The organism is Microbacterium sp. NPDC058269 (genome assembly GCF_042881445.1).
In the GTDB taxonomy this organism is placed as follows: Bacteria; Actinomycetota; Actinomycetes; order Actinomycetales; family Microbacteriaceae; genus Microbacterium.
The window spans coordinates 57672-114990 of sequence record NZ_JBHVXT010000005.1; the positions used below are offsets into that span (position 1 = coordinate 57672).

Genomic DNA, 57319 nt, shown 5'->3' on the forward strand with positions numbered 1-57319 from the left:
GCTCACCGTGCCGGTGGGCAAGACCGACATCTGCGCATACGCGATCAACAACGGAGCGGGCGGCCACACGTTCCTCGGATGCCGCACAGTGACGGTCGCAGCCCCTGCGGGCCCCGACCTCGGACGAGCGCCTTTCGGGGTGTTCGAGGGGGTGGCCGTCGAGTCGGGCGGAGCCACGGTCAGCGGGTGGACCATCGACCCCGACGTCATCGACCCGATCTCCGTCCACATCTACGTGGATTCCACCAGCGCCGCCTACACGGCGAACAAACCGCGTAGCGACGTCGGAGCTGCGTATCCCGCCTACGGTCCGAACCACGCGTTCGTCGAGAAGATCGCCATGTCGCCGGGAACGCATCAGGTATGCGTCTACGCCATCAACAACGGTGCGGGTGGTCACACCTTCCTCGGATGCAAGTCGGTCACGATCCCGGCACCCCCGACGGCGGATCCGGGACGCGCACCCTTCGGTGGGTTCGAGGGAGTCTCCGCATACACGGGAGGCGCCGAGGTCTCGGGCTGGGCGATCGACCCCGATACCGCCGACCCCATCTCCATCCACATCTACGTCGACAACTCCAGCGCGGCGTACAAGGCGGACAAGGTGCGCAACGACGTGGGAGCGGCTTATCCGGCCTCCGGACCGAAACACGGTTTCGCGGAGAGAATCGCGATGTCGCCGGGAACGCACCAGGTGTGCGTCTACGCGATCAACAACGGAGCGGGCGGGCACACGTTCCTGGGGTGCCGTTCGGTGAACGTGCCGGCCCCCGCCGGTCCCGACCCCGGGCGCGCGCCGTTCGGCAATTTCGAGGGCGTCACGGGCGAGGTCGGCGCGGCGACGGTCAGCGGGTGGGCAATCGATCCGGACACCTCGGAGCCCATCTCGGTTCACATCTACGTCGGAGCGATCGGGACGGCCTACATGGCGGACAAGACTCGTAACGACGTGGGCGCCGCATATCCGGCGTCCGGTTCGAAGCATGGGTTCGGAGAGCGCATTCCGATGCCAGCGGGCAAGCAGACCGTCTGTGCCTACGCCATCAACAACGGAGCAGGCGGACACACGTTCCTCGGGTGCAGAGACGTGGTGGTCGGCTGAGCGCGGTGGATCCCGGAGCCGCCGACCGGTCCAACGACCGCACGGCTCCGGGGCAGAATTCGTCGCGCTTCATCGCCCTGGACGGGTTGCGCGGTGTCGCGGCAGTGATGGTCGTCGTGTACCACTTCCTGCTCGCGACGAAGCTGAGCGACGAGTACCTCCGCGTGCTCAGCGGAGAGACGAGCTCTTCTCCGGTGGTCGGCCTCATCGCGAACACGCCGTTGCGATACCTCGTCATGGGGCCGGAAGCAGTCATCGTCTTCTTCGTGCTGAGTGGATTCGTCCTCGTGCTGCCCATGCTGCGCGGTCGCGGACTGGATCTCTGGAACTACTTCCCGCGGCGTCTGCTGCGGCTCTGGCTACCGTCTGCGGCCGCCGTCGTTCTGGCCATCATCGTGATCGTCGCGACGCGACAGGATCCTGCGCAGGTGGCCAGCTCCTGGAGCCAGGCCTTCAGCTTTCCCACGCTGACTGCAGGGGATGTCGTCGATTCCTTCTTCCTCATCACCGGTTCGCCGAAGCTGAACAATCCGCTGTGGACCCTCCGCTGGGAGCTGTTGTTCTCGCTGCTGCTCCCGATCGCCGTACTCCTAGTCAGGGGCGTGAAGAGGAGGCAGTGGCTCTGGATCCTCGTGTGCGGCGCTGCGAGCGGGATCGGGGCCGTGGTCGGTGTCCAGGCGCTCGCCTATGGGCCCGTCTTCCTCGCGGGAGGCCTGCTCGCCTCGACCGTCGTGGCGCGCGACGGCGACGCGTCCCGGCGCACATCCTGGGCCTGGTTCGTCGGGGGCATTCTCCTCATCGCGGTCCCCGACATCGTCCGGCTCGCGCTACCTGGCGACGTGCAAGGATTCCTGCGCCCGTTCTCCCAGGGGTTCGTCGTCACCGGAGCCGTTCTCCTCGTCTACGCTCTGATCGGCGACTCGGGGCTCTCCCGTTTCTTCTCTCTGGGAGTGTTCCGATTCCTCGGGCGGATATCCTTCAGCCTCTACCTCATCCACGTGCCGCTGCTCCTCGGCGCCATTCACCTCGTTCCTGCCCACCCGATGCGCGCCATGGTCGTGGCACTGCCCGTGATCTTCGTCGTCGCGTGGGTGTTCACGCGAGTCGTCGAAGAGCCTTCTGCGGCATTCGCACGTCGAGTCGGGGAGCGTGCATCCCTGTCGGCACGCCGGTTGGCAATGCCTGAGCCGTCGCGCAGGGTCGGCTAGTCGCTCGGGTCCTCGCGAGGACGACTCGCCGAGAGGCTGGAGAAGCTCCGGGGCTATGCGAGGTAAGCCGTGAGCGAGTCCATGATGGGGGAGGGAGCGAATCCTGTCGCACCGATCTTGTCGGTGTCGAGGACGCTGTTCTTCGGACGCGGGGCCACGGGGGCGGTGGCGGCGGAGAAGTAGGCCTCGGTGCTGACCCCCGTCACCCTGGCCGCATCGTGGCCCGTCGCGGTGAAGACGGACTCGGCGATCTGCGCCCAGGTCATCGGCTCTCCCGCACCCGTGAGGTTGTAGACGCCATACTCGGGTCGTGTCTTCAACAGATGCTCCACGCCGGCGGCGATGTCCGAGGTGAACGTCAGGCGGCCGAACTGGTCGTCGACCACCTTCGGATCGATGCCACGCTCCGCGAGAGACGCCATGGTCCGCACGAAGTTGTTCCCCTCGCCGATCACCCAGGACGTCCGGATGATGTAGTGACGGGGTACGGTGCTCACAGCAACGTCGCCGGCTGCCTTCGTCTGGCCGTAGACGCCCAGCGGGCAGAGGGGATCGTCCTCCGAGTACGCCCCGTTCTTCGTTCCGTCGAAGACGTAATCGCTCGAGACGTGCACGAGGGTGATGCCGTTCGCCGCCGCCACCTTCGCGAGAGCTGCGACGCCCGTCACGTTGGCGGCCCAGGCATCTGCTCGGCCTTCCGGCGTCTCCGCTGCGTCGACCGCCGTATACGCGGCGGCGTTGATGATCGTCTCGTAGTCGCGCCAGCGACGGGAAAGGGGGAAAGAGGGGTGGGTGAGATCCAACTCGTCACGGCCCGCGTACTCGTACTCGGCCGAATCGCCCAGGAGGTGACGCAGCGCGCGACCCAACTGGCCGTTCGCTCCCACCACGAGGGTCTTCTTGGGAGGGATGGGCGTCACGTCGGCGAGGCGAGGATGGGCGAGGTCCTTCGCCGAGATCTCGACCTCTGCGAGAGGAATCGGCCACTTCACCGCGGCCGTCTCATCAGCGAGGTTGAGGAATGAGTACTCCGCGTCAGCCGACCAGTGGTCGTTGACGAGGTACACGTACGCGGTATCGGCCTCGAGCGTCTGATACGAGTTGCCGACGCCGCGGGGCACGAAGATCGCGCGAGAGGGGTCGAGCTCGGCCGTGAAGACGGTGCCGAAGGAGGGGCCCTCACGCAGATCCACCCAGGCGCCGAAGATGCGGCCGGTCGCCACGGAGACCCACTTGTCCCAGGGCTCCGCGTGGATTCCGCGCGTGGTCCCGATCGCGTCGTTGAAGGAGATGTTGTTCTGCACGGGGCCGAAGTCCGGCAGGCCGGCCGCGATCATCTTCTCGCGTTGCCAGTTCTCCTTGAACCAGCCGCGGGAGTCGCCGTGGACCGGGAGGTCTGCGATGAGCAGGCCCGGGATCGCCGTTTCGGTGACCGTGAGCGCCTTGCCGAACTCCGTCATCACTGTCCCTTGGATGCGTAGAACGACTCTGTGGCATCCTTCGACGGCGCCCACCATGCCTCATTGTCGCGATACCAGGCGATGGTAGAGGCGAGCCCCGACTCGAAGTCGCCGAAGGTCGGCGTCCAGCCCAGCTCGGTGCGGAGCTTCGTCGAATTGATCGCGTAACGCAGATCGTGGCCGGCGCGATCGGTGACGTGATCGTAGGCGTCCGCCGGCTGACCCATCTCGGTGAGGATGAGTTCGACGACGGACTTGTTGTCCTTCTCGCCATCTGCGCCGATCAGGTAGGTCTCGCCGATCTCTCCCTTTTCGAGGATGGTGAGTACAGCAGAGGAGTGGTCGTCGGCGTGGATCCAGTCTCGGACGTTCAGCCCTGCACCATACAGCTTCGGCCGGATGCCCCGGATCACATTCGTGATCTGACGCGGGATGAACTTCTCGACGTGCTGGTAGGGACCGTAGTTGTTCGAGCAGTTCGAGATGGTCGCCCGCACGCCGAACGAGCGAACCCAGGCGCGGACGAGCAGATCGCTGCCGGCCTTGGTGGACGAGTACGGAGAAGAAGGGTTGTACGGCGTGTGCTCGGTGAAGCGCTCGGGATCGTCGAGCTCGAGGTCTCCGTAGACCTCGTCGGTCGAGATGTGGTGGAACCGGCGGTCGTGGCGCCGCGCGGCCTCGAGCAGTGTGTAGGTGCCGATGATGTTGGTGTCGAGGAAGGGCCGCGGGTCGTGCAGGGAGTTGTCGTTGTGGGACTCGGCGGCGTAGTGGATCACCGAATCGACATCGGCGAAGAGGCCGTCCACCAGCTCGGCGTCGGCGATGTCGCCTTCCACGAAGCGCAGACGGTCGTCGGGGAGGCCGTCGAGCGATGCCCTGTTCCCCGCATACGTGAGCTTGTCGAGCACGGTGACATGGGCATCGGTGTTGTCGATGACGTGGTGCACGAAGTTGGAACCGATGAAGCCGGCGCCGCCGGTGACGAGCAGTTTCTGCATGAGCTTCAGCGTACCGGGTGGGGTGCGCAGGATTCGGGGCGTTTGTTCAGGTGAGCGCGATCAGGGAGACTGTAGATCATGCGTGGCATCATTCTCGCCGGCGGCACAGGCTCCCGGCTGCACCCGATCACCCTCGGCGTCTCGAAGCAGTTGGTCCCGGTGTACGACAAGCCGATGATCTACTACCCGCTGTCGACCCTGATCCTTGCGGGCATCCGTGACATCCTGATGATCACGACGCCCCATGACGCGGAGTCTTTCCAGCGGCTGCTGGGCGACGGGTCGAAGTTCGGGGTCTCGATCACCTACAAGACGCAGCCGTCCCCGGATGGCCTCGCACAGGCCTTCATCCTGGGCGAGGAGCACATCGGCGATGAGCCGGTGGCACTCGTCCTCGGCGACAACATCTTCTACGGACAGGGGATGGGAACGCAGCTGCGCCAGTACACGGAGCTCGACGGCGGCATCGTGTTCGGCTACCGGGTCGATGACGCGACGGCATACGGCGTCGTCGAGTTCGACCGCGAGGGCAAGGTCGTCTCTCTCGAGGAGAAGCCCGCGCAGCCCAAGAGCAACTATGCCGTGCCCGGTCTCTACTTCTACGACAACGACGTCATCGAGATCGCCAAGGCGCTCAAGCCCTCACCGCGTGGTGAGCTGGAGATCACCGACATCAACCGCGAGTATCTCGATCGCGGGAAGCTGAAGGTGCAGCTCCTCACCCGCGGCACCGCATGGCTCGACACCGGCACTTTCGACTCCCTCGCGGAGGCGACAGACTTCATCCGCACCGTCGAGAAGCGTCAGGGCCTCTCGATCGGCTGCCCCGAGGAGGTCGCTTGGCGAATGGGATTCCTCACCGATGACGAGCTGCGCGAGCGTGCGGAGCCGCTCCGCAAGAGCGGTTACGGCGAGTACCTGCTCAAGGCGCTCGCACAGGGACGCTGACTAGGCTCGACCGAGTTCGATGACACGTCGCTCTTGGCGTGGCCATGAGTTGTGCCCTCTTCGTGAGGGGCTGGAGGGATCAGATGACGACGCCGGGACAGAAGCCTGCGACTTTTCCGGACGGAGGGCGTCGCCTCGTCATCTACGTCGTCTACGACCGTCGAGGCACGGTCGAGGAGTTCGTCCGTTACGCGCTGAAGGGCATGCGCGATGACGCTGCGCACATCCTCGCCGTGGTGAACGGCCCTCTGGACGATGCCGGTCGTGCACTGCTCGAGACCGTCACGGATGACATCCTCGTCCGTCCGAATATGGGTTTCGACATCTGGGCGCACAAAGAGGGGCTCGCGCACATCGGCGACCGTATCGCCGAGTTCGATGAGGTGCTGCTGACGAACGACACCTGGTTCGGGCCTGTGCGTCCGTACTCGCCGGTCTTCGAGAAGATGAATGCCCGCGAGGTGCACTTCTGGGGGATGACCGACCACGAGTGGGAGCCGCTCAACAAGTTCACCAACGAGGGCGAGCTGCCCTACCACCTCCAGTCGTTCTGGATCGCGGTGCGCAAAGAGATGTTCCTTTCGCCGGAGTGGATGGCGTACTGGCGCGATCTCCCCGAGATGCCGTCCTACTTCGACGCCGTGCTCAAGCACGAGATCGAGTTCACCAAGCACTTCCAGGAGCGCGGGTACACGGCCTCGGTCGCATTCGCATCGGCCGACTATCCCACCGAGCACCCTTCGCTCTTCAACGCCGATCTGCTGCTCGCCGACGGAAGTCCTCTCGTCAAGCGGCGCCCCTTCTTCCACTACCCGCCCTTCCTCGACAGGAACGCGGTGATCGGACGCCGCACGGCGGACGTCATCGCCGGCTACGGATACCCGATCGAGTTGATGTGGAGCAACCTCGCGAAGAATGTGCAGCCCAAGACGCTGAACACCGATGCCGGGATGCTTGAAGTCCTCGACGAGATCGAGCACGCCCCCGCACCCGATCGACGAATCGCCGTCCTCGCTCACTGCACCGATCCGCGTACCGTGGACCACATCCTCAACCGGCTCGAGCAGATCCCCGTCGATTTCGATCTCGTCCTCACGACAGCCGGCGATGACCAGGCGGGTCTCATCCGCACCGCGATCGACGACAGGAAACTCGCGAAGCTCACCAGCGTCGATATTCGAACGATTCCCACCAAATACGGGCGGGACATGAGCGCGTTCTTCATCGGATGCCGCGACATCCTCGAATCCGACCGCTACGACCTCGTGGTCAAGATCCACTCCCGTGCTCCCCGCAAGCGCGGTGCGAACCTCGCTCGCTACTTCCGTCGGTACCAGCTCGAGAACCTCATCTCCAGCCCCGGACAGTTCTCCAATCTCCTGGGCCTCTTCGAAAGAGAGCCGGGACTGGGAGCGGTGTTCCCGCCGATGATGCACATCGGCTACGCGTTGGCGGGTCGCGGATGGTCTCATTATCGTGAGCCCGCTCTCGAGATCTGCGAGCGTCTGGGCATCAAGGTGCCCTTCGACGGGGCATCGCCGCTGGCGCCCATGGGCGGTATGTGGATCGGGCGACCGCAGGCGCTGCGGCTCCTGATCGAGGACGAACTGAGTTACGAGGACTACGCCGTCTCCAAGCGCGACGGCGCCGACCTCGCGCGCGTGCAGGAGCGCCTCGTGCCGCTGGCGATGGGCGAGCTCGGCTACCACAGCCGCACGGTGCTCAACCAGGAGCACGCGGGGATCGCCTACGCGAACCTCGCGTACAAGCTCGACCAGCTCTCGATCACCCCGCCCGGGTACCCCTTGGAGCAGATCCAATGGCTGCATCGTGCGGGGTGGGCGGGCGCCGGTGGAATCGTCGCGATGACCCGCATGTACATGCGTCTGAACCATCCGGCGACCTCCGCGCGTCTCGCGCCGATCATGCGCCCCTTCGTCGCGGTCGCCCGCATCGGGATGCACACGCTCCGCAAGGTTCTGCGACGAGGGCGCCCGATCGAGGGAGAGATGCTGTGATGTCGAACGATCAGCCGTCCATGCTGTCACCGGACAGCAAGCGCGCGGTCATCTACGTCGTGTTCGACCGGCGGGGTGCCGTCGAGGACTACGTCGTGTACGCACTGCAGCAGATGCGCGACGACGCCGATCACATCCTCGCCGTGGTCAACGGAGCCCTGAGCGTGGAGGGGCGGGAGCGTCTCGAGGCCGTGACGGACGACATCCTGGTGCGTCCGAACGAGGGCTTCGACATCTGGGGTCACAAGGCCGGCATCGATCACCTGGGCGATCGGATCGGTGACTACGACGAGGTCGTGCTCACCAACGACACCTGGTTCGGACCCGTGCGTCCGTACGCAGCGGTGTTCGATCGCATGGCGTCGCAGAAGCTGGACTTCTGGGGCATGACGGACAACGTGCGGATGAAGAACCCTGCAACCGGCGAGGGCCTGGTGCCGGACCATCTGCAGTCCTTCTGGATCGCGGTGCGCAAGCGGATGTTCCTGTCCCAGTCATGGCGCGACTACTGGCGTGGTCTGCCGGCCATGGATGACTACTACGCCGCCGTGCTCAACCACGAGGTCACGTTCACCCAGCGGTTCTCCGAAGCGGGATTCGTGTCCGAAGCCGCCTTCCCGGCGGAGAAGTACCCGACCGACCATCCCGCGCTGTTCAATGCCGATCTTCTGATCGCCGAGGGCTGTCCGCTCGTCAAGCGTCGTCCTTTCTTCCACTGGCCGCCGTACCTGGACCGTCATGGAGTGATCGGCCGATGGATAGCCGAGGACATGGCCGCGTACGGGTACCCCGTCGAGTACATGTACTCGAACCTGGCGCGGAACGTCCCTCCGAAGGATCTGAACGTCGATCTCGGATTGAACAACGTGCTCGGCGATCGCGATCACGGGTTCGACCCGTCTCGTCCGCCGCGCATCGTCGCGATCCTGCACATCTTCTACGTCGACATGACGGATGAGATGCTCGACCGCGTCGACATGCTCCCCTCGACGTACGACCTCGTCATCACCACGCAGGACGAGGGGCGCGCCGCCGAGATCCGAGCGATCATCGACGCCCGGCCGCGCGAGGGCCGATCCGTGGACGTCCGCGTCGTCGCCTCCAACGATGGACGCGATCAGAGCGCGTTCCTCGTCGGGTGCAAAGACGTTCTGCTCGACGGCGCCTACGACCTCGTCGTCAAGCTCCACTCGAAGAAGACGCCCCAGGACGGTTTCAACGTGGGCCGTGCGTTCAAGGAGCAGCAGTTCGCGAACCTGCTCGCGAGTCCGGGCTACGCGGCCAACGTTCTCGCTCTCTTCCAGCAGGAACCGGGTCTCGGAATCGTCTACCCACCCATGGTGCACATCGGCTACCCGACGATGGGGCGCGCCTGGTGGGCGAACAAGCCGGGATTCGAGAAGCTCGCGGCGCAGATGGGGATCATGGTGCCGCTCGACGACATCTCTCCGCTCGCGCCGTACGGGTCGATGTTCATCGCTCGCCCCGAGGCGCTGCGGTTGTTGATCGAGCAGCCCTGGGCATACTCGGACTTCGGCGGCGCGGAGGCATACCAGGACGGCGGCCTCGCCCACGTGCTCGAGCGCGTCCCCAGCTATGCAGCCGCCGAACTCGGCTACCACACCCGCACCATCACGAACGCGGACTACTTCGCGGCGAGCTACACGACGCTCGACTTCAACTTCGACGAGATGTCGTCGACCGTCCCCGGACGGACGTACGAGCAGATCGCCTTCCTGCGCGGTATCGGACACGTGGGGGAGGGGAAGCTGCGCGACTTCGCCCGGATGTACATGCGGCGAAACCACCCCGGTGCCGGCGCACGAATCCGCGCCGTCCGCGAGCGCATCGTCGGCGGTATCCGTCGTCGGCTGCCCGGGCGCCGCTGAGGCGCGCCGCACCGAGGCACAGGTTCTGCTGAGGATAGGCTCAGGGACGACCCGAATACCCGTAAAGGAAACCCCCGTGGACAGATTCACTCGGCTCGCCGCCGAGCCGTTCACCACGATCGACGCGCGCGGACTCCGCGACGGCGGACGTGGTGGCAAGGTCGGCGAACTGTATCGACGGCGCGAGCTGCTCATGCTGCTGATCCGCCGCGACCTCCAAGCGCGTTATCGCGACAGCTTCCTCGGGTTCCTGTGGACGGTGATCCGCCCACTCGTGCAGTTCCTCGTGTACTTCATCGTGCTCGGACAGATCCTCGGGGCCTCACGGGGCATCGACAACTTCGCGATCTACCTCTTCGCCGGGTTCACGCTCTACACGTTCTTCGCCGACGTGATCTTCGGTTCGACGGGGTCGATCATCTCGAACGCCGGACTCGTGAAGAAGATCTACCTCCCTCGTGAGATCTTCCCGCTCGGGAGCATCGGAGCGGCCAGCTTCATGTTCCTCGTCCAGCTCGGTGTGCTCCTGGTCGCCGCGCTCCTGCTCAACGGTCTCCCAGAGCCCGTGCACATGCTGTGGTTCTTCCCCTCTCTCGGCATGGTGCTGCTGTGGGGAATCGCGACCGGGCTCCTGCTGGCTGCGCTCAACGTCTACCTGCGCGATATCCAGTACCTCACCGAGGTCGTCATGATGCTCGCGATGTGGGCGTCTCCGATCGTCTACTCCTGGACCATGGTCAAGACGGTCGTCGCGCAGTACGACCTTCCGACCTGGCTCCTCGAGGTGTACCTGGCAAACCCGCTCACGGTGGGCGTCTTCGGATTCCACCGCGCGTTCTGGGGTTCCGGCACCCTGGCCGACTACCCCCCGAACCTCGGACTGAGGATGGCGATCATGAGCGTCATCGGACTCGTGTTCCTCTGGATCTCGCATCGCGTCTTCACGCGCATGCAGGGCAACTTCGCGCAGGAGCTGTAGACCATGATCGATAACACCGACCTCTCGTCCCGCCCGGACATCATCCGCCTCAACGGCGTGAGCAAGCAGTTCCGCGTCCGCAAGGACAACAACCTGAAGGATCGCATCGTCCACTTCGGGCGCCATGGGAAGGCGTTCCGCGAAGAGTTCACCGCTGTCGACGAGATCACGCTCGACATCAAGGCGGGTACGACTGTGGGCCTGCTGGGGCAGAACGGCTCGGGCAAGAGCACCCTCCTGAAGCTCATCGGCGGCATCGTGGCCCCGACCACTGGTACGGTGCAGGCGCGAGGGCGGATGGCGGCGCTGCTCGAACTCGGCGCGGGGTTCCACCCCGACCTGTCAGGCAGGGAGAACGTCTATCTCAACGCCGCCATTCTCGGACTCAGCCGCGCGCAGATCGACGAGCGCTTCGACGACATCCTCGAATTCAGCGGCATCGGCGATTTCATCGAGACAGCCGTCAAGTTCTACTCGTCCGGCATGTATGTGCGCCTGGCATTCGCCGTCGCGGTGCACACCGATCCCGATGTGCTGCTGGTCGACGAGGTCCTCGCCGTGGGGGATGAGGCTTTCCAGCGCAAATGCATGGATCGCATCCACCAGTTCCGCGAGGAGGGGCGGACGATCATCCTCGTCAGTCACTCCGCGCAGCAGGTTCAGGAACTGTGCGACCGGGGCATCCTGCTCCACCACGGCAAGCTCGTGTTCGACGGAGACATCAATCGGGCTGTCGACGGACTGCGCGACGTGCTCGCCGACCGCGAGGTGGGGGAGGCCCCGCCGGAGGAGACCATCCATCCGATCCAGGTGAAGGGCATCGAGCTCATCGACGACGACGGCGGGACGATCAAGGAGCTTCCGACAGGAGACCCCTTCACGATCCGGGTGCATGTCGACACGCTGCGGCCCATCGAACGCTGGGAGATCGGGTTCAGCATGGATACGCCGCTCGGCCAGATGGTGATGGCCTCGAACACCGAGGTCCTCGGCGTCACGCTCGACCCGATCGCGGGGAAGACGGTCGTCGATCTGCGCATCGCAGGGGCAGGTTTCGGTCCGGGGGATTACTTCGTGAACGCCAATGCCGCCGGCGTCAGCGAACCCAGCAGCCATGGTCTGATGCGAGGAGCCACGCTGCGCGTGCGTACGGACGACACCACGATGGGGACGGTGTCCGCCAGGATCACCGTGGGCTCATCGGTGGAGCGATGACGGCGACCGCTCCGAAGGTGGCGGCTGTCGTCCTGTCGTACAAGCCGGACGCTGGCATCATCGGCAACATCGACGAGCTCGCGAAGCAGGCCGAACGGGTCTACGTCGTCAACAACTCGCCCGATGACTCCGCCACGGCTGACGTGCTCGCACCGTTGACCCGCCGCGATTCCGTGGTCGTGCTCGACCAGGCCGGCAATGTCGGTGTCGCGGCCGGATTCAACTCCGGCATGCGGCAGGCTCTCGCAGACGGATTCGATTACGTCTGGATCTTCGACCAAGACAGCACGGTCTCGGACGGCATGCTCACCGCGCTCCTGACCGCGTTCGAGCAGCCGGGCGCGCCGGTCGCCATCGCAGGGCCGGCATTGCGCGCGGAGGAGACCGGGCATCTCTACGACGGTGAATCCAGTTCCGGGATCCGCGACCAGGTCGCGCTGATCTCGTCCGGTGCCCTCTTCGCCCGTGAAGCACTGGATGAGATCGGTCTGCACGACGAGCGGCTGTTCATCGACTACGTCGACCACGACATCTCCCTGCGGGCGCGACGCTCGGGATTCCGCATCGTGAAGGTGTACGACACGGTCCTTGATCACCGATTCGGGGCATCCGTTCCTTCGACGTTCCTCGGACGACGCATCTACCTCTCGAACTATTCGCCGATGCGGCACTACTACATGACGCGCAACCGCGTGATCATGGTCCGGCGCTATGGCCTGGGACGATGGTTCTGGGAGGACGCGGCGTACGCCGCGAAGTCCTGGATCAAGGTGGTTCTGTGCGAGAAGGATCGGAACCGGAAGATCGGTGCGGCCCTTCGCGGCGCCGCCGAGGGTCTCCGCTTCCGTCAGGTGGCGACGAGAGTCGACTGACTCGTCTTACGACGCGCGAGGACGTGAGCGACCTCGGTGCGGCATGGTGTTCTGGATATGATTGGCGATGATGTCGGAGAAGTCGGGTCGTGTGCTGGTGATCGTTCCCGCGTGGAACGAAGAGTCGAATGTGGGTATGACCGTTCGAGAGGTTCTCGCCGCGGACGACCGCTATGACGTCGTCGTCGTCGATGACGGGTCGACCGATCGCACGGCAGAGGTCGCTCGCGGCGCCGGTGCTGCCGTCCTTCCTCTTCCGTTCAATCTGGGCGTCGGCGGGGCGATGAAGACAGGATTCACCTACGCTCAGCGTCACGGCTACGATTGCGCGATCCAGGTGGATGCCGACGGTCAGCACAACCCCGCCAACATTGCGGAGGTGCTCGAGGGGCTGCGTATCGCGGACATCTCGATCGGCGCCCGCTTCGCCGATGTGGGCGACTACTCCGTCCGGGGTCCGAGGCGGTGGGCGATGATCTTCCTCGCATCCGTGGTGTCCCGGGTCGCCAAGGCCAAGTTGACCGATGTGACCAGCGGCTTCCGCGCCGCGAACTCGCGTGCGATCGCGCAGTACGTTCGCTACTACCCGGCCGAGTACCTCGGCGACACGATCGATTCGCTCGTGGCCGCGGCACACGCCGGTCTCCGGGTCACGCAGGTTCCGGTGGCCATGAGGCCCCGCAACCACGGCCGACCGTCGCAAGGACCGATCGGTTCGAGCATCTATCTCTTCCGTTCCGTGTTCGCGCTGGGGCTCGCCATCATGCGCGGCCGTCGTTGGGAGGCCGGCGCATGATCGTCGTCGTCGGGATCGTCTTCGCCTTCTTCATCCTGGCGATCATCATCTGGATGCTGCTCAGCCACCGTCTTCGTGAGAAGTACGCGATCCTCTGGCTGACCATCGGCGTCACGATGCTGGTGCTCACGCTCTTCCCTGATCTGCTGTTCTGGCTGTCCGAAGTGCTCGGCGTGCAGATACCCACGAACCTGCTGTTCGTGGCGGCGCTCGCCCTTCTCATCGGCGTCACGCTGCACCAGTCCTGGGAGCTTTCGACGGCAGAGGATGAGACTCGTCGCGTCGCGGAAGAGATTGCCATCCTCCGCGCCGACGTCGAGGCGCTGCGTGCTCAGCGCGCCGACAGCGAAGACGGAGTCGAGCCCTAGAGAGACCCTCGTCCGGGTCGCTGCGGCGCTCTGAGAGCTGCTCAGCGATGGATGGTGGCGAAGAGGTCCTCGTCGTTCCAGCGTGCACGCGGTGATGTCCGGGTGATGCTCGGCCAGACGAACCAGACGAGTGCGACGATCGCCGCGGCGAATGCCAGGGATCCGAGGGCCCACACGCCCATCGGAGAGATGGGGGCGTTCCACCACCACTCGATGCCGCGGTCGAGATTGATTCCCGTGCCATCGGCACCGGTGATGTACCGGCGAAGGTTCGTGTGCAGAGCGATGCTGTTGGCACCGATGATTCCGGCCGCGACGACTCCGACCTGTACGCGGGTCAGACCGAGGGCGGCATCCTTGAGACCGACCAGTGCCACTCCGACGAGCATGATCACCAGCGGATAGATGTAGCGGGGCTGGACGCCGGACCCGACCATGATCCCCTCGCGCATGAGGATGTACAGAGGAACCACGACGAGTGCGGCCAGAACGCCGGCCATCGCGAGCCACTTGCGCGCGTTGCCGTGCTTCAGCCCCCAGAACAGCAGGGCAGCGAAGAGGCCGAAGGTCGTCCCCCAGACCAGGGCAGGCAGCTGCGTGTCGAGCCACCCGAGCCCCCAGAATCCGAGGGATCCGATCCACAGCTGGGGAAGTGCCTGCACGTTGGAGAAGAGGAGAGAGAAGAAGGGCAGATCTCCGCTCTCCGTGGTGCTCGTCAGCACCCCCGACTGGCCGCTGGTGAGGAAGAGCGCGCCGGCGATGACGGCGAGGCCCGCGGGGAGCAGTAGCTGGAGCAGGAAACCGCGCGTCGGGCGGAAGGCGAGCACGACGGCGACGGCGAGCGCGACGACACCGTAGGCTGCAGCGTCACTGCGCGCGCCTGCACCGACGAGCATCAGCACCGTGGAGAGCGCGGCCAGCGCGATCTTCTTGCGGCCGGTCTGCTCGAAGAAGCCCCAGACGGCGAGCCACAGCCCACTTGCCTGAAGGATCGCCCAACTGCTCGGATTCGCGCTCGGGATGAGGAACATTCCCAGCGGAACGATCCCGATCAGGGAGGCCCAGACGAGGTTCGGTCGCATCCGCAGCGGCAGGAGGAAGAACAGGGCGCAGAGCACGCCGACGAAGAGGAGCGCGTTGAACGCTCGCATCATCAGGATCGAGAGCGAGACGTCGTCGGTGACGAACGCCGTCATGACGCCGTAGAAGACAGGGGGGTACCCGTTGTCGTACCAGTTTCCTCGCTGGGTGTACGTCATGCCGTTCTCATCGAGCGGGCATGTCGCCGCCTGGTCGGGTTTGAAGGCGAAGCACTGCGCGGCTTCCGCGAGATCGGAGGGGAGCGCCCGCACCCTGTCGGAATCGGTGGTCTCGCAACGACCTTCGATGGGGCCGTTCGCACACCAGATGCTTCCCATGTGGTAGTCCTCGTCCGGACTCGAGCCCTGCGGGGAGGAGACTCCCCAGGCGAGAAGCGCGACCAACAGTGCGAGGGGGGCGAGTACTGCAGCAACGATCTGTCGTGTCCGGCGGGTCATCGCAGAGGGGCTCCTCGTTCAGGGAAGCGACACTGCCGACGAGTAGGTTCGGTGGCACAGAAGGTCGCAGGTGTTGTGTGGTGCGTCTTCACCGCGTCCCATCCTATCCGCGCGCCCGGCGGGCGATTCGACGCATGGTCGCGCGCATGTAGATGACGTCCCGGACCTCGGCGTCGCGAAGCCGAGGTCCGCGCCTCAGACGACGAGGGCGCGCCGCAGGCGTCGTGCGTTGCGCATGTCGATCGCGAAGAAGGCGATGAGGACGATGGTTCCGATCGCGGCGTAGGAGATCAGCATCGCGTCGATGTTCGGGATCGTGATCGCGAAGGCGATCCATTGCGCGGCTGCAGCGACGAGGAGAAGAGCGGCGGCACCGCGTGAGGCGGAACTGGTCATCTTGATCATCATTCCCTGGGCGGCGATCCAGGGAAGGTAGGCGAGCGCGGTCGGCACGAGCAGGTCGGCGGCCGGTGCGTATGCGGCCGGATAGATCAGACCCACGATCCAGTCGCCGAGCACGAGGAAGACCAGGATCATGGCCACGCTCGTCGCGACCGAGAGCCCGAGAGTGGCGAGGACGCCGACCCGCGAGAGGTTCGGGTTGTCTCGATTCGCGACGAAGCGAGGCAGCAGATAGAGCGAAAGCGTCGAGGGCAGCAAGAAGCCCGTCTTCACGAGAACGGTCACTGACGCATACATGCCGGCAAGATCTTCGGGTGCCCCGGCCCGAAGGAAGATCACGTCAGAACTGGTCAACCAGGCGAAAGCCACCGTGAGCACGATGATCGTGACTCCGGCCTGGCTGAAGATGCCTTTCTGCGGGCGCGGAACACCGCGGGCGGTCCAGAGCCCGCCGACGACCGCGACCACGAGGGCGGCAAGGACTGCTCCGACGAAGCCGCCGAGTCCGGTACCGATGGCGATGGCTCCGACGGCGAAGACCACGCGCGCGATCTGGGAGAACGTCGACCACCAGACCGCCTGGGCCACACGGCCTGATCCCTGGAGCAGCCCCACCGCATCGGCGAAGACGAAGCTGAGAGGAATCGTCACCGCCGCGGCGAGGATGACCAGGGGCGTCGTGTCGAGTGCGGAGGCAAGCCACGGAGACAGCGCCGCGACGACGGCCGCGCCTCCCAGCCCGAGCACGATGGCGTCGAGGGGCCAGCGCTTCTTCTTGCCGTCGCCGTGCTCGACCGTCGTGAGAGCGGAAGCCGTCTGAACCGTCACGGTGCTCTGGAGCGACGCGCTGCCGATGGCCGCGACGTTGACGATCACGAAGAACGCGGCGAGCAGACCGAAATCGGCGGGGGAAAGGAACCGGGCGCTCAGCAGCTGGAACGCGAAGGAAGCGATGATGCCGAGGCCACTAGCGACGCCCACGGCAAGGAGCGCCTTGCCGTGCGAGCGGACGTGCACGCCGATTCCTGTTCGTTGCGGCTTCGGGTTCGTCATCGTCTCTTGTTCGGCCATCTCGTGGTCATCCTGACGTGTGTGAGCGCGGGGACGTCGGCGGCGGAGCCTTCGAGTATGAGCCGCTCGTGTCGCCGCAATGATACTCGGCGGGTCTGGGGGCGGGCTGTCGGGAGGGGCGCTCACACGGGTTCCTGGACAGGGGAGGGTAAGGTTCTTCTTTGTGACGCCCTCCCCACACGTTGACCCTGCCGTGCCTGTCGCGGCCGGAACACGGATCGCCGACAGTGCCGACGTCTCCCCGGATGCGACCATCGGAAGCGGAAGCTCGATCTGGCATCTGGCGCAGGTCCGAGAGAACGCCATCCTCGGTGAGAACTGCATCATCGGACGCGGCGCCTACATCGGCACGGGCGTGCGCATGGGCGACAACTGCAAGGTCCAGAACTACGCGCTCGTGTACGAGCCGGCAATCCTCGGCGCCGGTGTCTTCATCGGACCCGCCGTGGTCCTCACGAACGACACGTATCCGCGCGCGGTCACTCCCGACGGACAGCTGAAGTCCGCGCACGACTGGGAGCCTGTCGGAGTCGCCATCGGTGACGGCGCGTCCATCGGCGCACGGGCGACCTGCGTCGCTCCGGTGACCATCGGCGCATGGGCGACGGTCGCGGCCGGCGCCGTCGTCGTCAAAGACGTCCCCGACTTCGCGCTCGTCGTCGGAGTTCCGGCGCGCCGGGTCGGGTGGGTCGGCAAAGCCGGCATGCCGCTGACGGAAACCGAACCCGGCGTCTGGGTGTGCCCGACGACCGGCTCCCGCTATCTCGAGACAGATGGCGTTCTCGCATTGGAGGAACAATGACGGAATTCATCCCCGCGGCGAAGCCGCTGATCGGTGACGAGGAGCGAGCGGCCGTCGACCGTGTGCTGCTGAGTGGCATGGTGGCACAGGGCCCGGAGGTCGCGGCATTCGAGAAGGAGTTCGCCGACCACTTCGTGGACGGGCTCCCCGTCATCGCGGTCAACTCCGGGACCTCTGGCCTCCACCTGGGGCTGCTCGCTGCGGGCGTCGGTCCCGGTGACGAGGTCATCGTCCCGTCCTTCACTTTCGCGGCCACCGCCAACGCGGTCGCGCTCACGGGGGCCACTCCCGTGTTCGCCGATATCGAGCCGGACACCTTCACGCTGGACCCGGCGGCCGTTGCCTCGGCGGTCACGGAGCGCACCCGCGGCATCCTTCCGGTGCACCTCTACGGCCACCCCGCGCGGATGACCGAGCTCGGCGAGATCGCGGCGGATCGCGGCCTCGCGCTCTATGAGGACGCCGCACAGGCGCATGGCGCCGCTCTCCACGGCCGCCCCGTGGGCACGTTCGGCACGATGACGATGTTCTCGCTGTACCCGACCAAGAACATGACGAGCGGTGAGGGCGGTATGGTCGTCACCGCCGACGAGGAGACTGCGCGCCGGGTTCGATTGCTGCGCAACCAGGGCATGGAGCGTCAGTACGAGAACGAGCTGATCGGCTTCAATGCGCGGATGACCGACATCCACGCCGCGATCGGACGCGTTCAGCTGACGAAGGTGGATGCCTGGACCGAGACACGTCGATCGAACGCCGCGTTCCTGAATGCCCATCTGTCGGGCGTCACCGTTCCTCCGGTCGCGGTGGGGGCGCGGCACGTCTACCACCAGTACACGATCCGCGTCGAGGATGACCGAGACGGATTCGTGAAGGCTCTCAAGGAGGAGTACGCGGTCGGCAGCGGCGTGTACTACCCGATCCCCAACCACCGGCTCCCGTCGCTCGAGCGGTATGCGCCCGGCCTCGACCTCCCCGAGACCGAGCGTGCGGCGCGTGAAGCGATCTCACTCCCGATTCATCCCTCGCTCTCGGCCGCGGATCTCGACCGGATCGTCGCCGCGGTGAACGCTCTCGCCGGAGCCGGCAGCTGATGGCGACTCTGAAAGCTGGTCTGCTCGGCGTCGGATCGATGGGACGTCATCACGCGCGGATCCTTCGCGACATCGAAGGAGTCGAGCTCGTCGCCGTCGCAGATCCCGGTGGCGACCCCTATCGCGTGGCAGGGGGCATCCCCCTCCTTGCGAACGTCGACGAGTTGATCGCCGCCGGTATCGATATCGCCGTCGTGGCGATCCCGACGCGTTTCCACGCCGAAGCCGCGCTCACCCTCGCCGACGCCGGTGTGCATACCCTGGTGGAGAAGCCGATCGCGGACGACAGCGCCTCGGGTCACCGTGTGAGCGAGGCCTTCGAGGCGCGGGGTCTCGTCGGGGCCGTCGGCCATGTCGAACGGTTCAATCCTGCGCTCCAGCAGCTTCGTCGCCGACTCGCCGAGGGGGATGCCGGAGCCGTCTATCAGATCGCCACGCGGCGACAGAGCACCTTCCCGGCACGTATCGGCGATGTGGGGGTGGCCAAGGACCTCGGTACCCACGACATCGACCTCACCGCATGGGTCGCTCAGTCCGTGTATTCCTCGATCAGTGCACAGACCGCGTTCAAGAGCGGTCGTGAGTTCGAGGACATGATCGCGATGACCGGTCGCCTCGAGAGCGGCATCATCACCAACCACCTGATCAACTGGCTCAGCCCCATGAAGGAGCGGGTGACCCTCGTGACGGGGGAGCGCGGCACGTTCGTCGCCGACACCGCCACCGGGGATCTCACGTTCCATGCGAACGGAACCGAGCTGTTCGAATGGGATTCGGTCTCCACGTTCCGTGGCGTGTCCGAAGGGGACGTGACGCGGTTCGCATTCGCGAAGCGAGAACCGCTCCGCGCGGAGCTCGAGGCATTCCGCGACGCCGTCCTCGGCCAGCCCAGCGAACTGTCCACCATGAGCGAGGCGGTGCACACCCTTGAGGTCGTCGAATCCGCCCTCGAGTCCGCTCGCGACGGCGGAAGGCTGGTGCGCATTGGGCGCGAACAGCACTGATCTCCTCGTCGTCGGGTCGGGCTTCTTCGGCCTCACCATCGCAGAACGCGCGGCTCAGGCCGGACGGAAGGTGACGGTCATCGACCGCCGTCCTCACATCGGCGGCAACGCCTACAGCGAGGCCGAACCGGAGACGGGCATCGAGGTGCATCGCTACGGGGCGCACCTGTTCCACACGTCGAACCCGACGGTGTGGGAGTACGTCAACCGATTCACGGCGTTCACCAGCTACGTGCACCGCGTCTACAGCACGCACAAGGGCACCGTCTTCCCGATGCCGGTGAACCTGGGCACGATCAACCAGTTCTTCCAGTCCGCGTACACCCCGGATCAGGCCCGCGCACTGATCAAGGAGCAGGCGGGGGAGTTCGACGCGAAGACGGCTGCCAACTTCGAGGAGAAGGGCATCGCCCTCGTCGGTCGCCCGCTGTTCGAGGCCTTCTTCCGCGACTACACGGCGAAGCAGTGGCAGACCGACCCGCAGAAGCTCTCCGGCGACATCATCAGCCGCCTTCCCGTGCGCTACACGTACGACAACCGCTACTTCAACGACACATGGGAGGGCCTTCCGGCGGACGGCTACACGGCGTGGCTCGAGCGGATGGCTGATCACCCCAACATCGAGGTGCAGCTGAATGTGGACTTCTTCGACGAGTCCCAGCCCTTCAACAAGACGGCCACGGTCGGGCAGGTGCCCATCGTCTACACGGGACCCGTCGATCGGTACTTCGACTACACAGAAGGCGCCCTCAGCTGGCGGACCTTGGACTTCGAGCAGGAGGTCCTCGACGTCGGCGACTTCCAGGGCACGAGCGTGATGAACTACCCCGACATGGACGTGCCGTATACGCGCATCCATGAGTTCAAGCACTTCCACCCGGAGCGCAAAGACGTCTATGACTCCGACCGAACCGTGATCATGCGGGAGTTCTCGCGCTTCGCCGGACGCGAAGACGAGCCGTACTACCCCGTGAACACCGCGGCCGATCGCGGTGGCCTCCTGGCGTATCGCGAGCTCGCCAAGGGGGAGGCAGACGTCCACTTCGGCGGACGCCTGGGCACCTACCAGTACCTCGACATGCACATGGCCATCGGCTCGGCGCTGTCGATGTGGAACAACAGTCTCTCGTAGACTCGACATCGTGAGTCACGCTGCTGTCGGGGCGCCCGGGACGCCCCGGCGATATCTGCATTCGTTGTGGCTGCTGTCGTCGCGTGACCTGAAGGTCCGCTATTCGACCAGTCTCCTCGGCTATCTCTGGTCGGTGCTCGATCCGCTCGTCATGAGCGCGATCTACTGGTTCGTGTTCACCCAGGTGTTCAAACGCGACGTCGGGGAAGAGCCGTACATCATCTTCCTGATCAGCGCTCTGCTGCCGTGGGTGTGGTTCAACGCGTCGGTGTCGGACTTCACCCGCGCATTCAAGAAAGACGCCCGTCTGGTGCGATCCACCGCCATTCCGCGCTCGATCTGGGTGAATCGCATCGTGCTCAGCAAGGGCATCGAGTACCTCTTCTCGCTGCCGGTCCTGGTGCTGTTCATCGTGGTGAATCTCTTCGTCGAACTCGATCCGGGGCGCACCGTGCATGTCGGCTGGGGCATCCTGTGGATGCCGGTGGCGATGATTCTGCAGACCATCCTCCTCATCGGACTCGGCCTGCTCGTCGCCCCGCTCTGCGTGCTGTTCGTCGACCTCGAACGCACGACGGCGCTGATCCTCCGCGCGATGTTCTATGCGACGCCGATCATCTACAACGTCACCGATCTTCCCGGGATCTTCCAGACCCTCGGCGCTTTCAACCCTCTCGCGGGGATCATGATGCTCTACCGCATGCCGTTCTTCCCTGACCAGTGGAATCCGTTCACCCTGACGATCAGTGTCATCATGAGTCTGCTGATCCTCGGCCTCGGCATCTGGACCTTCCGGAGCCTGGAACGACCAGTGCTGAAGGAGCTGTGATGCGCTCGGCCATCGAAGTCCAGGGCCTCGGCGTCCACTTCCGTCGTAACAGACGCGGGAGCCGCAGTTTCAAGGATCTCTTCGCGGGAGCGTCGCGTCGCTCCCGTCCCGGTGAGTTCTGGGCGCTCCGTGGCGTCTCCTTCTCCGTCGAGCCAGGGGAGTCCATCGGTGTCGTCGGGCGCAACGGGCAGGGCAAGTCGACACTTCTCCGGCTGGTCGCCAAAGTGCTGCTCCCTGATGAGGGAACGGTCAGCGTCAACGGGGGAGTGGCTCCGCTCATCGAGATCACCGGCGGCTTCGTCGGCGATCTCACCGTGCGGGAGAATGTCCGACTGACATCGGGCCTGCACGGGATGTCGCGCGAGGAGGTCACTCGCCGCTACGACGGCATCATCGAGTTCGCCGAGCTCGCCGGATTCGAGGACACCCCCTACAAGCACCTCTCGAACGGGATGAAGGTGCGCCTGGCGTTCGCGGTGGTCTCGCAGCTGGACGAGCCGATCCTGCTCGTCGACGAGGTGCTGGCGGTGGGCGACAAGGCGTTCCGCGAGAAGTGCTACACACGCATCGACGAACTGCTGGCGGAAGGACGCACGCTCTTCTTCGTCAGCCACAACGAGCGCGACCTCCGGCGCTTCTGCACTCGCGGGCTGTACCTCGACAAGGGCGCGCTGGTTCTGGACGCGCCGATCGCCGAGGTCCTCGACAGGTACAACGCCGACTACAACTCGTAGACCCCGCTCCAGCGCCAGGGCTCGCGGTCAGAGTCCGACGATTCCCTGCAGCTTCGACACGGCCTCGCGTGCGGCGCTCACCGCGTCAGCGGTGTCGGAACCCGCCGAGACGGCGGCGTTCAACTCCGACAGGCGCTGTGCGTATGCGGTGACGCCGTCGCGCCACTGCGCTTCGATCGTCGAGGGCGGCTGGGCGTCGGAGAGACGCCGAGCGTCCTGCTCCAGTGTGTCGACGACCGCGAGTGCGGCCTCGCCCGTCTCCGCGACGATGATGTCGAGCCCGCGAGGAGCATCTGTCAGCCAACCGCCCACCCGCTCGCGGAACACCTCGATGGTCGGATCTGCCGGTGCGGGCTGAGTCACTTCGGGGGTCTGGGTGGGGGACAGGGGCGGAGGTGCCGTCTCGTTCGCGGAGGGTCCGGGAGAGCCGCTCGCGCCCGGTGCGGGCGCATCGCCACGCGGGACGAGGAAGAAGAGCGTTGCGCCGATGATGGCGACCGCGGCGAGGACGATTCCGATGATTACCCAGATCCGGCGCCTGTTCTTGGGCTTCGGCGTCATCGGCGCCCATCGGAGCTCGGGAGTCTGCTCGCTCATCACGCGCCTTCCAGCGGTGCCATGGGCTGCCACGAGCGGTCGCGGCTGATCTTGCGACCTTCCTTGAGCCCGCGGAACAGGTTGCTCGTTCCGCGGACGGTGCGCTCGACGAAGAAGAGGCGGATGAGTTCCTTTGCGAAGGTCATCGACGTGCCGAGGCCGAAGAGTACGGGGTTGTAGTTGTCGTGAACCCGGTAGTAGTGCTTGATGTAGGCACGATTGCGCATGATGTAGAAGCGGTAGGCGTTGCTCGAGGCGTTCATGTGGCGGATGCCCATGTCCCACTGCTTGATCTCGCGCGTGCGGCGCAGCACGAACTCGTCGACGATGACGGCCGTGGTCTTTCGCGAGGCGAGCCAGCCGTACATCTGGTCATCCCAGTAGATGAAGAAGCGGTGGTCGGGCAGGCCGATCTGCTTCACGATCGAGCGGTGGATGAACATGCCCTCGAAGCATCCGCTGTTCATCTCCTTGAACCCGGACGCGTCGAAGCCCGACGGCGCGAAGGGAATCGGAATGCCCATGCGCTCCGCGATGCGGTACTGCCAGTAGAACTCGCTGCCGTCGTAGTCGTACCGGCGGCCCTGGATGCTCTTGAAGCGAGGAGCCCATTTGCCCATCTTCGCCAGACCGTCGGGCACCACCTCGACGTCGTCGTCCATCATCCAGATCCACTCGGATCCGAGTTCGTAGGCGGTGCGCATGCCCTCGCTGAACCCGCCGGAGCCGCCCGTGTTGGTCTCGAGGCGTCGGTACACGATCTCGGTGCCGATGTTCTCGCGGAACGACTCCACGACGTCGGTGGTGTCGTCGGAGGAGGCGTTGTCGATGATCACGACGCGTCCCGGCTTCGGGTCCATCGCCGTGATGCTGGTGAGGAGTCCGGTGAGCAGATGCGACCTGTTGAAGGTGACGACGACGATCGTCGCCGCCTTCGGATCGAATGCAGCGGGCGCCGCGGTCATACCTTCTCCTCGAAGATCGATTAGCAGTTCAGGGGTCTGAGGGCTACGGGGCCACGGACCACCGTCGGGACGATGCGGGACATGACGAGCCGTGAGTAGCCTACCGTCCGCTGCCTTCGTATCCGCGGAGAGGCTCGCCTCGGGCGCAGAGCGGCGATGGTTAGACTGGCTGCGATGAAGGTACTGATCACCGGCGGCGCCGGATACATCGGATCCACGGTCGCCACCGCGTGCATCGAGGCGGGGATCGACGTGGTCATCCTCGACGACCTCTCCAAGGGGCTGCGAGCCTTCTGCGAGGGTCGTGAGTTCTACGAGGGCGACATCGCCGACTCTGCGGTCCTGGCCCGAGTCCTGGCGGATCACCGCGATATCGATGCGGTCGTCCATTGCGCCGCGCGCATCGTCGTGCCCGAATCCGTCACCGACCCTCTGGGCTACTACGACACCAACGTGGGCAAGACCATCGTGCTGCTCCAGCATCTCCGCGATGCGGGGATCACGCGCATCGTGTTCAGTTCCTCGGCCGCGGTGTACGCGGGGGAGAGCGGCCAGGGGGCGGACGAGAGCAGTCGGCTCGCCCCCTCCAGCCCGTACGCCACGACGAAGGCGATGGTCGAGCAGATCCTGAAGGATGCGGCGTCGAACGGCGACTTCCGGGCGATCGCTCTCCGCTACTTCAATCCGATCGGTGCCGACCCGCAGATGCGCACCGGACTGCAGAACCCCTTGCCCTCGCACGCGCTCGGGAAGATCATGCAGTCCCGCGCCGCCGGCGAACCGTTCTCGATCACCGGCAATGACTGGCCGACGCGAGACGGCTCCGGCCTGCGCGACTACATCCACGTCTGGGACCTCGCGCTCGCGCACGTCGCGGCCGTCCAGAGGTTCGATCAGGTCGCGACGATCGACCAGCCCTATCAGGTGATCAACATCGGTACCGGAGAGGGTGTGACGGTCCGCGAGCTCGTCGCCGCCTTCGAGCGCGTCACAGGCGAGTCCCTTCCCCTGGTAGAGACCACCCGCCGACCCGGAGACCAGGCGGGCGCCTTCGCGATCGTCGATCGTGCGGCCGCTGTGCTGGACTGGCACGCCGAGCGCTCGGTGGACGATGGCGTCCGAGACGCGATCACCTGGGCCCAGAAGCTGCCCTCTGTGCGCTGAGCCGCTCCCGGCTACTTCTGAGGCCGCAGCGTCGGGATCGCGCCAGTGTGCGCGGCATCGATGTTCTCGCGCCAGGAGCGCGACTGTCCGGCGCGCAGCGCGCAGAGCACGAGCATGAACCATCCTGCGCCGACCAGGGTGAAGCTCTCGAACATCGAGTCGACGGCGAGGGTCACGAGCATGATCGGGGTCCAGGCGTAGACGACCGAGCGGCGGGTGCTCGCGACGAGCCAGGAGCGGATCAGAGCGATACCGCCCAGAAGCAAGAACACCACCAGGCCGGCGGTCCCGAGCTGCAGGAGCACGTCGAAGAAGGCGTTCAGCGCGCTCTGATGGCGGTCGTCGAGCTGGAAGTTGATGTACGTGAACGGGTACTCGCCGCGGGCCCAGTCGCCGAACCAGCCCCAGCCCTGGATCGGCTTCAACGCGACGAAGTCCAGGATGGTGTTCCACAGCGAGCCGCGGAGCGAGAAGTCGGAGCCGGCGTCGAGCAGGGCGATGATCTGGTGGCGCAGCACGAAACCCGCAGCGAGAGCGAGGGTCACCACGACCCCGAGCATCCATTGCACGATCGTGCGTCGCTCCGGAGGGGCATGGCGGACGATCGTGAGAGCCACGGTGACGACGCCCACGGCGCCCGCCAGGACGAGGACGGTCGGCGAGGACGAGAGCACGGCCAGGAAGCCGGCCAACGCGATCGACACCACGGCGAGCGGGGCGTTCACCGACTGCGTGCGCCACTCGATCACGAACGTGATCAGTGCGATGACCGCGATGAATCCGAGCATGTTGCGACTGCCGAAGAGACCCTGGATGGGGCCCCCTGCAGCGAGGTTCCCTTGGATGCCGAGGAAGGTGAACGGCAGATCGAGAAGCACGCCGGACAGGATCTCGACGGCGAGCGAGGCGGCCAGGAGTACGCGGAGCGTATCCCCGATGGCGCGCACGGTCTGGAGCGTGTCGCGGATGTGTCCGATCGTGATGGCCAGGAACGCATAGCCGAAGAGTGACATCCACCCGAAGACCGTGTCGGACTTGTCGGTCGTCCAGAACACGCTCACGAGTGCCCAGGCGAGGAACGCGAGCAGCGACGAGGGTGCGATGCGCAGCAGCGAGAGCTCTTCCCGACGGACCCAGAGGATCGCGGCACCCATCAGGCACAGCGCCGCGATGATCGTCGCCAGTGTCACGGCCGATGTCATCTGCCGGATCGCGTACGACCCGAACACCGCAGCCAGCGCCGCGAGCGTGAACGCCCGGGCCAGCTCCACCGATCCGAGCAGGCGGACGATCGGACGCACCGGTGTCACGGCACCCGCCGCTGCCGAGCGCCGCGTTCGAACAGGAGGTCGCGCTCGCCGACCCCGACCAGCGGCACCGATTTGAGCTTGAACGACAGGAGCACCAGCAGCATCCAGCCCCACAGCATGATCGGAGTGGACTCGGAGAAGCCCTGCACGAGCAGCACCACCGTGAACAGGCTGGGAAGCAAGGTCAGCGGGGAGAACGGCCGCTCACCGTCGAGATCCCAGCGGGGGCGGTCGACGGCGAAGAACCAGGAGCGCCACAGCAGCGTGCCATATGCGACGGCCATCAGCAGGACTCCGACGACGCCGAGCTGGAGCAGCACGTCCAACCACATGTTGTGGGCGTGGAACACGGTGATGCCGTGATCGGTGATCCACTCGTCGAAGGCGGGATCGGTGGGGATCCAAGGGCTCGAGAACCCGTTGCCGAAGACCGGGTGCTCGCCCGCGCGTTCCAGCACCTTCGTCCAGATCTTGTCGGAGCGGCCGGTCAGATCGGCACTGCGCCCGAGAAGCCCCAGCAGCGGCTCTCGAAGCAGCCAGATGCTCAGCGCCGCGAGCGCCGTGCCTCCGATGGCGACCACATAGATGCGCGTGCGGGCGCCGGGTGTGCGAGCGCGCCGCATCAGGAGCGCGACGACGAGGACCAGGCCGACTGCGGCCGCGCACACGAGTGCGGTGGCTGACGCCGTCCGGAACAGGAAGTAGGCGGCGAGGAGCATCCACAGCGCCAGCGTGGTGCGCCAGCGGGCTCGTGCGGCGAACAGCACCCCGAAGGTGATGATGGCGAAGAGCGAGATGATCGCCAGCAGGTTGGCGTTGCCGACGATGCCCTGGATCCTGCCGCCGTCGAACAGGTTGTCGCGCACCCAGTACCACTGGGGGTCGATCTTCCCGTCCGGCAGGGTGAGGAAGTTCGGCAGCAGCGGACCGTGCAGCACCAGGGAGACCCAGAGCTCGATCGCCAGAGAGAGGCCGAGGATCCACTTGAACGCGGACGACAGTGCCCGCACGATCTCATGCCAGGTGAGCACGTGGGCGATGAAGAGGCCGTTGACGGTGACGGCCGCGAGCAGGACCCAGGTGATGACCGTCGGGCCGCGCCACTGCGACCAAGCGACCGACACGAGGGCGAGGGTCGTGTAGCCGAGCGCTGTCCAGGGCAGTCGACGCCAGCGGAACGGCTGCGGGCGGTTGCGGGCGAGCATCGGGATGCCGATGGCGAGTGTGGCCAGGGTGAAGACCCCGAGCGTGATCGCGGCGCCGTTCTGCCCGAGCAGGTTGTAGACCGCGGAGTGGGCGAACGTCACGAAGAGGACGAGGATCGCATACCCGCGCAACATCAGATGCCCCGTCGACTCGCGCTCCGGCGCGGTGGGCGGGGCAGACACCGGATGCTTCGTGTACTGGGCCATCGCGTTCAGGCTACCGCGCCGCGCTCCGGGCGTCGCTGAACGCCGCAGCGCGGCTCTACGCTGGTGGCATGCTGCTGAGCCTCACGAACACGCCCCGCGACTACGCCTGGGGATCGGACTCGCTTCTCGCCGCACTCGAAGGGCGCACGCCGACCGGTGCGCCGGAGGCCGAGGTCTGGTTCGGCGATCATCCCGGCGACCCCGCCGATGTGGCCGGCGGCGGCACCCTCGACCAGATCACCGGAGGTACGCTCCCCTACCTCCTCAAGCTGCTCGCCGCAGGGCGCCCGCTCTCGATCCAGGTGCACCCGACGATCGAGCAGGCCCGTGACGGCTGGGCGCGGGAGAGCGGCCTGGCCGCTGACGACCCGCAGCGCAACTACCGCGACGAGAACCACAAGCCGGAGCTCCTCGTGGCGCTCAGCGAGCGATTCGAGTCGCTGAGCGGACTGCGTCCGGTCTCCGACACGCTCACCCTGTTGGACGCGCTGGATGACAGTGACGGCGTCCAGCAGCTGCGGACGCGCCTGAGCGCCGAGGGCGATGTGCTGCGCGATGTGATCGCCTGGCTGCTCGGCGGCGGAGCGCGCACCGAGGTCGACGAGATCATCGCGGCGATCATCACGGCCTCGGCGCAGGCTGACGCGGGGGAGTGGAGCGCGACGCTGCGCGCGATCGCGGGTGTGGCGGAGACGTATCCGGGCGATCCGGGCGTCGTCGTGGCGCTCCTGATGAACCACGTCGTGCTGACGCGGGGGGAAGGCGTGTTCCTGCGCGCCGGTCTTCTGCACGCGTACCTCTCCGGGCTCGGGGTGGAGATCATGGCGGCGAGCGACAACGTCCTGCGTGGCGGACTCACCCCCAAGCGCATCGACGTCCCGGAGCTCCTCTCGATCCTCGACACCACCCCGGGAGAGGTGCCCGTGCTGCGGGGGGCTGGCGAGGGAGCGGTCATCTCCTACCCCGTTCCTGTGTCCGACTTCGCTCTCGAGCGGGTCGTCGTCGACGGTTCCCCGATCAGGCTCGAGGTCTCGGGGCCGACGATGGTGCTCGCAACGGACGGACAGGTGACTGTCACCTCGAGCGACGGCGAGCAGCTCGCTGTCGCCGTCGGCACCGTCGCCTTCGCCGATCCCGGAGAGACGTCGATCACCGTGTCCGGTGTCGGCGAGGCGTTCGTCGCCGGCCCCGGACATCGAGTAGCGCGCCCCTAGCCGGGCGTACGACACGCCGAAGACAGCTCAAGAACTTTAAACAGCTGCTTGAGGGTTTACGATCCGCGACTTGACCGGAGCGAATGACACGGGTGTAATTAGTCATGCGCACGGCCCGCCGGGGGGCGGAGACAGGGTTGGAGATCGAGATGACGGGTTACCGTTCAGACGTACCGGAGAACTGGTTCGTCGATCCGATCAACCTCGGCGTTCCCGGGGTTCGACGTACCGACGCCGCCGACGATGACAACGCTCTCGCCTGGCAGAGCGATGCGCTCTGCTCGCAGACGGACCCCGAGGCCTTCTTCCCGGAGAAGGGCGGATCGACCAGAGACGCCAAGCGGATCTGCACCTCGTGCGACGTCCGCGGCGAGTGCCTCGAATACGCTCTCAACAACGATGAGCGGTTCGGCATCTGGGGTGGGCTCTCCGAGCGCGAGCGCCGGAAGCTCAAGCGCCGCGCGAGCTGAATCGGCCCCGCGCCTCGAGGTCGGGTGGCTTCGCGGGCGCGCCGCATGCAGTGCGCTGACGTCGGCTCTCGCCCGCATAGGCTGGCCACGTCATGCCAGCCCGAGTTCACGCCATCATCGTCGCGCGCACTGGATCCTCTTCCCGAGCGCAACTCCTCCGCACTCTCGAAGCGCTGCGCGCTCAGACGACTCCCGCCGACGCCGTGACTCTCGTCGTGTGCGGCGATGCGTCGTCGGTGCGCGAGAGCGAGGTGGTGGCGAGCACTGTCGAGGGGATCATCGAGGCACGTTCCGCCACGTCGTTCGCGGAGGCCGTGGAACTCGCCAGGCCCCGGGTGCCCGAGGGATCGGCGATCTGGCTGCTCGCGCAGGACACGACTCCGCACCCGCGGGCGCTGGAGCGTCTGAGTGGGACGCTGGAGCGCTCACCCTCCGCGGCCATCATCGCTCCCAAACTCGTCGCCACGGACAACGATCGCGAGATCGTGTCGCTCGGCGTCAGCATGACGACCCTGGGCCGCTCGGTCGAGCTCGCGGCAGGGGAGCTCGATCAGGGCCAGCACGACCGTTCGGACGACGCTCTCGGCGCGGACGTGCGCGGCATCCTCATCCGCGGCGAGGTCCGCGACGCCCTGCGGCCGGATCCCGCTCTCGCCGGAGCCGACGAGGGCCTTGACCTCGGTGTCCGCGCGCGTCTCGGCGGCGGCCGTGTCGTGCTCGCGCCCAGCGCGCGCGTCTCCGTCTCGCCTGGTGGTCCCGCGGCGCTGCCGTCCGGCCGATCGCGCCGCGCCTTCGTCACCCGTCTGGCTCAGCTCCACCGGCGCCTCGCCTACGCTCCCGCGCTCGCCGTGCCGCTGCACTGGCTCAGTCTGCTTCCGCTCGCGGTGTGGCGCTCCGTCACCGACCTCGTCGGAAAGCGGCCGGAGGCCGTCCTCCCCGAATGGGGTGCAGCCCTCACCGCGATGTTCCGGTTCGGCGCGATCGCACGCTCTCGCGCCGGGATCCGGGCGTTCCGGACTTCCAGCTGGGCCAGCATCACGCCCCTGCGGGTGACGTCGTCCGAGATGCGACGGCGTCTGGACGACGGCCACGGCAGCGAAGGAGGCGCGGTCAGCGAGCTGCGATTCTTCTCCGGAGGCGGAGCCTGGGCCGTGCTCGCGGCGTTGGTCGTCAGCATCGCGTCGTTCACCAGTCTGCTGGCGTGGCCGACGCTGGGCGGAGGGGCACTGCTGCCTCTTCGCCAGACGGTCGCCGGGCTCTGGAGTGACGCGGCGTGGGGGGTGCGCGATGTCGCCCTCGGCCTCGTCGGTCCTGCTGACCCCTTCGCCGCCGTGGTGGCGGTGCTGGGTTCCCTCTGGCCTGCCGGTCCGTCGTTCGCCATGGTGCTGCTGTGGATCCTCGCCCTCCCGCTCGCCGTCCTCGGCGGGTGGTTCGCCGCCACGCGCGTGACCGACCGCGAAGGCCTCCGGATCTTCGCGGGAGTAGCATGGGCGCTCGCTCCGACCTTCCTCACCGCTCTCGTCGACGGGCGCCCGACCGCGGTGCTGGTGCACCTCCTGCTTCCGTGGCTCTTCCACAGCGCCGTGGTCGCGCACAGGTCCTGGGGAGCGGCCGGAAGCGCCTCTCTGCTTCTCGTCGCCGTCATCGCCTGTGCCCCGTCACTGGCACCCGCTCTCGCCCTGCTGTGGATCATCGCGCTGGGCATCGTGTTGGGAACCGCGCAGTTCCGGGGCGCGGGGCGGCTGCTCTGGCTCCCGGTGCCGACCATCGCGCTCTTCGCTCCGCTCGTGATCTGGCAGCTCGCCCACGGCACCCCGTTGGGGCTCCTGGGCGACCCGGGTCTCATCTGGGCCGGCCCTCAGGCCGCAGCGGATGCCACTGGGCGCATCGCCCTCGCGGGCGGTTTCCCGACGTCGGGACTGGCCGGATGGATGGATGTCGTCCCCGAGGCCGTCGCGGTGTGGGCACCGTTGCTGTGCGCCCCCATCGCCGTGCTCGCGCTCGGCGCGGCAGTGGCGCCGCGGTGGCGGGCGGGTATCACGCTGCTCGTCGTCGCGCTCTCGGGTCTCGCGACGGCTTTCCTCGCGGTCGGCATCACCGTGAGCTTCGCACAGGGCGCCCCGGTCGCGGTCTGGCCGGGTGCGGGTCTGAGTCTGGCGTGGATCGGCGTCGTCGGCGCCGCCCTCGTCACCCTGGACACCGCCCTCACCCTTCCTCGGCTGCGGTTCGCCGCAGCCGTCGTCGCGGCGGCGGCGCTGGCGGTCTGCGCGGTTCCCGCGCTCAGCGCGTTGCACATGGAACGTTCGGCGCTCACGAACGGGCCCGATTCGACGCTGCCGGCGTACGTCGCGGCGCAGGCCGCCGGCGATAGGCCGGTCGCGACACTCGTGCTCACCCCCCAGAACGACGGTGGACTCGCCGCAGAGGTGGCCTGGGGAGCCAGCGAGACCCTGGGTTCGCAGTCGACCATGATCTCCACCGCCGTCGAGCCGCAGGGGTCCGACATCTCGAGTCTGGCTGTGGATCTCCTCTCTGCCCGCGAGTTCGACGCCCCGGGAGAGCTGGCGGCGAAGGGCATCAGTTACGTACTGGTCGCCCGGGTTCCCGGCGAGGGGGACAAGGCGAGGACCCTTCGCACCGTGGCGGTCGCCTCCATCGATGAGCGCGCCGGTCTCGTGCATGCGGGGACCACCGACCGTGGTGTGCTCTGGAGGCTGGAGGCCGAAGCCGCCGCGCAGCCGTCCCTGACATCCGCCCAGCAGGGCACTGCACGACTCGTGATCACTCTCCAGCTGCTGGCGGTCTTCGCCGCCCTGCTGCTGTCGATCCCGACCCGGGCATCGCGGCGCGCGGCTCGTGCCCAGTCCCGTATCGTCGGTCGAGTGCCCGACGAGCCGATCGTCCTTCCCCGGCATGCGGAGGACAGGGAGCTCCTCGAGGACGTGCCGGTCGGCACGATCGAGGATCCCCAGGACGAGCCCGCCCTGAACGACGAGGCGCTGGCACCTATCGCCGAGCCTGTGATCGATGACGCATCCAGACTGAACGGCGATACGTCGACGGGCGACGACGAACAGCACCCGACGTCGACCGAGGAGGACCGATGAGCAACGGGAACCGCGCATTCCGAGTCGTCGCGACCGGCGCTCGTGTCATCACGGGGGTCGCCGTCGTCGCTGCCTGCGTGGTCGGCGTCGCGGCCGCCGTGCACGCCCCGTGGCCGGTCGTCGCGCACGAGCCCGCTCAGGTCGTGGTCACTCCCGCTCCGGGCGACAGCACCCTCGTCTGCAACGGCGATCTCCGGGCTCTCGGGCGCGACTCTTCAGCTCCGCTGGATATGCTCTCCGCGTCTTCGCCGAGTCTCACGACGGGTGGCACCGGCGGGGATCCCGCATCGGAGGGCCTCGCGGTGACCGACACCCCGGATGCCGGCGATCCGCAGGTGCTCACCGGCCCTGTCGACGGGCGCACGGCACCGCTCATCGCCGGATCCGAGTCGTTCACGATCGCTGCCGACGACCTCGCGGGATACGCCGCTCTGCCCTGCGGGGTGCCGCGGTTGGAGTCGTGGCTGGTCGGGGGGAGCATCGACACCGGCACCGAAGACATCGTGACGCTCACGAACGCGGCCGAGGTCCCCTCCACCGTTACTCTCTCGGTCTACGGCCCCGCTCGGAGCACGCGTACCGTCATCGTCCCGGCCCGGTCGCAGACAGCGCTGCCCCTCACCTCGTTCGCCACCGGCAATGACGTGCCCGTGGTGAAGGTGAGCGCGGTGGGTGCCCCCGTGCGGGCCGCTCTCCAGTCGTCGCTCGTACGCGTCCTCGATCCGGCGGGCATCGATCTCCAGGACTCGGTCGCGGGCCCGCAGCAGAAGCTCGTGTTCACGGGTGTGCAGGCGTTCGCGGCCAGCGGCGACGATGCGGAGATGGCGGTCCTGCGAGTTCTCTCGCCCGGTGTCGACGCACGCGTCCAGGTGAAGGTCCAGGCGCAGGGTGCGACGGGCCCCGCTGATGAGTTCACCGTTCCGGTGGATGCCGATCTGCCCTCTCAAGTGTCGCTCTCCGGGCTCGAGCCCGGTCAGTACACGGTCGAGATCGAATCCGACGTGCCGCTCATCGCCGGGGTCAGACAACAGGACGGATTCGGTCTGGACTCGGATTTCGCCTGGGTGATGCCCGCGCCCGAGATCGATGTGGATGTGGTGTTCGCTGTCCCCGCCGGCCCCGACGCCCGACTGCAGGTGGCGAACACCTCGGACCGGGAGGCGACGGTCACGCTCGAGCCCCTGGGCGGCGGCCAGTCCCAGGAGATCGTCGTTCCGGCGGGGGAGACCGGCGGCATCGAGGTCGCGGACCGGATGACCTATCGGATGCAGACGACCGCTCCGGTGCATGCGGCAGTGAGCCTCGCCGCCCCCGGCGCGCTCGCAGTACTGCCCGTCCAGCCGAGCGCCGGGGGAGAGAAGCCGGTCACGGTCTATCCCTGACCGGGGACGGGGTTCTCGGCGACCCGAGGGTCAGTGGTCGTGGCCGAGATCCCAGGGCTCGCGACCGACATACTCCGCCGCAGCCCGGAACACGGCGCTCTCGATCGCCATGCGTCGGTGTGCGGCGTCGTCGTGCCCGGGGGGCAGGAGCCGCTCGATGGGAAGGCGGAACAGCACGATACGCCGGTTCTTCCGGTCGAGGTACCAGCGCGGCACCTCTTCCGTCGCGTCGAACCCCGGGATCGCTCCGATCTCGAACCGGACGTCCTGCAGCTCCGGCCACGTGCCGCGGAGGAACTCGACGGCGGTGCCGACGGTGAGGTCGAATCGGTCGATGCGGCCGTCGAGCGGAGCCAGCGGCGGCCGCACGACCTCGCTGCGTCCGAGACGCCCGTGCCGTCCGTGCCGCGCACCGCGCCGAGGGGCTGCGGAGGTGTGAGTGGCGCGGCGACGGGGCATGACGAAAGTCTAGGCGGTGCCCGGCCGGCTCGGCGCGGCATCCGCCGTCGCGGCGGGCTGCGCCGTACGCTGACGGAGATGGACGGACGACTGTGCTCGAAGGTCGGCTGCGCGCGAGAGGCCGTGGCCACCCTCACCTACGACTACGGCGACCAGATGGCGGCCCTCGGCCCGCTCGGCGCCGCGAACGATCCCCAAGCCCATGACCTGTGCTCACCGCACGCGGATCGGATGTCGGTCCCCGCGGGCTGGCTCGTCGTACGTCACGAGGCCCTCCGCGCCTGACCTCCACGCCGACATCGTTGTGTCGACACGCGGCAGTACCCGTCGGGGCGGATCCGAAGTCTGGATACGCTGACCGCAGGCGTGCCAGGGCGGCGCGGCCGGAAAGGCACTCGTGATCGTCTGGCGTCGCTGGATCTTCCCCCTGCTTCTCGTTCTGGTCTTCGGAGCGTGCGCCGCCGCGCTCGTCAAGATCGCCTTCTTCCCGGACCGCGCCGAGAGCGTGGTCAGCCCGGAAGCCGGGATCACGGACCCCGTCGTGGTGGTGGAGCGCGGTTCGGTGGTGAACGCGCTGAGTCTCAGCGGGAACGTGGCGCGCGACGACGCCTACACCGTGCGCGGTGAACTCAACGGCACAGTGCTCGCGGTGCACGTGGGGGAGGGAGCGACGGTGGCCGCCGGACAGAAGCTCTACACCGTGCGCCAGGAGGAGCCGCGCAAGGACATCGACGTGCTCGCGCCCGAGGCGGGCGACGTGTCGGAGTTCGCCGTGGTCAAGGGCCAGGCCGCCACGGTCGGCATCGAGACGTACACGCTCACGCCGGCGAGGTACCACCTGCTCGCCACCGTCGACCCCGTGCAGCTGTATCGCCTCGTCAACGCGCCGACGGAGGCGACGGTCGCCATCACGGGAGGCCCCGCACCGTTCGCCTGCACCGGGGTCGGGGTGCAGGTGACGGCCGAGGGCACGGCGAACGTTCGCTGTGCCATCCCCGTCGATCAGACGGTCTTCGCCGGGCTCCCCGCGACGATGGATCTCGCCCTGGGCCAGGTCGACGATGCGCTCGTGATTCCGGTCACCGCCGTCCAGGGCGGCGCAGGGTCCGGCAAGGTCTGGGTCGACGCCGGCGACGGCTCCGAGCCCGAGGAGCGGGCCGTGACCCTCGGCGTCAATGACGGCGTCATGGTCGAAGTGACAGAGGGCTTGGCGGAAGGCGACAGCGTCCGCCAGTTCGTGCCCGGCTTCGTGGCCCCGGTCGAGGAGTTCTGCTACGAGGTCTCCCCGGGAGTGGAGCAGTGCGACAGCGGGATGAGCTGGTGAGTCTCGTCGCGCTCGACGACGTCTCCAAGAGCGTCCTCCTTGCCGACGACTCGCGTCTGGAGATCCTCCGCGGGATCACCCTCGAGGTGGGTGCCGGAGACCACGTCTCCATCGTGGGGCGGTCGGGGTCGGGGAAGTCGACGCTTCTCAACATCCTGGGAATGCTGGATGCCCCCACGTCCGGTTCCGTCGCCTTCGAGGGGCGGGAGGTGGGGCGGATGCGCTCGGGCCGACTCGACCGTCTGCGCGGGGACAACGTCGGCTTCGTCTTCCAGCAGTTCAACCTGCTCCCCGGTCGCACGGCGATCGACAACGTCATGATGCCGCTCGGCCATGCCAAGGGCCGGATGTTCTGGAACCGTCGGCAGATCGCGGCTGACATGCTCGAGCGGGTCGGTCTCGGGCATCGTGTGGAGCAGATCGCGGACAAGCTCTCCGGCGGCGAGCAGCAGCGGGTCGCCATCGCGCGGGCCCTTGTGCGCCGACCCGTGCTGATCCTCGCGGACGAGCCGACGGGCGCGCTCGACATCGATACCGGCGCATCGGTGATGTCGCTCCTCGACGAGGTCGCGACCGAGACGGACGCCGCGCTGGTCACCATCACCCACGACCTCCACGTCGCCGCCCGCGCGCGTCGACACTACCGGCTCGACGCCGGACGCCTGGAGACCGCGGACCTCAGCCGTGCTTTCGAGGCCTCGACCCTGGCGGCCTCTGTACCGTCTGCGCCTCCGGAGGTCATCGGATGACCGGCTTCCTCGGCGCGCTCTCCGATGCATGGGCGGAGATCCGCGTGCACAAGCTGCGCGTGCTGCTGAGCCTGATCGGCATCGCGGTGTCGGTGGGGGCTCTCACCGCCGTCGTCGCGTTCTCCGAATATCAGCGTCAGTTCCAGGCGGAGCAGTCCGACCGCTGGGGTGGGCGTGCAGCGACCGTCGTCGTCGCCGTCAGCAGCGATGACGGCGTCCCCGTCGACGCCGACGAGTTCGATGCGCGTTTCAGTCGTGTCTCCGAGCGTTTCGGGTTCAGTCACACCGCCCGCATCTCGCAGGGGCTCATCCTCGGCGTGCAGCTCCCCGACGGCATAGCGCAGGTTCCCGCGCGTGTCATGGATCCCGCGTTCTCGCAGATCCATCGGGAGCGGCTTGTGGAGGGGCGCTGGTTCCTCGACTCGGACATCGAGGCGATGGCGCCCCCTGTCGTGATCACGGAGCCGCTCTGGGATCGCCTGGGACGCGTGCCGCTGTCTCAGCATCCGACCCTCACGCTCAGCGGCCCGGCCGGTGGCACCTACCAGGTGATCGGCATCACGCCCCGCCAGGGCTTCGGTGATGAGGAGCTCCGTGTCGATCTGCTCTACGAGGCCTACCGCGCCCGCGTGGATGCGCTGCCCGCCGATGCTTGGACGCAGTACGAGATCTGGATGGGGACGGGACAGGTCGACGAGATCGCGCCGGTGCTCGCGATGGATCTCCGGGCAGGGCTGCCGGAGGGCCAGACGGTCACGGTGAACAGGTCCGACTGGGCGGCGCAACCCGGAGCACTGGACGCCCAGGCGACGTTCGAGATGATCACCGGGGGCATCGCCGCGCTGATCCTCGCACTCGGCGCGCTCAGCCTGATCAACATCCAGCTCGTGGCCATGCGTCAGCGGGTGCGTGAGATCGGCGTCCGGCGTGCTTTCGGAGCGAGCTCAGGACGTGTCTTCTTCGCGGTCTTCTTGGAAAGCCTGGTCGCGACGACCGTGGCCGGAGTGATCGGGATCGCGATCGTCGTCGCGGTGCTGCGCTCGGAGTGGGTCATCACCTCGTTGTTCTACGGGATCCAGGACATTCCGCCCTTCCCGATGCGTGCGGCGCTCATCGGACTCCTCGCCTCGGTGATCGTCGGCGCGGTGTCGGGCTTCATCCCCGCGCTGGTCGCTCTGCGGGTGAAGGTCATCGACGCGATCCGCTTCTGACACATGCGTGAAGCCGGCCTCGTCGTGATGGAAGAATGAGCGCATGACCGAGCTCGAGTACCGCGTCGCCGACCTGTCCCTTGCCGAAGCCGGCCGTCATCAGCTGCGTCTCGCCGAGAACGAGATGCCGGGGCTCATGGCGCTCCGTGAGGAGTTCGGCGCGGCGCAGCCGCTGAAGGGCGCTCGGATCGCGGGCTCGCTGCACATGACCGTGCAGACCGCCGTCCTCATCGAGACGCTCGTGGCGCTCGGCGCCCAGGTGCGGTGGGCGAGCTGCAACATCTTCTCCACGCAGGACGAGGCCGCAGCCGCGGTCGTGGTCGGCCCCGGCGGATCGGTGCAGGCCCCGGCCGGCGTTCCGGTCTTCGCCTGGAAAGGCGAGACGCTCGACGAGTACTGGGCCTGCACCGATCGGATCTTCGACTGGTCGTCGACGGGCTTCGACGGCCCCAACCTGATCCTGGACGACGGCGGCGACGCGACGCTGCTCGTGCACAAGGGCGTCGAGTTCGAGAAGACCGGCGTCGTGCCTGCAGCGACCGACGCCGACTCGCACGAGTACTCGATCATCCTCGACCTGCTGCGTGCGTCGCTCTCGGCCGCACCCGACCGCTGGACCAGGCTCGCCGCAGGCCTCATCGGCGTCACAGAGGAGACGACGACCGGCGTGCATCGCCTGTACGAGCTCGCGGCCGCGGGAGAGCTCCTCTTTCCCGCCATCAACGTGAACGACTCGGTCACCAAGAGCAAGTTCGACAACAAGTACGGCATCCGCCATTCGCTTCCCGACGGGCTCAACCGTGCCACGGACGTGCTCATGGGGGGCAAGGTCGCCTTCGTCTGCGGTTATGGCGACGTCGGCAAGGGCGCAGCGGAGGCTCTGCGGGGACAGGGCGCCCGCGTGATCGTGAGCGAGGTCGATCCGATCTGTGCGCTGCAGGCCGCCATGGACGGCTTCCAGGTCGCCCGTCTGCTCGATGTCGCGGGCGAGGTCGACATCCTGGTGACCGGCACGGGTAACCGCGACGTGGTCACGACCGCGCATCTGCAGGCCCTGAAGCACCTCGCGATCGTCGCGAACGTGGGCCACTTCGACAACGAGATCGATATGGCAGGTCTCGAAGCGCTCGAGGGCGCGGAGAAGATCGAGATCAAGCCGCAGGTGCACGAGTGGCGCCTGCCGAGCGGACGCAGCGTCCTGGTGCTCAGCGAGGGGCGCCTGATGAACCTCGGCAACGCCACGGGGCACCCGTCGTTCGTGATGAGCGCGTCGTTCACCAACCAGGTGCTCGCGCAACTGGAGCTGTACACGAACATCAAGGCCTACCCGACCGGCGTCTACGTGCTGCCCAAGGCGCTCGACGAGAAGGTCGCCCGCCTGCATCTCGACGCGCTCGGTGTGCAGCTCACCACTCTCAGCGACGAGCAGGCGGCGTACATCGGGGTGCCGGTGGACGGGCCGTACAAGCTCGAGCACTACCGCTACTGAGCAGCACCGGGGGAGTGCTCAGACGCCGATGCGCCGGCCGGTGAGCCGCTCGGCACGGCCGTCGGAGTTCTGGAGCGCTCTGCGCTCGCGTTCGCGGCGCAGAACGGTGATGCCGATCAGCACCTGCTCCGGCGGGGCCGAGGGCAGAGGGGACACGAACGGGCTCGCCTCGGCGAGCAGATCCTGAGCGACGCGCGCCCGGGCCGCCGGGATCATCCGGGGGGCGCTCTGCAGGAACTGCGAGATCCGGCGTGCGAGCCGGTCGGGCAGACGCGCGACGTCGGCGATCTGCGCCCAGCCGGCCAACGGCGGGGGAAGGACGGGGACGTGCGAGACGAGTGCCGGGGTGCGCACGCGCTGGCTGTAGGTTCCGGCGACGAGGTCACCCAGACGCTGCGACCGTGCGTTGAAAGCGCCGGTGAGCACGGCGATGCCGCCGAAGGTCATGTAGATCTCGAGCACACCGAGGAGGGCGCGGATGAAAGCGTGACGGAACCCGGCCGCTCCGCCGTCCACGCGTACGATTCGTCCTCCGACCGCGAGCTTGCCGAGGCTGCGCCCCTTCAGTGCGACCTCCATCGTGATCGGCAGGACCACGAAGCTCACGACGAACGCCGAGACGACGGCGATCCGGTCGGTGGTCTCGTCGAGCACGCCGGCATCCAGCAGCCAGATGCGCAGGAAGATCCACAGGATGAACACGGCGTATCCGAGGAGCATGTCGATGATGGCGCCGAGCGCACGCAGCAGGAAGCCGACGGGCTGCACATCGATCGCGACGGCTTCGCCGGACAGCACCTCGTCGGAGACGTCGATCGGGACGGACATGAGTACAGTAAATCAGGTGGATGCCGATGCGCTGACAGATGCACGCCGCGCCGAGTGGGAGCGGTTGGACGAACTCAGTCGCGCCCGGCTCGACGGTGACGGGGTGGACGAGCTCATCGTGCGATATCGCGCGGCCTCCGCCGATCTCGCCGAGCTGAAGACGTCGGTCGGCGACTCCCCGCAGGGTGCGTATCTGTCGACCATCCTGGTTCGTGCGAGGCTGCGTCTCACCGGCGCGTCCGACAGCATCCTCACTCAGACGGGCCGGTTCTTCCGGCTGCAGCTGCCCGCCGCGCTGTACCGCTTGCGCTGGACGACCCTGGTCATCGCGATCTCCTTCATCGCGGTCGCCGTGGGCACCGCAGCGTGGATCGCGAGCGACCCGGCTCTCGTCGCCACGCTGGGCCCGCCGGCGGCACTGGACCAGTACGCGAACGAGAGCTTCACCGGGTACTACACGGAGAACCCGGCCGCCGTGTTCATGGGCATGGTGTGGACGAACAACGCGTGGATCGCGATGCAGTGCGTGCTGTTCGGCGTCACGGGGATCTGGCCGGTGTACATGCTCGTGCAGAATGCGATGGGACTCGGCACCACGGGCGCGGTGATGGCGGTCCACGACAAGGCCGACCTCATGGTCCTGTACATCCTTCCGCACGGGATGCTCGAGATGACCTGCATCTTCGTGGCGGCCGCCGCCGGTCTGCACGTCTTCTGGGCCTGGGTCGCGCCGGGGCGTCGCACGAGAGGGGAAGCGCTCGCCGAGCAGGGGCGTGCGCTGGCGACCGTCGCGATGGGCCTGGTCTTCGCTCTCTTCCTCGCCGGGCTCGTCGAGGGATTCGTGACGGGCTGGGCGCTGCCGTGGCCGGTGAAGATCGGAATCGGCGCCGCCGCGCTCGCGGTGTTCCTCATCTACATGCTGGTGATCGGCGGGCGGGCGCATCGACAGGGCGAGACCGGCGATCTCGTCGAGTACGAAGCGGGCACACCGCGACTGGTCGTCGGCTGACGCACGGCGGCGGTCGGAGCTGATTCGCCGAGACGCTCGGAGCGGCGTCAGAGGCGACCGGCGGCCTTCAGCTCGAGGTACCGGTCGGCGATCCTCGGGGGGAGCTCTTCCGGGTCGGCGGCGATCGCCTCCCCGCCGACCCTGCGGATCGCATCGGCGACGTTCTCCGCATCGCGCAGAGTCCGTTCAGCGGCCGCTGCGAGATACACCTCTTCCCGGGAGTCGCGACGGCGCGCGAGCGCGGAGATCCCGTCGTCGGTCACGGATCCGACGAGCACGGTCGTCGCACGAGACGCGTTCGGGAAGGCTCCGAGGAATCCACGAGCCGATTCGGCGGCATCCTGCGCCGTGAGGGCCACGATCAGCGAGGGGCGCGTGGTGAGAGTGCGCACCGCGGCGAATGCACCGTGCCAGTCGGTGTCGACGAGCCGTGCGTGCACGGGGGCCATGGCGTCGGTCAGCGCCGGCAGGAGGGCGGCCCCGTCGACCCCCGTCACCCGGCCGCGTACGACCCTGTCGTACATGAGCAGGTGCACATGATCGCCGGCCCGGGAGGCGAGCGCTGCCAGCAGCAGGGCCGCTTCGAGGGAAGCATCCACCCGGGTGCCGTCTCCGACGCGAGCCGCTGCGGTGCGCCCGGTATCGATGATGATGACGACATGGCGGTCGCGCTCCGGTCGCCACGTGCGCAGCATGGTCGTTCCTGCGCGAGCCGTCGCCCGCCAGTCGATCGAGCGCACGTCGTCGCCGCGCACATACTCGCGCAACGAGTCGAACTCGGTGCCCTGGCCGCGCACCTGGATGCTGGTGTTGCCGTCCAGTTCGCGCAGCCGAGCCAGGCGGGAAGGGAGATGCTTGCGCGAGGAGAACGCGGGGAGGACGCGGATCGCCCCGCGAACGGAATGCCGCGCCTGCCGACCTGCGATACCGAGCGGACCGCGCGAGCGGATCATCACGAACTCGCTGACCAGTTCCCCGCGTCGGCGGGGAAGCAGCGGGATCGCGACACGGCCGCGCTCGCCCGGAGGGACTGACAGATGCTGGCGCTCGACGGGCGCCCCCGCTGTGGGCTGCCACGCATCACGAAGCAACGCGTTCAGCACCTTCGTGCCGTGGTTGTGCACGGCCACGCTCACCGGGACCGGCTCTCCGATGCGGACACGTTTGGGGACTCTGCGGCTCACCGTGACCGCCCGCGGGCTGGCGGCGAGTGCGACGTCGAGGGCGACGAGCAGGAGACACAGGCCGATCCAAACGCCGAGAACCGCGTACGCCGGATAACCCGCGAGTCCGGCGATGACGAGCGGGATGATGCCGACGGCGAGGGCGATAGCGAGGCGGCCGGTGACGAACACCTAGATCGGCACCCTGGTCTGCTGCACGACGGAGGTGAGTACCGCGTCGGCGGACACGCCTTCCATCTGCGCGTCCGGCCGGAGCTGGAGGCGATGGCGCCACACCGGCACCAGCATGGTCTGCACGTGGTCGGGGGTGACCGCAGAGGAGGCGTTGAGCCAGGCCCAGGCCTTCGCCGCAGCGAGCAGCCCGGTCGAGGCGCGTGGGCTGGCGCCGAGTTCGACGGAAGGGGATTGGCGAGTCGCGCGAGCGAGGTCGACGACATACCCGAGCACGTCGTCGGTGACCTCGACGGCTGCGGCCGCCTGCTGTGCTGCGCGGATCTCGTCGGCGGTGACGACCGCCTCCACACCGGTCAGCTCTCGGGGTGAGAACCCCTCGGCGTGTCGACGCAGCACCGAGACTTCCGCGTCGCGCTCCGGCATGCCCACGACGAGCTTCATCAGGAACCGATCCAGCTGCGCCTCGGGCAGGGAGTACGTGCCCTCGTGCTCGATGGGATTCTGCGTCGCGGCCACCAGGAACGGGTCGGGCAGCGGACGGCTGACACCATCGGCCGACACCTGGCGCTCCTCCATGGCTTCCAGGAGCGCGGCCTGGGTCTTCGGCGGCGTGCGGTTGATCTCGTCCGCGAGCAGGATGTTCGTGAACACTGGGCCGGCGCGGAAGTCGAACTCGCCGGTGCGCGCGTCGTACACGAGCGAGCCGGTGACATCGCCGGGCATCAGGTCGGGAGTGAACTGGACGCGCTTGGTGTCGAGGCCGAGGGCCCGGGCGAACGAGCGGACGACCAGGGTCTTGGCGACACCGGGGACGCCCTCGAGGAGCACGTGGCCGCGCGCGAGGAGCGACACGAGCAGTCCGGTGACGGTGCCGGCCTGACCAACGACCGCCTTGTCGACCTCGGTGCGCACGCGGTGCATGGCCTGACGCAGCGCGGCGTCGTCGGTGGGATGGTTCTCAACGGTCACGTGTTTCCCTCTGCTTCCCGGGGATGGGTGGTCGGTTCTGATCGAGCGGTGCGGGTGCTGTCGTCCACGGCCGTCTCGAGCTGGTCGAGGCGTCTGGCGAGGTCGACCAGCTCGGCGTCCTTTTCGGGGAGGGGGCCAGCCAGCAGCGCCTGGAGCGTGCCGCGCGGGATCCGCAGCCGGTCGGAGGCCGCATCCGCGACCTCATCGGCTCCGGCATGGACGGCGAGTCCGAGTCGGCGGGCGAGTCGTCGCTGCGTCCCTTCGCGGAGTGCCTGTGCAGCGTGCGGCGCATCCGCGGCGCGTGCTGTGAGACGCGCGCGTCCGTGCATGGTCTCCGACGCGCGCACGGTGACCGGCAGGGTCTCGGCGACGAGGGGGCCGAACCGCTGACCGCGCCAGATGGCCGCAGCGATCCCCGCAGCGATCAGGAGCAGGATCGCAGGCGTGAGCCAGGGGGGTGTGAGGCTGCCGAGCGTGTCGATCGGCTCGGCTTCGATGTCGGAGTCTGCGAAGCTCGGGACGTACCAGACGACGCGGTCGGTCTGACCGAGCAGGGCGAGGCCGAGGGCGGCGTTGCCGTTCTCGGTGAGATAGGCATTGCTGAAGAGTCTCGTGCCCTCCACGACCACCCGTTGGGGGTCGGTGCGGCGGTCGACGAGCACGGCCGCACCCTCGGCGTCCCCGAAACAGGCCTGCACACCGTCTGCGGGAGTGAACAGGCGGTCGGCGCGGATCGTCCCGACCTTTGCGAACTCGGCGACGTCGCAGTCCGGAGCCGCAGCCGACAGCGTTCCCGCGGCGTTCTGGCCGATGCCGATCTCGTTCAGCAGGTGTGTGCTCGTGGAGAGGAACACGACGCGCGTCGCAGGTTCGGTGAGCGTCTCCAGGGCTTCGTCGGTGAGTGTGTAGGGGTTTGCCATCACGAGTGTCGTGTTCTCGTCGATCGCGGCGCGCGCCTCGGCACGCGAGCGACGGATGTCGACCTCCACACCCTGATCACGCAGGATGTCCGCGAGCGCGAGGGCACCGGCATCGTCGCGCGCCTCGGGATCGAGCGCTCCGCGCGCGCCGGGCGCGGTCACCGCGACACGAAGCCCGACCACGGCGACGAGCAGGACGAGGGCGGCGACGATCGTCCAGCCGATGATCGTCTTCGCTCGGCTCGGGCGGCGCTCGGCCGTGGAGGGGGCGGCCGCGGACGAGGCGGCGGGCTCGTGATCGATCACGGTCACGCCGGCACTCCCTCGGGGCGACGTGCGCGGATCCGGTCGTCGGTGTCGACGAGTTCCCGATACGTCTCCGGGGTCGCAGAGTGCCCGAGGTAGCGGACGTCGTCGAAGGAGACGGCAGCGCGCCGCATCGCGCCCGCCTCGTCGGCGAACACCGTGCTCGCCTCGCGGGCGATCGACTGGGCCGTTGCGCCGGGTGCCGGATCGATCAGATCGCGCTCCCGCAGGCTGCGCGCGATGGCCCGGTAGCGGAGGACCGTCGCCGAGTCCCAGTCGCGTTCGCGAGCGGCCCGGTCGGAGTCGGATCTCAACTGCGCGGCACTGCGATCGTCGGCCGCTCCGAGGAGGTCGCCCGTGACCCGCTTGACCGCGCGGGAGCTGCGCGGACGGCCCCAGATGATGAGCGCGGCGATCAGCGCGGCCGCGATGATGACGGTGACGATGATGAGCGCGGACGGCCCGATGCCTGCACCGTTGCCCGAGCTGAACAGGTCGGCCAGGAAACGGCCGATGTCACGCGCCAGGAGGTCGAACCACGTGGGCTTCGCATCGGCGTAGCGTGGGTTGGAAAGCTCTTCCTCCGCCCAGCGCCGAGCTTCGTCCCCATCGGGGACGAAGAGATCGTCGAACCGTCGGATCATGCGGAGCCGTCGGTGCCGGGCGCGGTCCAGCCCGCGTCATCGGGAGCGGCTCCGGCGCCGGGGTTGCTCGGCGTCGGGGATCCGGCGGAACCCGCGGTCGGCGCGGGAGGCGGCGGGGGGAAGGCGGCGGAAGGCGGGGGGACAGGCGCTCCGGCCTGCGGCTGCGCGGGGGACTGTGCTGGATAGCCCTGTACCGGATAGCCCTGTGCCGGATAGCCCTGTGCCGGGTACTGTGCACCGTGAGGCGGGTACCCGTACCCCTGTGACATCATGACGTGCTCTGGTACCTGACGGGGCGGCGGTGCAGAGGAGACGGCACGCGAGGGGTCGACGCGGAACGGGTCGTCCTGCTGTTCATCGGTCCAGCCGAGGTCGCGGCGCTCCACGTACGCGATGAGCGTCTGGTCCAGCCCCTCGTAGCGCATCCGGCAGTCGAGGTAGACGAGCGCTGAGCCGGTGCTCTGCACTACCAGGGTGATCGCCTGGATGACGAGGAGCAGGATCTGTGGGGCGATGAGGGTCACGACGAAGGCGACGACAGCGCTGGGGTCCTCGGCTCCCGTGGGCGCGACCACGGAGCCGAGGAGGGAGCCGAGCAACGTGGCGGGGACGCTGACGACCTGCGCCGCGATGCCCATGATGGCGCTGATGAGGAATGTCACTCCGAACGCGACCCAGAATCGTCCGCGGGTGAGCCGCCAGGAGCGCACGAAGGCATCGCGGAAACGCGCACGCTCGAGCACCAGGATGGATGGCACGAGCAGCAGCTTCGTCGTGAGCCACACCGCCAAGGGGATACAGGCGAGCACGATGACGATCACCACGAGCACGACGACGCCGACCATCTCGACGCTGCCGCCCATGCCCCCGGCGATGAAGCCCGCGATGATGACGGCGGCGATGATGAAGATGCCGAACACGGCCACCACCGACAGCGAGGCGAAGCCGGCGAGTCGCCAGAATGCCGGGGCCATCCGGCGCCACAGCATCCGCAGCGTCGCCTTGACGCCGATCGCGGCGTATCCGATCTCCGCGGCGACGACGCCCTGCATCATCGCCGTGAACGCGATCGAGGCGACGCCCACGACGAGACCGGCGATGAGGTTCACCGCGATGGTTCCGGCCATCACCGCTTCGAAGTCCGGAGAAGAGGGGGAGACGGTCTCCAGGCGGCTGAACGTTGTGAAGAGCACGACGCCCATGACCACGGCGGTGACGACCACCACGACGAGCTGGATGACGACGGCGAAGCCGAACAGCACCTTCGGGTTGTGTCGCAGCGCCGCGAAGGCCTTTCCTAGAAGCATTCCGAACGAGAGCGGGTGAAGGGGGATGATGCCCTTCTTCGGGGCAGGCGTCCACGTCTGTCCGGTCACAGGCACTCCCTCTCCATCGCGCGCTCCCATCGTGTCATATCCCATACGCGGTGCGCAGACCTGGGATCGCTGGGACTCGGTGCCATAAGGTAACTCTTATGACCTCACGTATTCTCGTGGTCGACGACGACACCGCGCTCGCCGAGATGATCGGGATCGTGCTTCGGACCGAAGGCTTCGAGCCGGTTTTCTGCGCGGACGGTGCGCGCGCCGTCGATGAGTGGCGAGCGCAGCGACCTGACCTCGTGCTGCTCGATCTCATGCTCCCCGGCATGGACGGTATCGAGATCTGCACGCGCATCCGTGCCGAATCAGGCGTGCCGATCATCATGCTCACCGCACGCAGCGACACGGCCGACGTCGTCCGCGGACTCGAGGTGGGCGCGGACGACTACATGGTCAAGCCTTTCAATCCCAAGGAACTGGTCGCGCGCATCCGCACCCGGCTTCGTCCGACACCGCAGACCACGAGCGAGCAGCTCCGTGTCGGTGATCTCACGGTCGATGTCGACGCGCACGAGGTCCGGCGAGGCACTGCGCCGATCGCGCTGACGCCGCTGGAGTTCCAGCTTCTCGTCGCGCTCGCATCGAAGCCCCAGCAGGTGTTCTCCCGCGAGATGCTGCTCGAACAGGTATGGGGCTACCACTACAAGGCCGACACGCGACTGGTGAACGTCCATGTCCAGCGCCTGCGCGCCAAGGTCGAACTCGACCCGGACAACCCGAAGATCGTCATGACGGTACGCGGCGTGGGCTATCGCGCCGGGAGCGTCGGCTAGGAGCACGATGGCCGCGACGACAGCGACCACCACGACGGTCGCTGTCCTGCGCGACTGGCGAGGGTGGCCGACGATGCTCGGCATCCTCTGGCGACGCTCGCTGCGTTTCCGCACGCTCTCGATCACGCTCCTCGCGACCTCGCTGGCGATCTTCATCACCTGCGTGACGATGGCCCTCGTCATCCAGAACGATCTCTTCATCTCGCGCAAGGATGTCGCGCTCGAAGACTCCCGGCGGGCGGTCGACCAGGCACAGGGGATCCTGGACGTGGCCGAGGTGGGCGACGACGCTGCTGCTCTCACCGAGTTGTGGAACAGCGTCCAGTCGAATCTCACCCGCACGTCCAGCACGGATCAGCTCGCCGGTTTCAAGATCGACAATGCGAACGGTGTCCGACTGAACGGCTTCGAGGCCGGCTTGAGCCGGAGTCTGCTGAGTCCGGAGCTCCAGGCGCGTGTCGTCGAGTTCGACGACCGTCAGGCCTGGCAGTCGGTGGCGTTGCCCGTCGCTGACGGGGGAGAGGTTCCCGGGATCATCGTCGGGCAGCAGCTCCAGGTGCCGGAGGCAGGAGCGTTCGCGATCTACTTCGCCTACGATCTCGGGGATGCCGATCAGACCCTCGTGTTCGTGCAGCGCACGCTGTGGATCGCGGGGATCGGACTGGTGGCGATCGTCGCCGCCATCTCCTGGATAGTCCTCCGCGCGGTCTCCACCCCGATCGTGCAGGCTGCCGAGACGAGTGCGCGCCTGGCGGCGGGCGATCTCGGAGTGCGTCTCGAAGTGCACGGGGAGGATGAGCTGGCTACGCTCGGGCGCTCGTTCAACGCCATGGCCGACAGTATCGAGTCGCAGATCAAGGAGCTCGGGGAGCTCTCGATGGTGCAGCAGCGATTCGTTTCCGATGTGTCGCACGAGCTGCGGACACCGCTGACCACCATCCGCCTCGCGGCCGACATGCTCAACGATCAGCGCGAGGAGTTCGACCCCACCACGGCGCGCACGGCCGAGCTGCTGCACGCCCAGGTTCAGCGGTTCGAGACGCTCCTCTCCGACCTCCTCGAGATCAGTCGCTACGACGCGGGCTCGGTGCAGCTCGAGCTCGAGGCGACGAGCCTCACCCACCTGGCCGAGGACATCATCGAGCAGATGAGGCCGCTCGCGGAGGGACACGGCACCGAGTTGCGGCTCGTGGCGCCGGGTGGCTACTCGCCCGTCGACATGGACCCGCGGCGAGTGCGCCGCGTCCTGCGCAATCTGATCGGCAACGCGATCGAGCACGGCGAGGGACGGCCCGTGGTCGTGACCGTCGACAGCAACCAGCACGCGGTCGCCGCCGGGGTGCGCGATTTCGGTCTCGGGATGGAGCCGGCCGACGCGGAGCGGGTCTTCGACCGCTTCTGGCGCGCCGACCCCTCGCGTCAGCGCACGATCGGGGGCACGGGGCTCGGGCTCTCGATCGCGCTGGGGGATGCGACCCTGCACGGCGGTACGCTCGACGTCTGGTCGGAGCTCGGGGTGGGAACGAACTTCGTGCTCACGATTCCTCGGCACGACGGCGTCCTGGCCGGCCCGAGCCCGATTCCCATCGAGCCGCAGGAACCGTTCGCGGAACTCGGTGACGCGACGCAGCCGATCTCGCTGACAGACGCGCCCGACGGCTTGTTCGACGAGGAGGAATGGTCGTGACCCACCGGAGAGGGAATCGAGGTCTGCGGGGCCTTGCACTCGTGCTCGCGGTGCTGTTGCTTCCCGCGTGCGCGGGACTCCCCACGAGCGGCGACGTCGCTGTCGGCCTCAAGCTCGGGGAGTCCCCGCAAGACGTCGACATCCTCCCCGTGGCGTCCGGTCCGGTCACGGGGGCCGGGCCGGAGGAGATCGTCGAGGGCTTCCTCGAAGCCGGCATCACGACGACCGACAACTGGGACACGGCGCGCGACTTCCTCGCGCCTGCCCTGCAGCGGAGCTGGAGTCCGTCGGCCGGAGTGTCGATCGACATCGGCACGGACACCAGGACGGTCACCTCTTCGGTCCCGGATGACGAGGTGGAGGACGCGGATACGGCGGAGGTCCAGGTGACGCTCGACCTGCTCGCGAGCGTCGATGATTCTGGGGGATACTCCGAGGCACTCGGTTCGTCCAACGTGGCATTCACACTCCAGCGGATGGAGAACGGCGAATGGCGCATCACGCAGGCGCCGGACGGCGTCGTGATCGACGAGACGCGGTTCACCAAGGTCTTCGAGGGGTATCCGCTGCAGTACTTCGATCTCGGCTGGTCGAGGCTGGTGCCTGACATGCGCTGGTTCCCCCGGCGGCAGAGCCCCGCGACGACGGTGACGCGGGCGCTGATCGGCGGTGCCCCCAGCGAATGGTTGGATCCGGCTGTGCAGAACGCCTTCCCCGCCGACGTGCAGTTGGCGCAGGACGCGGTGCCCATCGTCGGCCAGGTCGCGGATGTCGCCCTCACCCGCCCCGCCGCAGGTCTCGACGCGGCCACGCTCTCCCGCATGCGCACCCAGCTCCAGGCGACGCTCCGGGCGGCCGGTGTGGCGGTGACCGAGGTGCGGTTCACGGTCGACGGGCGCAACCTCGATGCCGGCGTGGCGGATGTCGTCGAATCATCGGCCACGGTCGGCACCCTCGTCCTGCAGAACGGCGCATTCGGGCGAATCGTCGGCGACGAGATCTCACCCATCGCCGGCATCAGCTCGGAGATCACCGCGATCACGCAGCCCATCGTGTCGATCGACGTGGCCGCCGACGACGGCCACGCCGCCACACAGCTCGCCGACCGGCACGTCTACCTGATCGGCGACGGAAGTGTCGACGAGCTCGATGCTCGTGCCGGCATCATCACGCCCTCGCTCGATCCCTACGGATACACCTGGTCCGTTCCCGCGGCAGCGCCCACGGCGTTGCAGGCAGCGGGAAGCGACGCCGTGGCGCATCAGATCGCGAAGGCCTGGCCGAACGCGTCGGCGATATCCCATCTGAGGATCGCGGCGGACGGTGCCAGGGTGGCTGCCGTGGTGACCGTCGGCAAGCAGACATGGGTCGTCGCCGCTGCGGTGGTGCGCGACTCCGCGGGCGTTCCGATCGAACTCGGCGAGGTCAAGCAACTGACCCAGCTCTTCGAGCCGGCCACGGGGCTGGTGTGGCTGGGGGCCGATCGCGTGGGAGTGCTCATCGATCCGAACAGTCCTCGTCTGCTCACTCAGATGGTCGGGGGGCCGGGCTCGGCAGAAGCAGCGCCGAGCAACGCCATCTCGATCGCGGGCGCGCGGACCGCGGCCGGTGTGCGGATCCTCGGCGCGAACGGCGAACTGTTCGCTCATGCCGGGTCGGCATGGCGCGAGGTCGCCTCCGGTGTCACGGTGCTCGCCACCCGGGTCGGGGAGTGACTCTCCCTGCACGGGGGGGCGACGCGGGGGAATCCGGCGCATAGGGGAGGACGGCCGCCGGCCTCGCGGACTCGATGCCGCAGGATCTTCGGATGTGGAAGAAATCGCACCTGCTCGGCATCGGCGCGGAGATCGCCGCCTTCCTGCTCGCGGCGACGTGCGGCGGATGCGATGAGCCGGGCACCCTCCTGTGTCCCCGATGCACGCAAGCGCTCCGGCCCCATCCACAGAGCGGGACCACACCCCGAGGGATGATCGTCAGAGCTGCGCTTCCGTTCGACGGTGCGGCCGCGCAGTGCATACGTCGTCTCAAGGGTGAAGGCCAGACGCTCCTCGCCCGTCCACTCGGCGCAGCTCTCGCGACGGTGCTCGCCCCCGTGGTGAACCCGACCACGTGGATCGTCCCCGTGCCGACGACGAGGAGCGCGTTCCGCCGCAGAGGCTACCGTGTCCCGGAACTCCTCATCCGTCGCGCGCGGTCCGAACCGCAGCGGCTGCTCTCGCTCGTGGGGCGTACCACCGACCAGCGCGGTCTCGACGTGCGGGCGCGCGAGACGAATGTGCGGGGAGTCATGCGAGCACGTCGACCGGGAGCGGGGGCCGAAGCCGTGCTCGTGGACGATGTCGTCACGACGGGCGCGACCTTGGACGAAGCAGCACGAGCTCTCGGATCCGCTGGCTTCCGAGTCGTAGCGGCGGTCGCGCTCGCCGCCACGCCGCGTCGTGACGGATTCGGATGAACCTCATCGACAACGCACCGGCGACACAGGGGAACGAGCCCGTGACATCCGTCGCCGGGCGGACTACGGTGGGGGGACACAAGGCGACCACGGTCCGCCCTTGGCCGGGAGGACCGGGACAAGGAGGCAGCAATGGAAACAAGCATCGTTGGCGTCGGAGTGGGTATCACCGATCGCTTCCGAACCGTTGTCGAAGAGAAGATCGCCAAGATCCAGATGCTCGCGTCCCGAGCGCAGCGACTGGATGTGAAAGTCACCCATCGCGTGTATCGCAACGGTCATGTTCCCGATGAGACCGTCGAGCTGACACTGATCGGCAAGGGGCCGGTCGTTCGCGCGGAAGCGACGGACGGCGACAAGTTCGTGGCCCTCGACCTCGCCGTCGACAAGATGTCCGAGCAGCTGCGCCGGGCCAAGGAAAAGCGTGTCGACGGACGACAGCACCCCCGTGGCGCCCACTTCGAGAAGGAGAGTGGAGCGCTCGAGGGCATCGACGTGCAGCCAGCATCCGCCGACGTCCTCCACGCGGTCGCGACGGGCACCGTGCCGGTGCAGCAGACCGAGGAGGACGATTACTCGCCCGTCGTCATCCGCACGAAGAGTTTCGATGCCGAGTGGATGACCGTCGAGGAGGCCGTCGACAGGATGGAACTGGTCGGACACGACTTCTTCCTCTTCGTCGATGTCCGCACCGATCACCCGAGCGTCGTCTATCGGCGCAAGGGCTGGGACTACGGTGTGATCGCGTTGAGCACCCAGGCTCCGCCGTCCGAGGCTCTCGCCTCCTGATCCGATTCGCAGAACGGCCCGATCCCGGAAGGGGTCGGGCCGTTCGCAGGTCCAGATGCCGCTGGGGCTCGGCGTCAGTCGAAGATGCCGTCGAGCAGGCTGCCGATCACGAGGCCACCCAGGATGCCGGAGGCGAGGTCTCCTCCGCCGCCCCCGCGCCGTCCGCCGCCACCGCTCCAGCCGCCGCCCCCGCCCCAGCCCTGGTCCTGCGGACGGGACGAGTCGATGTCGCGCTGCGCGAGCTGCAACGCCTCGGAAGCGAGATGGGCCACCCGACGCGCCTGCACGAGCGCCGCTTCGCGGGTGTCCTCGGCGGGCAGCAGGTCGGACAGGTCCACGCGTAGCCGCTCCGCTTCGGCGAGGCGGGTGCGGGCGTCCGCGCCGATCCAGCCGCGGTGTCCGGAGATGAGGCCGCGAGCGACGCCCAGCTGACGGTCGGCGTCATCGATCGCGTGCTGCACCTGCGCGATGCTCGGGAGCGGGTTCTCGGCGCGATGGCGGGCCTTCGCGATGGCCTCGTCGAGGCCGGAGTTCGCGTCGCGGAGCTGGGAGAGCTCCGCGAACGGATCGTTCGGCTGCCCGGACGGTGTCAACGCGGCCAGTGCGCTCTGGAGTGCGGCGACGGCCGCCGCGACGGCAGGTGTGTTCGGCGCGGTTCGCGCCGCGATGAGGTCTCCCCGTGAGTCGGCGACGACCTCGGCGAGGGTGGACTCGGCGCGCAGGGCTTCGATCTCGAAGTCTTCCACCGCGTCGAGCAGTGCGGACGCACGGCGGGTGGCTTCGGTAGCCGTCTCGAGGGCGACATTCGCCTCTTCGTTCTGCTTCGCGGCGCGACGGCGTTCCGACACGTCGGCGCTGTGGGTCGCGAAGCTGATGAGCTGCTCGGCCTCGGCCGCGCTGGCGGTGATCTGGTGCATGGCGGAATCCGCGTACCGGGCCGAGAGCCGGGCGACGGCGTCGTTGGTCTGGGGGATGCGGGCGCTGAGGGCTGCAGCCTCGGCGCGTACCTGCGCGATGATCTCGGGCGCGCGGCGCACCTTGGCGACGGACTCGGCGAGGACGGATGTCTTCTCGTCGAGAAGGTCCTGCGCCCAGTCGCAGAGCTGGAGGATGCGCGCGTTGCGCGTGCGCAGCTCCTCGTCGGTGTCGGGGATCTCGTCGTGGTTCAGCTGGTGGAGCTGGAATGCTTCGCGCAGGTGGGTTCGCACCGCTGCCAGCGCCTTGCGCAGATCGGAGGTGAGCGATTCGCCGAGCTCGGCCTCGGCGAAGGAGAGCTCATCCGACGTCGTGCGGATCCGCTCGTCGGCGCTGACCAGAGCTTGCTCAGCACGGCGAGCCAGATCGGCATCCTGTGCGGCGAGTTCTTCCTGTTCGCGTTTGCGTCTGCCCCAAAATCCAGCCATGAACCGATCCTAGTTTCCCCGGCCCTGCGGTGGCTGAGCATCCGCTCGGGGCGAACGGTCATCTCGCGCCCGCCGCGGCGTGCGGTGGGCGGCGGCGACGTCGGTCAGAGCGCGGGGATCGCGTCGGCCATCGCCGTCGCGGTCTTCGCCGGCCGCCCGCGCTTGGGACGCTCGTCGGTGAGCTCGAGAGTCATCGCGTGGCGCGGATGCCCGCTGAGCCGCTGAGCCGTGTGGTCGAGCCAGCGGACTTCGGCCTCCGCGGCGAAGATCATGGAGTCGGCCACGAGCGACCAGGCGAGTCCTTGGGGATCGTCGGCGTCTCCTCGCTCCTGCCGCGCCTGCTGGAGTGCCTCCAGCTGCTGCATCGATGCGGATCGCTGCGCATGGATGGCGGCCGCCGCGTCGACGCCGGGAAGAGTCGCCGCGACCGCCAGCTTGATCGCGAGTTCATCCCTGGTGCCCTGTGGACGCACGACGGGGGAGGAGAGCCAGTTCCCGACCTCCACGTGTCCCGCATCGGTGATCTGCCAGTACACATGGCCGCGGTCGTCGGCATCGCCGCGAGACACCAGGCCGTCGCGCTCGAGCCGCTCGAGGGTGTTGTAGATCTGCCCGACGTTGAGCGGCCAGATCGAGCCGGTGCGGCGATCGAACTCGTGGCGGAGCTGGTAGCCGTAGCAGGGCCCCTGCGCGAGAATGGCGAGCAGACTCTGGCGTACTGACATCGTTCGTCTCCCATGACCATCCGTTGGAATGCGATACCGAGTATATGGTTACCGGGCAACCCCGGGTTCCGACGCGCGGGATCGCCATGCAGGCGACGTGCAGGTCACAGCCCGGTAACATGGCGAAGTATGCCTGGCGTCGGGTTCACCGATGGCCGGCGATTTACCCACTGACAGGGAGATGACATCCGTGGCCAATCCTCTTGAGAAGCTGCTGCGTGCGGGCGAGGGGCGGGTCATCCGCCGCCTGAATCAGGTCGTCAAGGCAGTGGGGGCGCTGGAAGAGGACATCTCCAAGCTCACCGATGACGAACTGCGCAACGAGACCGTCGAGCTGCGCGCGCGCTTCGAGAAGGGCGAGACCCTCGATCAGCTGATGCCGGAGGCATTCGCCGCCGTGCGAGAGGCCGCCAAGCGCACACTCGGCATGCGCGCCTACGACGTGCAGATCATGGGTGGCGCCGCTCTCCACCTCGGCAACATCGCCGAGATGAAGACCGGTGAGGGCAAGACTCTCGTCGCGACCTTGCCCGCGTACCTGAACGCCATCGCCGGTAAGGGCGTGCACGTCATCACGGTCAACGACTTCCTCGCGAGCTACCAGGCAGAGCTGATGGGGCGTGTGTTCCGTGCGCTCGGGATGACCACCGGCATCATCGTCTCCGGCCAGACCCCCGCGGTCCGCCGCGAGCAGTATGCCGCCGACATTACCTATGGCACGAACAACGAGTTCGGCTTCGACTACCTGCGCGACAACATGGCCTGGCGCAAGGAAGATCTCGTGCAGCGCGAGCACTTCTTCGCGATCGTCGACGAGGTCGACTCGATCCTCATCGACGAGGCGCGCACCCCGCTCATCATCTCCGGTCCGTCTTCAGGCGAGGCCAACCGCTGGTTCGCCGAATTCGCGAAGATCGCCCGCACCCTCGAGGTCGGCGAGGACTACGAGGTCGACGAGAAGAAGCGCACCGTCGGCGTGCTCGAGCCCGGCATCGAGAAGGTCGAGGACTACCTCGGCATCGACAACCTCTACGAGTCGGCCAACACGCCGCTGATCTCGTTCCTCAACAACTCGATCAAGGCTCTCGCGCTGTTCAAGAAGGACACCGACTACGTCGTGATGAACGACGAGGTCATGATCGTCGACGAGCACACCGGTCGCATCCTGGTCGGTCGCCGCTACAACGAGGGCATCCACCAGGCGATCGAGGCGAAGGAGGGGGTGCCGGTCAAGGCCGAGAACCAGACCCTCGCGACGGTCACCCTGCAGAACTACTTCCGGCTCTACGACAAGCTCGCGGGCATGACAGGTACGGCCGAGACCGAGGCTGCCGAGTTCATGTCCACGTACAAGCTCGGCGTCATCCCGATCCCGACGAACCGACCGATGATCCGCAAGGACCAGTCCGACCTCGTCTACAAGAACGAGACGGCGAAGTTCGCGCAGGTCGTCGAGGACATCGCAGAGCGGCATGCAGAAGGCCAGCCGGTGCTGGTCGGAACCGTGAGCGTCGAGAAGAGCGAGTACCTGTCACGGTTGCTCGCGAAGAAGGGCGTCAAGCACGAGGTCCTGAACGCGAAGAACCACGCACGCGAGGCGGAGATCGTCGCTCGTGCCGGCCGTCTGGGCGCCGTCACGGTGGCCACGAACATGGCCGGACGAGGAACCGACATCATGCTCGGTGGAAACGCCGAGTTCCTCGCGGTCCAGGAGCTCAAGGGCAAGGGGCTCGACCCCGTGGAGACGCCCGAAGAGTACGAGATCGCGTGGGATGAGACCTACGAGGCGATGAAGGCCGTCGTCGCGGAGGAGGCCGAGAAGGTCATCGAGGCCGGCGGTCTCTACGTGCTCGGCACCGAGCGTCACGAGTCGCGCCGCATCGACAACCAGCTTCGCGGTCGTTCCGGACGTCAGGGTGATCCCGGTGAGAGCCGCTTCTACCTGAGCCTCACCGATGACCTGATGCGTCTGTTCCAGTCGGGCGCCGCCGAGGCGATCCTCGCCCGCACGAACTTCCCGGATGATGTGCCGATCGAGTCGGGGCTCGTCTCCCGCGCGATCCGCAGCGCTCAGTCGCAGGTCGAGTCCCGCAATGCCGAGATGCGCAAGAACGTCCTCAAGTACGACGACGTCCTGAACCGCCAGCGCGAGGCCATCTACGCGGATCGACGACACATCCTCCAGGGCGATGACATCGCCGACCGGGTTCAGCACTTCATCGAAGACGCCATCAGCGGCGTCGTGCGCGACCACACCGGCGAGGGCCACAACGAGAGCTGGGACTTCGACGCGCTCTGGACAGAGCTCAAGACGCTCTACCCCGTGGGAGTGACGATCGACGAGGTCGTGGCCGAGGCCGCCGATCGCAAGGGCGGCATCGATGCCGACGGGCTCACGCGCGAGCTGCTCTCGGACGCCAAGATCGCATACGAGGCGCGAGAGGAATCCCTCGGTGAGGCGGCGACGCGCGAACTCGAACGCCGCGTGGTGCTGCAGGTGCTCGATCGCCGCTGGCGCGACCACCTCTACGAGATGGACTACCTCAAGGACGGCATCGGACTGCGTGCGATGGCTCAGCGCGACCCGCTCATCGAGTACCAGCGCGAGGGCTACGCCATGTTCCAGTCGATGATGGGCCAGATCAAGGAGGAGTCGGTCGGGTACCTCTACAACCTCGAGGTCGAGGTGCGCCGTGCCGGTGACTCGCAGACGGCAGAGGTCGAGGCCAAGGGGCTGGCCACCGACGGCGGCGAGCAGC

Annotated in this window: 50 protein-coding genes (2 of these 50 only partly in view); 33 read left to right on the forward strand and 17 right to left on the reverse strand. The window is 67.4% G+C overall.

Going from position 1 to position 57319, the window contains the following annotated elements; genetic code table 11:
• Nucleotides 1-1102: the 3' portion of a hypothetical protein gene (locus ACFVWL_RS18480; protein ID WP_387185997.1), read on the forward strand. It extends 1766 nt beyond the left edge of the window; only the last 1102 of its 2868 coding nucleotides appear in the window; its start codon lies beyond the left edge, outside the window; its stop codon occupies nt 1100-1102.
• A gap of 5 nt (nt 1103-1107) precedes the next feature.
• Nucleotides 1108-2310 (forward strand): acyltransferase family protein, encoded by a 1203-nt coding sequence (locus tag ACFVWL_RS18485; protein WP_387185999.1) that lies wholly within the window; start codon nt 1108-1110, stop codon nt 2308-2310.
• Between the two features lie 53 nt (nt 2311-2363).
• Here the strand turns inward: ACFVWL_RS18485 and ACFVWL_RS18490 are convergent, their stop codons facing one another.
• Complete coding sequence (locus ACFVWL_RS18490; protein ID WP_387186001.1) at nt 2364-3770, reverse strand: sugar nucleotide-binding protein; 1407 nt, start codon at nt 3768-3770, stop codon at nt 2364-2366.
• The gene (gene rfbB / locus ACFVWL_RS18495; RefSeq protein WP_387186004.1) at nt 3770-4768 is read right to left on the reverse strand and encodes a dTDP-glucose 4,6-dehydratase; all 999 of its coding nucleotides are present in this window, start codon (nt 4766-4768) and stop codon (nt 3770-3772) included. The genes ACFVWL_RS18490 and rfbB overlap by 1 nt, the downstream gene beginning before the upstream one ends.
• Before the next feature lie 78 nt (nt 4769-4846).
• On the opposite strand from rfbB, the gene rfbA reads away from it, so the two are divergent.
• The 8 genes from rfbA to ACFVWL_RS18535 all read left to right on the forward strand — a co-directional run bounded on the left by rfbA (nt 4847) and on the right by ACFVWL_RS18535 (nt 13853).
• Nucleotides 4847-5716 carry a glucose-1-phosphate thymidylyltransferase RfbA gene (gene rfbA / locus ACFVWL_RS18500; RefSeq protein ID WP_387186007.1) on the forward strand — a complete coding sequence of 290 codons (870 nt, stop codon included), beginning with the start codon at nt 4847-4849 and terminating at the stop codon, nt 5714-5716.
• Between the two features lie 83 nt (nt 5717-5799).
• Nucleotides 5800-7734: a rhamnan synthesis F family protein gene (locus tag ACFVWL_RS18505; RefSeq protein WP_387186009.1), complete on the forward strand. Its 1935-nt coding sequence runs from the start codon at nt 5800-5802 to the stop codon at nt 7732-7734.
• Nucleotides 7734-9623: a rhamnan synthesis F family protein gene (locus ACFVWL_RS18510; RefSeq protein WP_387186012.1), complete on the forward strand. Its 1890-nt coding sequence runs from the start codon at nt 7734-7736 to the stop codon at nt 9621-9623. Before ACFVWL_RS18505 ends, ACFVWL_RS18510 begins: the two co-directional genes overlap by 1 nt.
• Nucleotides 9624-9699: 76 nt before the next feature.
• Nucleotides 9700-10602: an ABC transporter permease gene (locus ACFVWL_RS18515; RefSeq protein ID WP_387186014.1), complete on the forward strand. Its 903-nt coding sequence runs from the start codon at nt 9700-9702 to the stop codon at nt 10600-10602.
• 3 nt (nt 10603-10605) lie between these two features.
• Nucleotides 10606-11817, forward strand: coding sequence for an ABC transporter ATP-binding protein (locus tag ACFVWL_RS18520; RefSeq protein ID WP_387186016.1), 1212 nt, complete (start codon nt 10606-10608; stop codon nt 11815-11817).
• Entirely contained in the window at nt 11814-12689 is an 876-nt protein-coding gene (locus ACFVWL_RS18525) for a glycosyltransferase family 2 protein (protein ID WP_387186018.1), read from the forward strand. The genes ACFVWL_RS18520 and ACFVWL_RS18525 overlap by 4 nt, the downstream gene beginning before the upstream one ends.
• 67 nt (nt 12690-12756) lie before the next feature.
• Entirely contained in the window at nt 12757-13485 is a 729-nt protein-coding gene (locus tag ACFVWL_RS18530; protein WP_387186021.1) for a glycosyltransferase family 2 protein, read from the forward strand.
• The gene (locus ACFVWL_RS18535) at nt 13482-13853 is read left to right on the forward strand and encodes a DUF2304 domain-containing protein (protein WP_387186023.1); all 372 of its coding nucleotides are present in this window, start codon (nt 13482-13484) and stop codon (nt 13851-13853) included. Before ACFVWL_RS18530 ends, ACFVWL_RS18535 begins: the two co-directional genes overlap by 4 nt.
• Before the next feature lie 41 nt (nt 13854-13894).
• Here ACFVWL_RS18535 and ACFVWL_RS18540 read toward each other — a convergent pair whose 3' ends face one another.
• Entirely contained in the window at nt 13895-15391 is a 1497-nt protein-coding gene (locus ACFVWL_RS18540) for a DUF2142 domain-containing protein (protein ID WP_387186026.1), read from the reverse strand.
• A 195-nt stretch (nt 15392-15586) separates the two neighbouring features.
• Entirely contained in the window at nt 15587-16864 is a 1278-nt protein-coding gene (locus tag ACFVWL_RS18545; RefSeq protein WP_387186029.1) for a lipopolysaccharide biosynthesis protein, read from the reverse strand.
• A gap of 163 nt (nt 16865-17027) precedes the next feature.
• On the opposite strand from ACFVWL_RS18545, the gene ACFVWL_RS18550 reads away from it, so the two are divergent.
• Genes ACFVWL_RS18550 through ACFVWL_RS18575 form a run of 6 tightly spaced genes read left to right on the forward strand, consistent with a single transcriptional unit; the run spans nt 17028 to nt 22459 of the window.
• Nucleotides 17028-17666, forward strand: coding sequence for an acyltransferase (locus tag ACFVWL_RS18550; protein WP_387186031.1), 639 nt, complete (start codon nt 17028-17030; stop codon nt 17664-17666).
• Complete coding sequence (locus ACFVWL_RS18555; protein WP_387186033.1) at nt 17663-18760, forward strand: DegT/DnrJ/EryC1/StrS family aminotransferase; 1098 nt, start codon at nt 17663-17665, stop codon at nt 18758-18760. Before ACFVWL_RS18550 ends, ACFVWL_RS18555 begins: the two co-directional genes overlap by 4 nt.
• A complete protein-coding gene (locus ACFVWL_RS18560; RefSeq protein WP_387186036.1) occupies nt 18760-19764 on the forward strand; it encodes a Gfo/Idh/MocA family oxidoreductase in 1005 nt (334 codons plus the stop codon). The genes ACFVWL_RS18555 and ACFVWL_RS18560 overlap by 1 nt, the downstream gene beginning before the upstream one ends.
• Entirely contained in the window at nt 19745-20896 is a 1152-nt protein-coding gene (glf, locus tag ACFVWL_RS18565) for a UDP-galactopyranose mutase (RefSeq protein ID WP_387186039.1), read from the forward strand. The genes ACFVWL_RS18560 and glf overlap by 20 nt, the downstream gene beginning before the upstream one ends.
• Nucleotides 20897-20906: 10 nt before the next feature.
• Complete coding sequence (locus ACFVWL_RS18570) at nt 20907-21725, forward strand: ABC transporter permease (protein WP_387186041.1); 819 nt, start codon at nt 20907-20909, stop codon at nt 21723-21725.
• Nucleotides 21725-22459: an ABC transporter ATP-binding protein gene (locus tag ACFVWL_RS18575; RefSeq protein WP_387186044.1), complete on the forward strand. Its 735-nt coding sequence runs from the start codon at nt 21725-21727 to the stop codon at nt 22457-22459. The genes ACFVWL_RS18570 and ACFVWL_RS18575 overlap by 1 nt, the downstream gene beginning before the upstream one ends.
• Nucleotides 22460-22486: 27 nt before the next feature.
• On the opposite strand, the gene ACFVWL_RS18580 is transcribed toward ACFVWL_RS18575, so the two are convergent.
• Nucleotides 22487-23056 (reverse strand): hypothetical protein, encoded by a 570-nt coding sequence (locus tag ACFVWL_RS18580; RefSeq protein WP_387186046.1) that lies wholly within the window; start codon nt 23054-23056, stop codon nt 22487-22489.
• Nucleotides 23056-24021: a glycosyltransferase family 2 protein gene (locus ACFVWL_RS18585; protein WP_387186048.1), complete on the reverse strand. Its 966-nt coding sequence runs from the start codon at nt 24019-24021 to the stop codon at nt 23056-23058. Before ACFVWL_RS18585 ends, ACFVWL_RS18580 begins: the two co-directional genes overlap by 1 nt.
• Before the next feature lie 174 nt (nt 24022-24195).
• Here ACFVWL_RS18585 and galE point away from each other — a divergent pair, with 174 nt between their 5' ends.
• Nucleotides 24196-25185, forward strand: a complete 990-nt coding sequence (galE, locus tag ACFVWL_RS18590) for a UDP-glucose 4-epimerase GalE (RefSeq protein ID WP_387186050.1) — start codon at nt 24196-24198, stop codon at nt 25183-25185.
• A gap of 11 nt (nt 25186-25196) precedes the next feature.
• Here galE and ACFVWL_RS18595 read toward each other — a convergent pair whose 3' ends face one another.
• Both ACFVWL_RS18595 and ACFVWL_RS18600 read right to left on the reverse strand, forming a co-directional pair.
• The gene (locus ACFVWL_RS18595; RefSeq protein ID WP_387186053.1) at nt 25197-26495 is read right to left on the reverse strand and encodes an O-antigen ligase family protein; all 1299 of its coding nucleotides are present in this window, start codon (nt 26493-26495) and stop codon (nt 25197-25199) included.
• Nucleotides 26492-27907, reverse strand: a complete 1416-nt coding sequence (locus ACFVWL_RS18600; RefSeq protein WP_387186056.1) for an O-antigen ligase family protein — start codon at nt 27905-27907, stop codon at nt 26492-26494. The genes ACFVWL_RS18595 and ACFVWL_RS18600 overlap by 4 nt, the downstream gene beginning before the upstream one ends.
• A 68-nt stretch (nt 27908-27975) precedes the next feature.
• Here ACFVWL_RS18600 and manA point away from each other — a divergent pair, with 68 nt between their 5' ends.
• From manA to ACFVWL_RS18620, 4 genes are all read left to right on the forward strand, one after another.
• Nucleotides 27976-29121 carry a mannose-6-phosphate isomerase, class I gene (gene manA, locus ACFVWL_RS18605; RefSeq protein WP_387186059.1) on the forward strand — a complete coding sequence of 382 codons (1146 nt, stop codon included), beginning with the start codon at nt 27976-27978 and terminating at the stop codon, nt 29119-29121.
• A 149-nt stretch (nt 29122-29270) separates the two neighbouring features.
• Complete coding sequence (locus tag ACFVWL_RS18610) at nt 29271-29591, forward strand: WhiB family transcriptional regulator (RefSeq protein WP_081603945.1); 321 nt, start codon at nt 29271-29273, stop codon at nt 29589-29591.
• A 92-nt stretch (nt 29592-29683) separates the two neighbouring features.
• Nucleotides 29684-32698, forward strand: coding sequence for a glycosyltransferase (locus ACFVWL_RS18615; protein ID WP_387186062.1), 3015 nt, complete (start codon nt 29684-29686; stop codon nt 32696-32698).
• On the forward strand, nt 32695-34080 hold the full coding sequence (locus tag ACFVWL_RS18620; protein ID WP_387186064.1) for a DUF5719 family protein: 1386 nt from the start codon (nt 32695-32697) through the stop codon (nt 34078-34080). Before ACFVWL_RS18615 ends, ACFVWL_RS18620 begins: the two co-directional genes overlap by 4 nt.
• A gap of 30 nt (nt 34081-34110) precedes the next feature.
• Here ACFVWL_RS18620 and ACFVWL_RS18625 read toward each other — a convergent pair whose 3' ends face one another.
• The gene (locus ACFVWL_RS18625; RefSeq protein ID WP_387186066.1) at nt 34111-34539 is read right to left on the reverse strand and encodes a hypothetical protein; all 429 of its coding nucleotides are present in this window, start codon (nt 34537-34539) and stop codon (nt 34111-34113) included.
• A 78-nt stretch (nt 34540-34617) separates the two neighbouring features.
• Between ACFVWL_RS18625 and ACFVWL_RS18630 the strand changes: the two genes are divergently transcribed.
• The 5 genes from ACFVWL_RS18630 to ahcY all read left to right on the forward strand — a co-directional run bounded on the left by ACFVWL_RS18630 (nt 34618) and on the right by ahcY (nt 39312).
• Nucleotides 34618-34824, forward strand: coding sequence for a DUF3499 family protein (locus ACFVWL_RS18630; RefSeq protein ID WP_387186068.1), 207 nt, complete (start codon nt 34618-34620; stop codon nt 34822-34824).
• Between the two features lie 112 nt (nt 34825-34936).
• Entirely contained in the window at nt 34937-35863 is a 927-nt protein-coding gene (locus tag ACFVWL_RS18635; RefSeq protein WP_387186071.1) for an efflux RND transporter periplasmic adaptor subunit, read from the forward strand.
• Nucleotides 35860-36612: an ABC transporter ATP-binding protein gene (locus tag ACFVWL_RS18640; RefSeq protein WP_387186074.1), complete on the forward strand. Its 753-nt coding sequence runs from the start codon at nt 35860-35862 to the stop codon at nt 36610-36612. Before ACFVWL_RS18635 ends, ACFVWL_RS18640 begins: the two co-directional genes overlap by 4 nt.
• Nucleotides 36609-37823 (forward strand): ABC transporter permease, encoded by a 1215-nt coding sequence (locus ACFVWL_RS18645; protein WP_387186077.1) that lies wholly within the window; start codon nt 36609-36611, stop codon nt 37821-37823. Before ACFVWL_RS18640 ends, ACFVWL_RS18645 begins: the two co-directional genes overlap by 4 nt.
• A gap of 43 nt (nt 37824-37866) precedes the next feature.
• Nucleotides 37867-39312 (forward strand): adenosylhomocysteinase, encoded by a 1446-nt coding sequence (gene ahcY / locus ACFVWL_RS18650; protein ID WP_387186080.1) that lies wholly within the window; start codon nt 37867-37869, stop codon nt 39310-39312.
• Between the two features lie 18 nt (nt 39313-39330).
• On the opposite strand, the gene ACFVWL_RS18655 is transcribed toward ahcY, so the two are convergent.
• Entirely contained in the window at nt 39331-40140 is an 810-nt protein-coding gene (locus ACFVWL_RS18655; protein WP_387186082.1) for an RDD family protein, read from the reverse strand.
• Nucleotides 40141-40156: 16 nt separating this feature from the next.
• Here ACFVWL_RS18655 and ACFVWL_RS18660 point away from each other — a divergent pair, with 16 nt between their 5' ends.
• Nucleotides 40157-41149, forward strand: a complete 993-nt coding sequence (locus tag ACFVWL_RS18660; protein ID WP_387186085.1) for a stage II sporulation protein M — start codon at nt 40157-40159, stop codon at nt 41147-41149.
• Nucleotides 41150-41196: 47 nt separating this feature from the next.
• Here ACFVWL_RS18660 and ACFVWL_RS18665 read toward each other — a convergent pair whose 3' ends face one another.
• Genes ACFVWL_RS18665 through ACFVWL_RS18685 form a run of 5 tightly spaced genes read right to left on the reverse strand, consistent with a single transcriptional unit; the run spans nt 41197 to nt 46722 of the window.
• Entirely contained in the window at nt 41197-42504 is a 1308-nt protein-coding gene (locus ACFVWL_RS18665) for a DUF58 domain-containing protein (RefSeq protein ID WP_387186087.1), read from the reverse strand.
• The gene (locus ACFVWL_RS18670) at nt 42505-43428 is read right to left on the reverse strand and encodes a MoxR family ATPase (RefSeq protein WP_208323723.1); all 924 of its coding nucleotides are present in this window, start codon (nt 43426-43428) and stop codon (nt 42505-42507) included.
• A 44-nt stretch (nt 43429-43472) separates the two neighbouring features.
• On the reverse strand, nt 43473-44708 hold the full coding sequence (locus tag ACFVWL_RS18675; protein WP_387186090.1) for a DUF4350 domain-containing protein: 1236 nt from the start codon (nt 44706-44708) through the stop codon (nt 43473-43475).
• Nucleotides 44705-45346: a DUF4129 domain-containing protein gene (locus ACFVWL_RS18680; protein ID WP_387186093.1), complete on the reverse strand. Its 642-nt coding sequence runs from the start codon at nt 45344-45346 to the stop codon at nt 44705-44707. Before ACFVWL_RS18680 ends, ACFVWL_RS18675 begins: the two co-directional genes overlap by 4 nt.
• A complete protein-coding gene (locus ACFVWL_RS18685) occupies nt 45343-46722 on the reverse strand; it encodes a glycerophosphoryl diester phosphodiesterase membrane domain-containing protein (RefSeq protein WP_387186096.1) in 1380 nt (459 codons plus the stop codon). Before ACFVWL_RS18685 ends, ACFVWL_RS18680 begins: the two co-directional genes overlap by 4 nt.
• A gap of 98 nt (nt 46723-46820) precedes the next feature.
• On the opposite strand from ACFVWL_RS18685, the gene mtrA reads away from it, so the two are divergent.
• The 5 genes from mtrA to hpf all read left to right on the forward strand — a co-directional run bounded on the left by mtrA (nt 46821) and on the right by hpf (nt 52432).
• Nucleotides 46821-47501, forward strand: a complete 681-nt coding sequence (gene mtrA / locus ACFVWL_RS18690; protein ID WP_136043429.1) for an MtrAB system response regulator MtrA — start codon at nt 46821-46823, stop codon at nt 47499-47501.
• A 7-nt stretch (nt 47502-47508) separates the two neighbouring features.
• A complete protein-coding gene (mtrB, locus tag ACFVWL_RS18695; protein WP_387186099.1) occupies nt 47509-49188 on the forward strand; it encodes an MtrAB system histidine kinase MtrB in 1680 nt (559 codons plus the stop codon).
• Nucleotides 49185-50903, forward strand: a complete 1719-nt coding sequence (locus tag ACFVWL_RS18700; RefSeq protein WP_387186101.1) for a GerMN domain-containing protein — start codon at nt 49185-49187, stop codon at nt 50901-50903. The genes mtrB and ACFVWL_RS18700 overlap by 4 nt, the downstream gene beginning before the upstream one ends.
• A 92-nt stretch (nt 50904-50995) precedes the next feature.
• A complete protein-coding gene (locus tag ACFVWL_RS18705) occupies nt 50996-51643 on the forward strand; it encodes a ComF family protein (protein ID WP_387186103.1) in 648 nt (215 codons plus the stop codon).
• Nucleotides 51644-51775: 132 nt separating this feature from the next.
• The gene (gene hpf / locus ACFVWL_RS18710; RefSeq protein ID WP_387186106.1) at nt 51776-52432 is read left to right on the forward strand and encodes a ribosome hibernation-promoting factor, HPF/YfiA family; all 657 of its coding nucleotides are present in this window, start codon (nt 51776-51778) and stop codon (nt 52430-52432) included.
• A 74-nt stretch (nt 52433-52506) separates the two neighbouring features.
• Here the strand turns inward: hpf and ACFVWL_RS18715 are convergent, their stop codons facing one another.
• Together ACFVWL_RS18715 and ACFVWL_RS18720 are read right to left on the reverse strand one after the other, a co-directional pair.
• Nucleotides 52507-53835, reverse strand: a complete 1329-nt coding sequence (locus tag ACFVWL_RS18715; protein WP_387186108.1) for a hypothetical protein — start codon at nt 53833-53835, stop codon at nt 52507-52509.
• A gap of 104 nt (nt 53836-53939) precedes the next feature.
• Nucleotides 53940-54560, reverse strand: coding sequence for a PadR family transcriptional regulator (locus ACFVWL_RS18720; RefSeq protein WP_387186111.1), 621 nt, complete (start codon nt 54558-54560; stop codon nt 53940-53942).
• 190 nt (nt 54561-54750) lie between these two features.
• Between ACFVWL_RS18720 and secA the strand changes: the two genes are divergently transcribed.
• Nucleotides 54751-57319, forward strand: the 5' portion of a protein-coding gene (gene secA / locus ACFVWL_RS18725; RefSeq protein WP_387186113.1) for a preprotein translocase subunit SecA. 233 nt of this gene lie beyond the right edge of the window; the window shows 2569 of its 2802 coding nt (coding positions 1-2569); its start codon is at nt 54751-54753; its stop codon lies beyond the right edge, outside the window.

Excerpts from the sequence above, each read along its gene's own strand:
- ACFVWL_RS18490 (WP_387186001.1), bottom strand. The coding sequence starts at position 3,770 with ATGACGGAGTTCGGCAAGGCGCTCACGGTCACCGAAACGGCGATCCCG.
- ACFVWL_RS18530 (WP_387186021.1), top strand. The coding sequence starts at position 12,757 with ATGATGTCGGAGAAGTCGGGTCGTGTGCTGGTGATCGTTCCCGCGTGG.
- ahcY (WP_387186080.1), top strand. The coding sequence starts at position 37,867 with ATGACCGAGCTCGAGTACCGCGTCGCCGACCTGTCCCTTGCCGAAGCC.
- rfbA (WP_387186007.1), top strand. The coding sequence starts at position 4,847 with ATGCGTGGCATCATTCTCGCCGGCGGCACAGGCTCCCGGCTGCACCCG.
- ACFVWL_RS18645 (WP_387186077.1), top strand. The coding sequence starts at position 36,609 with ATGACCGGCTTCCTCGGCGCGCTCTCCGATGCATGGGCGGAGATCCGC.
- ACFVWL_RS18555 (WP_387186033.1), top strand. The coding sequence starts at position 17,663 with ATGACGGAATTCATCCCCGCGGCGAAGCCGCTGATCGGTGACGAGGAG.
- ACFVWL_RS18625 (WP_387186066.1), bottom strand. The coding sequence starts at position 34,539 with ATGCCCCGTCGCCGCGCCACTCACACCTCCGCAGCCCCTCGGCGCGGT.
- ACFVWL_RS18540 (WP_387186026.1), bottom strand. The coding sequence starts at position 15,391 with ATGACCCGCCGGACACGACAGATCGTTGCTGCAGTACTCGCCCCCCTC.
- ACFVWL_RS18715 (WP_387186108.1), bottom strand. The coding sequence starts at position 53,835 with ATGGCTGGATTTTGGGGCAGACGCAAACGCGAACAGGAAGAACTCGCC.
- ACFVWL_RS18575 (WP_387186044.1), top strand. The coding sequence starts at position 21,725 with ATGCGCTCGGCCATCGAAGTCCAGGGCCTCGGCGTCCACTTCCGTCGT.
- ACFVWL_RS18505 (WP_387186009.1), top strand. The coding sequence starts at position 5,800 with ATGACGACGCCGGGACAGAAGCCTGCGACTTTTCCGGACGGAGGGCGT.
- ACFVWL_RS18670 (WP_208323723.1), bottom strand. The coding sequence starts at position 43,428 with ATGCACCGCGTGCGCACCGAGGTCGACAAGGCGGTCGTTGGTCAGGCC.
- ACFVWL_RS18510 (WP_387186012.1), top strand. The coding sequence starts at position 7,734 with ATGTCGAACGATCAGCCGTCCATGCTGTCACCGGACAGCAAGCGCGCG.
- ACFVWL_RS18705 (WP_387186103.1), top strand. The coding sequence starts at position 50,996 with ATGTGGAAGAAATCGCACCTGCTCGGCATCGGCGCGGAGATCGCCGCC.
- ACFVWL_RS18655 (WP_387186082.1), bottom strand. The coding sequence starts at position 40,140 with ATGTCCGTCCCGATCGACGTCTCCGACGAGGTGCTGTCCGGCGAAGCC.
- ACFVWL_RS18535 (WP_387186023.1), top strand. The coding sequence starts at position 13,482 with ATGATCGTCGTCGTCGGGATCGTCTTCGCCTTCTTCATCCTGGCGATC.
- ACFVWL_RS18630 (WP_387186068.1), top strand. The coding sequence starts at position 34,618 with ATGGACGGACGACTGTGCTCGAAGGTCGGCTGCGCGCGAGAGGCCGTG.
- rfbB (WP_387186004.1), bottom strand. The coding sequence starts at position 4,768 with ATGCAGAAACTGCTCGTCACCGGCGGCGCCGGCTTCATCGGTTCCAAC.
- ACFVWL_RS18585 (WP_387186048.1), bottom strand. The coding sequence starts at position 24,021 with ATGACCGCGGCGCCCGCTGCATTCGATCCGAAGGCGGCGACGATCGTC.
- ACFVWL_RS18610 (WP_081603945.1), top strand. The coding sequence starts at position 29,271 with ATGACGGGTTACCGTTCAGACGTACCGGAGAACTGGTTCGTCGATCCG.
- mtrB (WP_387186099.1), top strand. The coding sequence starts at position 47,509 with ATGGCCGCGACGACAGCGACCACCACGACGGTCGCTGTCCTGCGCGAC.
- ACFVWL_RS18545 (WP_387186029.1), bottom strand. The coding sequence starts at position 16,864 with ATGGCCGAACAAGAGACGATGACGAACCCGAAGCCGCAACGAACAGGA.
- ACFVWL_RS18615 (WP_387186062.1), top strand. The coding sequence starts at position 29,684 with ATGCCAGCCCGAGTTCACGCCATCATCGTCGCGCGCACTGGATCCTCT.
- ACFVWL_RS18520 (WP_387186016.1), top strand. The coding sequence starts at position 10,606 with ATGATCGATAACACCGACCTCTCGTCCCGCCCGGACATCATCCGCCTC.
- galE (WP_387186050.1), top strand. The coding sequence starts at position 24,196 with ATGAAGGTACTGATCACCGGCGGCGCCGGATACATCGGATCCACGGTC.
- ACFVWL_RS18580 (WP_387186046.1), bottom strand. The coding sequence starts at position 23,056 with ATGAGCGAGCAGACTCCCGAGCTCCGATGGGCGCCGATGACGCCGAAG.
- ACFVWL_RS18680 (WP_387186093.1), bottom strand. The coding sequence starts at position 45,346 with ATGATCCGACGGTTCGACGATCTCTTCGTCCCCGATGGGGACGAAGCT.
- ACFVWL_RS18560 (WP_387186036.1), top strand. The coding sequence starts at position 18,760 with ATGGCGACTCTGAAAGCTGGTCTGCTCGGCGTCGGATCGATGGGACGT.
- ACFVWL_RS18720 (WP_387186111.1), bottom strand. The coding sequence starts at position 54,560 with ATGTCAGTACGCCAGAGTCTGCTCGCCATTCTCGCGCAGGGGCCCTGC.
- hpf (WP_387186106.1), top strand. The coding sequence starts at position 51,776 with ATGGAAACAAGCATCGTTGGCGTCGGAGTGGGTATCACCGATCGCTTC.
- ACFVWL_RS18525 (WP_387186018.1), top strand. The coding sequence starts at position 11,814 with ATGACGGCGACCGCTCCGAAGGTGGCGGCTGTCGTCCTGTCGTACAAG.
- ACFVWL_RS18620 (WP_387186064.1), top strand. The coding sequence starts at position 32,695 with ATGAGCAACGGGAACCGCGCATTCCGAGTCGTCGCGACCGGCGCTCGT.
- ACFVWL_RS18600 (WP_387186056.1), bottom strand. The coding sequence starts at position 27,907 with ATGGCCCAGTACACGAAGCATCCGGTGTCTGCCCCGCCCACCGCGCCG.
- manA (WP_387186059.1), top strand. The coding sequence starts at position 27,976 with ATGCTGCTGAGCCTCACGAACACGCCCCGCGACTACGCCTGGGGATCG.
- mtrA (WP_136043429.1), top strand. The coding sequence starts at position 46,821 with ATGACCTCACGTATTCTCGTGGTCGACGACGACACCGCGCTCGCCGAG.